The sequence below is a fragment of the Paenibacillus sp. J31R120 genome (genome assembly GCF_056269225.1).
The window spans coordinates 115,343-173,013 of the sequence record NZ_JBWDNN010000008.1 but is presented as its reverse complement, the minus strand read 5'-3'; the positions used below and the strand labels follow the sequence as shown (position 1 = coordinate 173,013).

Sequence of the window (57,671 nt, the reverse complement as noted above, 5' to 3'; positions counted from 1 at the left end):
TGAACGGGTGGAGGCGTCGCAGTAAGTCTTGTATTCGCCCTGTATTTTTGGGACAATAGGAGGATGCTGCGGGTCCGCTCTACAGGCTGGACCGGCGTGGAATATAGAGGTTTTGGAAAGAGGAACGATCATGATTACAACATCCATCTATGGATTAACTTTAGATCAATTGACCGCTTGGCTGGAAGAGAGGGGCCACCGCAAATTCCGGGCGCAGCAAGTATGGGACTGGCTGTACCGGAAGCGGGTTGTCTCCTTCGATGAGATGACGGATGTCCATGCCGACTGCATCGCGCTGCTGAAGCAGCAATTTGCCATGAGCACGATGACCGAGCATGTGAAGCAGGAGTCCAAGGACGGCACAATCAAGTTTTTGTTCAAGCTGTATGACGGCAACCTGATCGAGACGGTGCTCATGCGGCATAAGTTCGGTCTGTCCGTATGCGTCACGACGCAAGTCGGCTGCAATATCGGGTGCAGCTTCTGTGCAAGCGGACTCATCGCGAAGAGCCGTGACCTGTCAAGCGGCGAGATTGTGGAACAGCTGATGCGGGTGCAGCTTCATCTGGATGAGGCAGGCCTCGGCGAGAGAGTCAGTCATATTGTCGTCATGGGTATCGGTGAGCCGTTCGATAACTTCCAGCACATGGGCGACTTCATCCGTGTCGTGAAGGATCATAAGGGACTGGCGATCGGTGCGCGCCACATTACGGTGTCGACAAGCGGCCTCGCCGGCAAGATCAGGGAGTTCGCTGACAGCGATCTCAATGTCAATCTGGCGGTATCCCTGCATGCGCCGAACAATGAGCTTCGTACGCGCATTATGAAGATTAACAAAGCCATTCCGATCGAGAAGCTGATGGACGCCATCGATTATTATCTGGAGACGACCAATCGCCGGATGACCATTGAGTATATTCTACTGAAGGATGTCAATGATGGCGTAGAGCAAGCGTTGGAGTTGGCGGAGCTGATGCGTGAGCGGAGCAAGCTGGTGAACGTCAATCTGATTCCCTACAATCCCGTTGATGAGCACAGCCAATACCAGCGCAGCGAACAGGAATCCATCCGGTCGTTCTATGATGTGCTGAAGAAGCAAGGCATTAGCGTAAGCGTCAGGCTGGAGCATGGCACGGACATCGATGCGGCATGCGGACAGCTCCGAAGCAAGCAAATGCGTGCGGCGAACGAATAACGGAGTGAAACAAAGGTCGGGTATAGAGGGGGTTGCCTCTATGCCCGACCTTTTTTTGTTTGATGTTGTTTCCTTGAGCCATTGTTTTATTTGATCGCGATATATATGTCAACTTGGGCAGAGGATGGGTCGGCTGCACGTTCACCGTAATATTCGAAGTCTCCGCTGAAGGTCCGCTCAACCTCCGAATGGGCGAACCAATACCAGATATCTTCCCATGCCCGGTACAAGACATGATGGAGGGGACCTGTCTCCGTAGTGAAGACGGCATATTTGGCCGCAGGGATCGTAACGGTGCCTAGGTTCAAGCCAGGGTCGATGTCTGACGGATTCACTCGCGTTCCTGCTATCAAGTCGTAGCGGCCCGCCGTTCCATTCTCGTAGTTATGATAACAGGCATAGACATCGCCATCCATACGGACTTCGGCTAATTTCGTCTGAACATCAGGGCTCGAGAAGTGATTCCAGAGCTCGGCAATTCGCCCCTGGCCGCTTATCTCATCGGCATTGGTCGTTGTGATGGCGATGCCGGCGATGGTGAATGCCTCCCTCTCTTCGATTCGAGCCGGCTGAAGTCTGTCCCGATTCGGGGCCCAGCGCTTCAATCCGGGCAGCTGCTGTTGCAGAATGGCTTCTGCTGCAGAAGCTTCCATACCGTCCTCCACCATATGAGGCACACAAATGCCGATCATGTCCTCCATGGATAACTCCGGTTGTGTGAACGCTCCGTCCGAGTAGCAATATTGGCAATAATCCGTTGATCTCTCGCCGTTCTGTTCCGTGCCCCGTATTTCTGGTTCGAACATTGGCATGCTGCAGCTTTGACAAAAGACGGGCTGCTGATGTTCCTGATTCATACTCATTGCAATCACTCTCCTCTTGGATATGCCCTAAGTATAAAGAACCTAACCTGACAGCCCATTGTCAGGTTAGGTTTTATTATTTCGATATATTTGAAAAATTCGCGCTGCACGATCCTCAAGGATTTCCCGCAGATGGGGTGGATGCAGCACTTCCGCCGATGGCCCGAAACTTAGGAGAAACCCGTAGAGCCATTCGTTTTCGGGATAAGTCGTTCTGACGATACAACCTCCGTCTTCAAGCGGCTCCAACTCCTCGATGTCGAACCATTCCTCAGCAAGATGCACCGCTTGGGGATAGAATTGCAACGTAACTGTGATGTTCTTTCCCGAATCATGCCATACTTCCCCTACCCGTTCGTCCTCTACGGGTATATTCCTGGGGATGAAAGTCTTAGGCAGGGCCGTAAGGTCTTTGATACGCAGCAGCTTGAAGATGCGGAATTGCTCTCGTTCATGGCAATAGGCTTGCAGGTACCAGTGCTTGCCCTTCCATATAAGCGTATGAGGCTCGACTGTGCGCTGCGACAGCTCGCCTTCCGCATTGGAATAGCGGAATTGCACAAGACATGATTGATCGATTGCTTCCTTCAGCATGGCTTGCTTCTGTTCGAGAGGGCCTCTCTTGTCCCACGGAGAATAGTCGATCAGTACTTGAGTTGTCTTCTTATGGAAGGCTTCGGCGTTGTCCGGGGTAACGATGCTCGTCATCTTCTCCATGAGAAGCTGATTATATTGTTGATCATAGGTGGTCGATATGCTGCGAAGCGCAGTTACGATCGAAGCCAGTTCGTCATTGGTAAGGACGTTGCGATCCAGCTTATAGCCGTCGGCAAGTCCGATCCCGCCGTTTGTTCCCTGATAGGTCACGATGGGAATGCCGGACTGATTAATCGCTTCAATGTCGCGATAGATGGTTCTTACCGATACCTCGAATCGGTCGGCCAATTCCTTGGCCTGAACCATACGGCGATTAAGCAGCAGGATGACAATGGACAAGAGTCGGTCAAGCTTCATAAGGGCAGTTCCTCCGAGTGTGGCATGTAGGCTCCATTGTAATCGAAAGGACAGCTATGACGCTACTTCTGTATGGATCTCACCACAAATCTACGGGTCTTCGCAAAAAATTGTTGCTCTTCTTTACGGAAAAAAGGATACAGCACAGGAGCAGCAGGTTGAACAGGTTCACATTATGCTTCATGGATTGCAGGCAGTAGCGCAGCCCCTTGCGCTTCTCGAAGCGATGGATGTAGCTCAGTGTGTAATATTGACGAGCCAGCGTGTAGCGGGACAGCACCAGCAGCCGCTTCCGGTCTTGCCAATCACAGTCTTCAATCTTCCGCCGCAAATATTGCTTGAAGGCGAGCGCCTGAAGCCCCGCTGTTTCGAGCTTCTGGAGCACCGCTTTGTCCAGATGCAGCCTGTCGGGATCTACTTTCCTTCGATCGATAAAGAAGTATAGGCTGTCAGGCGACAGATTATAGATGGAATGGGGCTTCATATGCAGCGATATCCGGCAGTGATCGAAGAAGTTAATCATAAAGGCAGTGTCTTCCCCGATATGGAAATCCTCCAGAAACATGCCGCCAGGCTGAAGCTTCTCCCGTTTGAACACCATCGAATTGATGTGGAAGATGCACAAGGTGTCTTTCACATACCGCTCGAATAGGCCGGTGTGCATGACAGCTACATCTTCGCTGTGCTGCTGGAAGGATCGCTTGATCGATTCCAGCCGTGCTCGCTGATGCTGCTCTTCGAATACATCGATCAGGACTTCTCCTTGACGCTCCAGCCATAGCGCGAAGCCCACATCTGACTGGGTTTCCCGAAGTATGCGCAAGGTTTCCTCCAAGTGAAAAGAGAGCCACTCATCGTCAGAGTCGAGGAATGCGATAAGGTCTCCTTTGGCATGCAGCATACCGCAGTTGCGAGCGCCGCCGACTCCCTTGATTCTGTCGTTCATGAGATACTGAATCCGGTCGTCACGATCGGCCAGCTCAGCTACCACGTCTTTGGTCGTATCCGTACTGCGATCATCCACAACGATAAGCTCCCAGTTGCCATAGCTCTGTCCCTGTACGGAAGCAATAGCAGCGGGCAGAGTCCGGGCACGATTATAAGCGGGCATAATGACGCTGACCAATGGATTCGTGTTCAATACAAACGCCTCCCATATGGATATAGTTAAGTCCTGGTTTGATCCTTACCACAGGTTTAGTGGCCTTCTCAAAAAGTCGCTGCTCCTGCTGCCGGCGAACAAGATATGAAGCAGAAGCAGCAGGTTGAAGGCATTGACGTTATAACGCATAGACAGGAAGCAGTAACGCAGCGCCTTCCGCTTATCCAGCTTATTGATGTAGCTTAACGTGTAATATTGTCTGGCCAACATATATCGGATGTGCAGATGAAGATGTTTTTTGTTAGTCAGCATAGGGGAGCGTTTGACCAGGGCTCGCATATCCAGTCTCATTTTTATAGTTTGCAAACCGACAAATTCAATTTTTTCGAAAATCTCTTTTTGCAGGTGTAGCGTGTCAGGGTCAAGAAAACGCCTGTCGCAAAACAAATAGACGCTGTCCGGAGATTGATTGTAGATGAAGTGAGGTTTGGTGATGAGCGCGATGCGGCAGTGGTCAAAAAATTTGATAATAAACGAGGTGTCTTCGCCAATGCTGAATTGTTCGTTGAACAAACCGAAGGTTTGGAGGAGCTCTCTTTTTAGAACCATGGAGTTGATGGAATAGAAGTGCCGGGGATTGCTAATAAATCGCTCCAGCAGCCCTTTTTCAATAATGATGCCGTCGTCCTGTGTTTCGTACTGCTCCCTCATCTCGGCTAGCAGTCGTTGCTCCAGCTCGTTGTTGAAATTGTGGTAGACGGTCGTTCCGTGACGTTCTTCCCATAAGGCGAAGCAGATATCCGCATGGGATTTATGGAGCATGTTAATGCTGTCCTGCAAATGATACGGAAACCATTGGTCATCCGAATCGAGGAAGGAGACAAAAGAGCCCTTCGCGTTAAGCAACCCGCAATTTCTGGCGCCGCCTACCCCTTTAGTACGATCGTTGACCATGTATCGAATACGGGAGTCGTCCTTGCTGAGGGACTCCACTACTTCTCTAGTATGGTCGGTGCACTTGTCGCTGACCACAATGATCTCCCAATTCTGGTGAGTTTGATCTATGACGGATTGAATGGCGGAAGTAATTAATTCTGCCCGGTTATAAGTAGGTATGATGACACTGATTAGCGGTTCATCGTGCATGGCTTCATCCCTTTCCCGCCTCCTGCTATGCTAGTCCAAACTACAGGAGGTCTTCGATAGTGTAAAATGAAATATTTTTCTAGTCAAGGTACTAAAAGGTTTAATTGTAAATAGTTCAATAGTCGGATGCGGATCATTCATTATTATTGGTTTCTATAGTATATTTTAAGGTTTTCTTTAAGATCGCTTATCTTTTGCTTGTTATAGTAAGTGTAGTGAACGGCAAGGTTATCGAAAGGTGGAGTTGGCCTATGATCGAGCTGGCGAATGTCAGTCATCAATTTATAATTGGCAAGAAAGGCAAGGAGCGTATTGTTCCTGTCCTGCATGATATTAATCTAAAAGTGGAGAAGGGCGAGATTGTCGCGATTGTAGGACGGAGCGGATCGGGCAAGTCGACGCTTCTGAATTTAATGTCCGGCTATATCCGGCCGTCATCGGGAGAGATTAAGGTAAGCAGCAAGGATGTCACGAAGCTGAATGAAGGCGAATGGGCAGATTTTCGCTTGGCGAATTACGGTTTTATTTTCCAAAGCTTTCAGCTGATCGGGAGTATGACCGCTTATGAGAACGTGGAGCTGCCGCTCGTGCTGAAAGGAATCGCGGGCGCGGAGAGGAAGCGGCGTGTCATGAAATTGATGGAACAAGTCGGCATTGCGGAATTCGAGGGCCATTATCCGAGCGAGCTCTCCGGCGGCCAGCAACAAAGGGTATCGGTAGCCAGATCACTCATTCTGGAACCGCCGATTGTACTTGCGGACGAGCCGTCGGGAAGCCTGGACAGCGAAAATGAGAAGACGCTGCTTATGATGATTCAGCAGCTCAATCATGAGCTGGGCATTACGTTCGTCATCATTACCCATGACGAGCAGGTTGCTTCTATCGCCCATCGGGCCATTCGGCTGCAAGACGGAAAGCTTGTCCGCCATGATGAGCATCAGCGGGCTGCGGCAAGCGTGGAGCATATTGGACTGGGAGGCGAGCACGAATGAAGCTAGGGGATCAATTCCGGTTTGTCCGGCAAAATATGAAGAAAAACAAAACCAGGCTGTTCATGACCGTGCTTGCCACGGCGATGGGCTGTGCGTTCCTCATTGTGCTGGCTTCGGTAGGATTTGGCCTGCAGCAGAGCATCGTAGACAATATCGTGGGCGACCGTCTTGTGACAGGGATCGATATATACTCCAAGGACCCAAGCAAATTCAAAGAAGACACGAATGTGTACGATGCAGATATTAAGGATTTGCAGGCGATCCCTAATGTGAAAGCCGTCACGTACCGCAATTTCATCGGTCAATGGATGGACCCTACGATTGACGGCCAGCCGATATCTGGCGACCGCACCTATCAGGTGGACTTTCAAGCGGAGGAGCGTGCGGGCTTCGGCCTAAGCGCGGGCAGAATGCCGCAGAAGGACAATGAAGTGATTCTGGGCTACAACATTCGCCAGCAATACGATGAGGAAGGCGTGCCGAGCGAGTATCTGGATGCTTCGGAGTGGCTCAATAAGACGATTGTGCTGAATGTCGGTTATTATGAGGGCGGAGAGCTGAAGAAGAAACCGGTTGAAGCTGTCGTTGTCGGCATGTCGGCGGAGCCGACCAAGGAGTGGAAGATGGATCAGGCTTTATACGTCGGTGTTGATCTGTTGGAGCAGGTTGAGGCCATTACGGGTACGCAAAGAGGCGAGTTGCCTTATGTGCAAGAGGGTTCTACCCCTGAGCAAATCGAGGAATTGCTGAAGAGCATACCGGTGCCAAGCGAGAACAGAAGTTACAATCAGGTTCAGGTTATCGCCGGTCATGCGAATGATGTGACAGGTATTGCCGAGGTGCTGCGCGAGAAAGGGTACTACAACCATTCCATTGCTGATGAGCTGAAGCAGGTCAATCTGATGTTCCTCATTATGAAAATCGGTCTGATCTTCGTCGGGACGATTGCCGTCATTATCGCTTCGATTGGCATCTTCAATACGATGACGATGGCAGTGACGGAGCGGGCGCAGGATATCGGAATTATGAAAGCGATCGGAGCGCATCCGTCGGTTATTCGCAAAATCTTTTTGCTGGAGAGCGCGTTAATCGGCATCATGGGTGCGGTCATCGGGACGATTGTATCCTATGGCATATCGGTGGCGGTGAATGCGGGTCTGCCGATCTTGATTCAGACCTTCATGGAGGAAAAAGTGCCGGAAGGCTTCCTGTTCTCTGTTATTCCGCCGTATCTCACTGCGCTTGCCTGCGCTATCGCGCTTGGCGTGGCAATGCTGTCCGGCTATCGCCCGGCGCTAAGAGCGACACGCATTGACGTGCTACGAGCGCTGCGCAGAGATGTGTAATTCCTAGATACCTGTATAAGCAGCAAAATAAAGCGAAAGAGCTATCCGACAAGTCACATGTGATGACTGAGCGGATAGCTCTTTTTTGTTGAGTGCTGTGCAACTGGTGCATACTGGCTCGCGCGGGAGCTCTAAGCCGAGAAACTCGGCTTGCAAGCCTGCATCGAGCCCGCGCGCGAGCACTAAGCCGAGAAACTCGGCTTGCGTGCCTGCATCGAGCCCGCGCGAGAGCTCTAAGCCGAGAAACTCGGCTTGCAAGCCTGCATCGAGCCCGCGCGGGAGCTCTAAGCCGAGAAACTCGGCTTGCAAGCCTGCATCGAGCCCGCGCGCGAGCTCTAAGCCGAGAAACTCGGCTTGCGTGCCTGCATCGAGCCCGCGCGAGAGCTCTAAGCCGAGAAACTCGGCTTGCAAGCCTGCATCGAGCCTGCGCGAGAGCTCTAAGCCGAGAAACTCGGCTTGCATGCATTGAGCCTGCGCGAGAGCTCTAAGCCGAGAAACTCGGCTTGCCTGCCCGCCTTGGCTGGCGCCAAGGCTACAGCGCCAGCAGCTCGCCGTCTGCCGGGATGAAGACACGGTCGGCGAAGCCCTCCAGCGCCAGATCCCGCTGGAGCGACTTGCGCGTCAGGCCGCAATGGTTCCAGGCTTCCATGTGGGCAATGACGACCTTCGTCCATGGCGCTCGGCGAAGCACCTGGATGATGTCGTTCAATCCCATCGTGATCGCTCCGCTTCCGATAAATCTGGCTTCCCCTGCGAACAGCACGGTCACGTACGGCTCATAGTGGTCCAGCACGGCACCCATTTCCTCGCACCATACCGTATCTCCTGCCACGTACAGCTTCTGCATCCCGTCATCCAGCACGAAACCCGAGACCGTGCCCATCGCTTGGCTGATAGCCCCGTAGCCATGATGACCGCCCGTCCGGCTTACGCGCAAGCCATGCAACTCATAAGACTCGCCGGCAGCGAGCCCATGCACTTGGGCGAACCCCTCATGCACGAAGGCTTCCCCATCCTCCCATTGGCAAAGAACAGGGAGTTTACGGGATAATAAAGCGGAAGCTGCTTCATCCCAGTGATCGGGATGGCGGTGCGTAACCAGGACGGCATCGACGTCTGCCCTTGCTCCTGCGAAACAGGCAGCGCCACAAGCGGGTTGCGCTGCACCGGCGTCGTATTGAACGTAGCATCAAATGTGCCAGCTGGACTGAGCATCGGATCGAGCAAATAACGTTTCCCGTTCCATTCTATATGCATAGTGGCATGTCGAAGCAATTGTATATTCATAGTGAAATCACCTTTCTCAATTGGTATGCAACCGATTATAATGCGATTGAACGAAAAGGCCCATAATCTCAATCAACAATATCGACCGATCTGCTTGATTCATGAAAGGAATGGTACCAATATGCTGGATAAAACCGATTATGCCATATTGGCATGTCTACAAAGCAACGCCCGCATGCAAATGAAGGAAATCGGCGAGCGTGTACATATGACCGGACAGGCTGTGGCGAACCGGATTGCCCGCCTTGAGGAGCTGGGCGTACTGCTTGGTTATACGGTCAAGCTGGATGAGAGCAAGCTGGAGAAGCCGTTCGAAGCCATGGTCACCGTATTTTTGACCTCCAATAGTCACGCAGCCTTCCGCGAATGGGCGCTGAACGAGCCTGCTATTACGGAGCTCCACCGTGTCACTGGCGAAGGTTGCTACTGGCTGAAGGTGCGGTACAGCAATCCCTCAGGCTTGTCCGGCTTTTTGGAGGAATTGCTTAGCTTTGGAAATTATCGCGTCAATAATTCACTAGAGAAATTAAAATAAAACGCTATTGACCACAGTGGTCAACGAATAATATAATAGTATTGACCAGTGTGGTCAATACTGTTGTTTCCTGTCCTCTCTGCTTGCCGGCAACGCTAGAGGACAGTGTTCTATTCGCGAATAGGAGGCATACCATTGTTTAGCAAGTTTTTGAGCATAGAGGAAGAGAAGCGTGATCGCGTAATCAACGCAGCGCTGAAGGAATTTGCAATGAAAGGCTATACGGCCGCATCGACCAATGAGATTGCGAAGGAAGCGGGCATCTCAAAGGGACTTGTTTTTCATTATTTTAAAAGCAAGAAGGACCTATACTTTTTTCTGTGCGACCATACGCTTGAGGTGGTGAACGGGGAGCTTCGGGAGACGGTGGATTTGCTGGAGACGGATTTGTTCATTCGGATGCAGCAGGTGACAAGGCTGAGGATGTCGGTATTCGGCAAGTATCCGAGTATGATGGATTATATGAAAAGCGTGTACTTGGAGGAAGCCGAAGAGGTGCGGCCGGACGTACTGGAGCGGATCCACAGCATGTCCGCCAGCGATTACGGACAGATCTTCTCCGGCATCGACACGACGAAGTTCAAAGACGGGGTTAGCTCGGAGCGGGCGATCAACGTCATATTATGGACGGTCGAAGGATTAGGCGAGCAGTACAAAGAGCGCAGCAAGCTTACGGGCGGTGAGCTAGATCTGGATGGCATTATGGATGAGTTCGACCAGTACATGGAGATGTTCAAAACTACCTTTTACAAATAACGTATGGTCATAAACAGGATGAAAACGGGAGGAATCGGGAATGCCGATCATCGAGTTGAATCGCCTGACGAAGACATACGGAGGAGCGCGCGGAATTCACGACTTGACGTTTCAAGTGGAAGAAGGAGAAATTTTCGGGTTTATCGGACCCAATGGAGCGGGCAAATCGACGACAATCCGCACCATGCTGGGCCTTATCTATCCCACGAGCGGCAGCGCGAAGATATTCGGCAAAGATTGTGTGCAGCACGGACCGGACATTAAGCGCCATATCGGGTACCTGCCCTCAGAGGTTTTTTATTACGACAATATGCGGGTGAGAGACCTGCTTCATTATTCAGCGAGCTTCTACAAGAAGGATTGCCGCAAGCGCATGACGGAGCTGGCAGAGCTGCTGGAGCTGGATATGAGCAAGCGGATCGACGATCTGTCGCTGGGCAACAAGAAGAAGGTCGGTATCGTGCAGGGGCTGCTGCATGAGCCAAAGCTGATTATTTTGGACGAACCGACAAGCGGGTTGGACCCACTCATGCAGCAGCGATTTTTTGGTTTGCTGGGGGAGGAGAACCGGAAAGGGGCTACCATTCTGTTCTCTTCCCATATTTTGAGCGAGGTGCAGCGGCTGTGCGACCGTGTCGCCATCATTAAGGAAGGGCGGCTCATTGCGCTGGAGAAGATGAGCGATCTGAAGGATCGCACCTATAAGAAGTTTAAGCTGCAAGTGAGGGATGAACTGCGGGCTGGCGCGTTTGCAATAGAGGGCGTGACGGAATGGCACTTCAAGAACGGAGAAGCCAGCTTCTTGTTCCAGGGCGATATTAATGTCGTGATGCGCAGAATTTCGGAGCTGGACCTGCTGAACCTTTGGGTAGAGGAGCCGGATCTGGAGGAAATCTTCATGCATTACTACGCGAAGGAGGCGTAAGAGAATGAACATGTATCTCTATGAGCTCAAAGCGTACCGCAATGCGACGATGATCTGGACGGCTTCAATGACCGGGCTTGTTTTGCTTATGATGGTGATGTATCCTGCTTTCTCCGCAGATGCGGAGGCCTTTATGGATGTGCTGGCTTCCATGCCGGAGTCCGTGGTGCAAGCGATCGGCATTCAGATCGATTCTATCGCATCCTTGCTGGAGTATTATTCTTACATTTTTCTATATGTGTCGCTGTGCGGTGCGATTCAGGCCATACATTTGGGCAGTTCCATTCTATCCAAAGAAACCCGGGAGAAAACAGCCGACTTCCTGCTGGCCAAACCCGTTACGCGGGGGGCGATCATCACGTCGAAGGCGCTGGCTGCGCTGACGCTGCTGCTTGCGACGAATGCGGTTTATTTTGTGGCGGCCAGTCTTATCGCTGCCTCCGTTGCATTGGAGCCTTATGATTATGGGGCGTTTGCGCTAATCTCGCTCAGCCTGCTCCTGCTGCAGCTCATCTTTCTGGCGATGGGAATCGCAGCGGCGATGCTGCTGCCCCGGATGAAGACCGTATTGCCGGTCTCGCTGGGTACGGTGTTTGCTTTCTTCGTACTGACATTTATCGGCTCCTCTTCGGGGGACGGGAAGCTGCGCTATGTGACGCCGTTTCAGTATTTTGACCGGGCTTATATTATTCAGCATGGGAGCTATGAGACGGGGTTTGTGGCGGCTTCGCTCGTCATTATCACTGCTTGCTCGTTCTTCGGATATATTCGGTATCGAAAAAGGGATGTTCATGCGGTATAAAGGGAGGCGTGTGCAATGAATCTGTACAGGAGAGAGATGAGAGCGCATATGAAGTCGCTGCTGATCTGGATTGCGGGAATCATCGCCATGCTGGCCGCTGGCATGGGCAAGTTCACGGGCATGGAGGAATCCGGCGATGCAATGAATGAGCTGATGGCCGATATGCCGAAGGCGCTGCAGGCGATTATGGGTGTAGGCCAGCTTGATATCGGAACGCCGATCGGTTATTACGGCGTATTGTTTCTATATCTGCTGCTCATGGCGGCAATCCATGCCTCGATGCTGGGAGCTGCAATCATCTCCAAGGAAGAGCGAGATAAGACGGCAGAATTTCTGCTTGCGAAGCCGTTGTCGCGAGGGGGCTTGCTCCTCTGCAAGCTGCTGGCTGCTATGACACAAGTTCTGGTGTTTAATCTGGTCATGCTGATCGGCTCAATCCTGGTGATCGGGTCTTATGCGGGAGAGGAGTCCAGCACCGGGGCAGTCCTATCGCTGATGGGGGGCATGCTGCTCGTGCAATTGGTCTTTCTGACCGTCGGCATGGCCATCGCCGGGGCGGGACGGCAGCCGAAGCGGGCGGTGGCCTATTCCGCCGCCGTTATGCTATTGACCTTCCTGCTGTCCATGGCAATTGAGATCAGCGGCCATATCGACTACTTACGTGTCCTGTCGCCGTTTCAATACGCCAATGCAGCTGCGGTAATCGATCAAGGAGTAGGCGCCGGCTATACGTTGCTATCACTAGGGATCACGGCTATAGCGCTTGTCATCTTGTTTGTTGGCTATAACCGGAGAGATATGCGGTAGACCAAAACCTTTCCACATGTAGAAGGAGGCTTTCCGATCAAGGAATGCCTCCTTTACTTATGCCGGATAAGTCGCTGCGCATCCAATCTAGTCCATCCCGGCAGTCGCAAATCCTGATGGCGGGCTGCGATGAAAGAGAGGCCGATTGGCAGCAGACACGATTGGCGTGACTAGCAGGGTGCTATCGTCGCGCTATTCGTTCATGCGGCTGACGGAGCTCGCTCGAATCTTTCGGCTCTTACCTTTCGTCGATACGCATTCCAACGATCTGCCACTTGCCGAGCCACCTGTCTCTGTCCGAATCCTTACCAGCCAAAGGCTCCTCCGTCGCTTCGCGGATCGACTCCGCCTTGCAGGAAGCCGTTCGCATCCCGGCGAATCGCGCAAGCATGGCCCATGATACCGTCGAACGGAGCCGCTCTGCGAACCATATGTCCGGCGCTTGATAGCTTGCTCATGACATCCTCGCAGACGCGAGCCTCCACCTTTAATTCCTGAGTAAGCTCACCCCAAGTCCGTCCCCATACCCAGCGCGGCTCGGCAATGGCCTGCTGAGGGTCCATGTCATAATCCACCATGCGTGTGAAGATGGCCGTCTGCGTCTGCGGCTGGCCTTCGCCGCCTTGTGTCCCGTACAGAATGGAGGGCTTGCCATCTACGCAAGCCATTGCCGGCATGAGCGTATGAAAGGTTCGCTTGCCCGGCTGGAGCCTGTTCACGTGACCGGGATCGAGGGAGAAGAAGGAGCCCCGATTTTGCAACAAAATGCCCGTGTCGCCCGCTACTATACCAGAACCGAACTCGAAGTACAGGCTTTGGATGAAGGACACCGCATTGCCCTCCCGATCAACGACGGCAGCGTAAGCCGTATCGCTGCCGGTGGGCAACGTGTCCATGGATGCCGCACTGTCCAATTGGACCGAAGCCGATAATGAGGCGGCGTAGCTCTTGCTGAGCAGCCGCTCCAGCGGTACTTCGGCGAAAGCCGGGTCGGTCAAATAAGCGTCCCTGTCCCGGAAGCTGAGCTTCACGGCCTCGACGCAGAGCTGATAATATTCATAGGAGCCGTGTTCAATGGCCGAAAAGTCGAAGTTCTCCAGCATTTGCAGCGCCATAATACCGGTAAAGCCTTGTGAATTGGGCGGCATCTGATAGAGGGTATGTCCCCGGTAGGAGCCCTGGATCGGTTCGACCCAATCCCCTTGATGATCGGCCAGATCATCGGCAGTTAACATGCCGCCATGCCTTGCCAGGAACGAGGAAATTTCCGTCGCGGTCTCTCCTTTGTAGAACTCGTCTCGTCCATGCTCGGCAATACGCTTTAATGTACGAGCCATGGCGAGCTGACGAAACCGTTCATTGGGTTGCAACGGCGACCCTCCAGGCAGATAGATCGCGGCAGTCTCCGGCGTTGCCGCGAGTACATGCGCATACTGCGCTGTATTGGCAAATTGATCTTGCGTCATGGGGAAGCCGTGCTCGGCATAGCGGATTGCGGGCGCCAGAACCTCTTCCCAAGCAAGCCTGCCATAGCGGCTGTGTACAGCATGCCAGCCGTCTACCATGCCCGGTACCGTCACGGCGCTGCCGACACCCCTTCTGGGAATGGCGGCAAGACCTGCATATCGATCGGGCGTAGCCTCATAACCGGCACGGCCGCTGGCATTGTAGCCGCGCACAGCTCCATCATCCTGATGATAGGTGAGCCAGAATGCGTCGCCCCCGATACTGGTCATATGGGGGTACACAACCGCCAGACAGGCGCTTACCGCGACTGCCGCATCAAAAGCATTGCCGCCTTGCTCCAGGATGCGGGCTCCCGCAGCGCTTGCCAAATAATGCGGACTGACAACCATCGTCTCGCTGCCGAAAGCCGGCTGCTTCATGCAGATCACTCCTCAACCGTTTCCCATGATGATTTTAAGAACATACGATAGATTTCCTACGTCATAACTAGATCTAAAAATACCATCATCTCTGCTGCTGTGCAATGATTAAGTAAGAAAAAATCCTGAAATGGGTTGAAAATGAATGTAATCGTCATTATAGTAATACATATCGTAAGTGAAATTATATAAATGCTAACGTAATGTTCAATGATTAACTGGGGCGTAAGGTTGAATAGATGGGAGTGACAGAACTTGAGCGAAAAAAGGGAGCAGGGCACGGAAGCCGTAGAGATTGATGAGATTGACCGCAAAATTATAAAAGAGCTGAATCGCAACGGACGAATATCCTATACGGATCTTGCCAAGGAAATTGGATTGTCCAGAGTGGCCGTACAGGCGAGAGTAAGCGCCTTGATGGATGCGGGCGTAATCGAGCGATTCACCGCTGTAATTAATCCTGAGAAAATCGGCATTGGCGTATCGGCGTTTTTCAATGTTGAAGTGGAGCCGAAGCATCTGCATGACGTGGCCGATCAGCTAGCGGAGGAACCGTACGTCACCAGTCTGTACCATATGACAGGCCCAAGCAAGCTTCATATGCACGGCTTGTTCCGCAATAATGCGGAGATGGAATATTTCATGCGGGAGAAGCTGTATGTGTTGCCGGGCATTACGGGTGTAGACTGCCAGTTGCTCATTAACCGCTACAAGAGCCGCATGGGAATGAGGTTGTAGCTGTTATGGGAGAGAACAGGGCCGAAGGCAATCCGTATGTGCAGCTAAGCTGGGCGATGATCAAGACGGGCGTGCTGGGATATGGCGGCGGACCGTCAGTTATTCCGCTGATCCGCTACGAAGCGGTCACGCAGTACAAATGGATTGACGACGAGGAGTTTGGCGAAATATTGGCGCTTGCGAACGCGCTGCCGGGTCCGATCGCGACGAAGATGGCCGCTTATCTGGGCTACCGGTTGAAAGGAACGGCGGGTGCGGTCGTCTCCGTGCTGGCTCATATTGTCCCGTCTACGATTGCGATGCTTGCCCTGCTGTCAGCGGTGCAGTGGCTAAGCGGATCGGCGTTTATTCAGGGCATGATCGGCGCTGTTATTCCAGTCATTGCCGTTATGCTGGCGATGATGGCTTACGAATTCGGCGAACGGGCGGTGAAGGGGCTGGGCAAATGGGCAGGCGGCGCTTTTTTTGTGCTGTCCTTCGTGTTGCTTCAACTGGTCCAGCTACATCCCGCTATCGTCATTATGATATTTCTCGTGTATGGCGCTTTCCATATGAGAATGGCCGAGACTTGGAAGCGGAGGCGCGAGGCGCGACAGGAGAAGAGGGAACAAGAGGTCCGCTTGAAGGAGAAGGGAGACGCTACGCATGGAATGGATTGAGTGGTGGCGTCTGCTGATCGGTTTCTTTGTCGCGAATGTGTTAGGGTATGGCGGGGGGCCGGCATCCATTCCGCTCATGTACCAGGAGGTCGTGACCAATTATGCGTGGACGACGCCGTCGGAATTCTCCAACATTCTGGCGCTGGGGAATGCGCTGCCGGGGCCGATCGCGACGAAGATGGCTGCCTTTGTCGGCTATGATGTAGGCGGCTGGATCGGATTAATCGTCGCTTTGGCAGCCACGATCATCCCCTCCGCTGTGGCGCTAATTATATTGCTTGGCGTACTGCGCAAGCATCGCCAGTCGCCCGTCGTGAAAGGGATGACGCTGCTGATCCAGCCGGTCATCGCCATTCTGATGCTGGTGCTGACCTGGCAGATGGGAGAGAGCGCGATCGCTTCCATCGGGTGGATTCAGTCGCTTATCATTGCCGCAGTGGCATTCTGGGCCATGCAAATACGCAAGATTCATCCCGCATTGGTCATTGTTGCGGCCTTTGCTTACGGCGGGTTTGTCATTCCGCATTTGAATATCTAACGAAAAGCGAAGCTTGTGCCGACTTTATATATCGAGTTGGCGCAAGCTTTTTTATTACCCATGCCGAATGCTCAATAACAGGCCCGTTATGATGAACTGAGGCAATGACATGTTAGATCAGCTGATGTAATCATTGACAGTTAGCCATAGAGTGGCTTTGAAAGCAACGGATAGTGGCGTCAATGAGGCATGATGGGTAAGTGAACTGCAAGAAGATTGATAGTTTCCGCTTTATTTTGTCACTTTTTCATGATGGATTCGATCATTCGTTTTGATGTAAAATACATATATATGAACGATTCAATCACTCTTAGGAGGAACATTAGATGAAATTGCAGTTTCAGGGCAATACGGCAGAGCTGCGCTCCGGCATCGAGCTGCTGCTTAAGGATATGGGCGTAACGGAAGCAGAGGGCGGTATTGTCGTATCCGTCGAGCCTTCTGAGAAGGAGCTTCAAGTAGGCTTGCAGGGTGATCAGGCATATATTCGCTATGCGGAAAAACATCAGTTTTTCCGGGGACTCGGATTGCTGGTGCAGAAGGGCAGTGCAGGAGAGGCGTTCGAGCTGAGCGAGACGCAGCAATTCGATACGATCGGACCGATGTTTGACTTGTCCCGCAATGGTGTGCTGACCGTAGGAGCGTTCAAGTTCATGCTTCGCAAGATGGCGCTGATGGGCCTGAATACAGTGATGTTGTATATGGAAGATACGTATGAGATCGAAGGAGAGCCGTACTTCGGCTACATGCGCGGACGCTACTCCGCTGCGGAGCTGAAGGAGATCGACGATTACGCCGACCAATTCGGTATCGAAGCCTTCCCTAGCATCCAGACGCTTGCGCATCTGGAGGAGTTTCTGAAGTGGGAGCCGGTGAAGGAATACAAGGATACGAAGGGTGCGCTTCTGGTTGGATCGGAGAAAACGGACCTTCTGGTTGAAAATATGATTAAGAGCGTCACGGCGCCATTCCGCAGCAAAAAAATCCATATCGGCATGGACGAGGCGGAAGAGCTTGGCCGCGGCAAATTCCTGGACCATAACGGCCATATCAGCCGTTTCGATATTATGACGCAGCATTTGGACAAGGTGCTTGCCATAACACGGCGCCTTGGTCTGAAATCGCTCATGTGGAGCGACATGTTCCTGAAGCTGGCTTCGTCGAATGGCGAAGACTACTATGGTCATGAGACGCAAATTCCGGAAGAGATGGCTAACCGCATTCCGAAGGATGTCGATATGGTGTATTGGGACTACAACCATGTCGACAGCCAAGATTACGAGACTCTGATTGCCAAGCATCGTCCGCTCGGCAACAATCTGGTGTTCGCAGGCGCGGTATGGGTGTTCAATACGTTCGGCGTCAACTACGGCTTGTCTCTGCCTGCTACAGACACGGCATTGACCGTTTGTAAAAAAGAAGGCATCAACGAAGTATACGCTACGATGTGGGGCGACGACGGCATGGAGAGCAATCCGTACATCGCATTCCTCGGCTTGCAGCTGTATGCGGAGCATGCTTATACGGAAGGCTCGCCGGATATGGACGTAGTGGCGGAGCGCGTCAAATTCTGCACAGGCATCGATGGCGACACGTACTTGCAGTTGAAGTATCTGGATGAGACACCGGGGGCGGAGCCGAACAACCAGAAGCAAAGCAACCCGTCGAAGTTCCTGTTGTATCAAGACGTTCTGCTCGGCCTGTTCGACAAGCAGATCGAAGGCCTTGCAATGAATGAGCACTACGCTGGCGTCGAGCAGAAGATCGCATCGCGCCGCAATCCGGAAGCGGAGCTGGACTATCTGTTCGAGGTGCCGCAGAAGCTTGCGGCTGTGCTGAAGGTGAAGAGCGAGATCGGCATCGAGCTGAAGCGCGCTTATGATGCAGGTGACAAAGAGACGCTGAAGCGCATTGCGAACGAAACGCTGCCGCTTATCTCGAAGGCGGTATCGGAGCTGCGCGCTGCCCATCGCGCGCAATGGCTGAGCATGTTCAAAGTATTCGGCTGGGAAGTTATCGATATCCGTTACGGCGGCGTCATCAACCGTCTGGATACGGCAAGTATGCGTATCCTCGATTATGTGGATGGTCGCATTGACCGGATCGAAGAGCTGGAGCAGGAACGCTTGCTCTACAGCACGACCAACCGCTTCAACAATAAAGGCGCTGGCTGGTGCAGCTACTACTACCGCATGGCTTCGCCGAATGTATTTTTCCATGTCATCAATCCGTTCTAAGCAATGGCTGCCAACAGGCAGAATGTGAAGAAGATCGCCGGCCTCCTGCCCAGCAGGGGAACGGCGATTTTTTGTGTCCCTGGAGGGCTGGTTAAGCGGGCTGTCATTCTAGCATTATAGGGTAGGGATTAAAACATCCTGTGAGCCCGAGCCGATTCGATTGCTGTCGAGTCGGCTTTTTTGCGTTGAGCGATGACGACATGAGTCGTCGTGGATGAATGTGGAGGGACGTTCGTCAGTGTCGAAAGCCGCGATATGACGATTCGTTGTCGATTCTATTATTTCTTTGTAAAGAAGAATGAAAATGATAGGTTTTATATTAAGATAATGTTTTATTTCGTCATAAATCATTGATTGTGAAATAAAATTACAAATATAATCGCTGTGAATGCGATAAAAAAACGTAGTTTGGAGGAATGCAGCAATGAAAACACGACAGCGTGTCGCCAGTCTGATTCTGGCCGTCATGATGCTCCTTTCGGTGCTGGCACCGGCCGTCTCGGCCGGCGTTATGGACCCGCCGAGCTCTGGATTCGGCCAAGTCATCGACGTACGCCGAACAGAGCTGGCGCCGGGAGCAGCTTACACCTGGTATGACATGCAGACAGCAAGAGGGACACAGAAAGCGCATTTCGTAGAATTCGATCCTGCCAATGCCAATTTGGGCCTGATCGCCGGAACGAAGTCCGGCAAGGTGCGCGGCATGGAAGGTGTTACGGCGATGGCCGCTTATGCGGATCAGCCTAGCAATCGCGTTATCGCCGGTATTAACGGCGACTTTTATGAGATTAGCGGCAACGCAACAGGGGTGCCGAACGGTTTGTTCATGGGCGAAGGCCGTATCTTGAACAGCGCAGTGAGCAGTTACGCCTTTGGCTTGAAGGCGGACGGCTCGTCCATATACGGAACGCCTCAGCTGACCAAGACGGTGACGATTAACGGCACAGCTTCCCCGCTGACGCATATTAACCGTTTCCGCAGCGATAATCAGCTTGTCCTTTATACGACAGATTATTATACGTCGACGATGACAGGGAATGACGGCGATGAGGTTGTGCTTGAAATCGCTGATGGAGAAGTGAAGCACGGCTCCACGCTTTTGCTTAAAGTTGAAGCCGTTCGCCAGAATCAAGGCAATGCGCCTCTCGAAGAAGGAAAGGCGGTATTGTCCGCATCGGGCAGTGCGCGCAGCTTGCTCGCGGGCCTGAATCCCGGCGATGAAATATCGGCCGAGTTTGCACTGAGCGACGAGTGGAGCGATGTTCAAGTGGCGATCGGCGGCATGGGTCCGCTGATCAAGGACGGCGTCGTACAGAACGGCGTTGGCCCGGCGGGTGTTCATCCACGGACAGCAATCGGAACCAAGGCGGACGGATCGATCGTTCTATTCGAGATTGACGGCAGACAGCCGGGCTTTAGCGAAGGCGTAGAGACAGAGGAACTCGCCGCCATGCTGGCTGATTTGGGTGTCGTGCAGGCTATGAACCTGGACGGCGGCGGTTCGTCGACGCTGGTTGCGAAGCTGCCGGGGGAGTCGGCGGTGAAAGTGATGAACACGCCGTCCGACGGCGGTGAGCGCAAGACAGGCAACAGCCTGCTGCTGGTCAACAAGGCTCCGGAGCTGGGCAGTGTGGCAAGCTTGACGGTGCGGCCGGGCGCGGAGCGGATTCTCGCAGGCTCCTCTTTCCCGTTCACGGTGAAGGGCATAGATGCGAACGGACATCCCGCAGCTGTGAATGGCGCATTGGCGTGGGAGGTAGAGGCTGCGCTTGGAAGCATCTCGGCTGATGGAATGTTTACAGCCGGGGAGAAGGCGGCGGAGGGCAGCATCAACGTGCAGGGAGGAGGCGTACAAGGCTCGGCAGCCATTGAGGTGGTCGACAAGCTGACGGCACTCGCCTTCCCGGATGAGACGAAAACCTATGAGTCCGCAGCAGTTGAGACGCTGAAGGTTGTTGCGACTCGTGACGGTCAAGTGATTCAAGCGAGCAATGACAGCTTTGAGTGGCGAGTAGAAGGCGATATTGGTGCGGTAGACGAGCGCGGCGTATTCACCGCTACAGAGAGCAACGGACAATCCGGCCGGATTATCGTGTCTTACGGTGATCTGGAGGCTGTTATGAACGTCAGCGTAGGCATCCCGCCAGTTGTTCTGGAGAATTTTGAGAACGGACTGTCGGCTTACATCGCTGCGGGCGCAGCTTTCAATAACGTCGACATTGCAGAAGCGAGCAATCCCGACTTTGTCCGTTTTGGCGATACCGCATTGAAATTATCGTACGATTTTACAGGCAAAACGGGTACTTCCGGCGCTTACTTGCAGGCCAAGTCGGTCGATGACCGGATTCAGGTGCCGGGCTATCCACAGAAAATCGGCATGTGGGTATACGGCGATGGCAAGACACACTGGCTCCGCATGCAGATGAGAGACGGCAACAATGCAGCGATTCCGCTCGACTTTACCGATCAGGTCACAGGCGTTAACTGGACGGGATGGAAGTACGTCGAGGCCGCTGTCCCGACGGGCAAGTCAGAGCCGTTCACGATTGATATGCCGGTTCGCTATATGGAGACAAATAATGCGAAGAAGGATGCCGGCGCCATCTACGTCGACCAGATTCGCGCGATCTACGGTTCCACGGCGGGCGAGGATATCGAGCCTCCGGTGCTGAAGGAAATGGCTCCGGCGCCGAATACGACCGTCAGAGACGCTCATCCGATGATTAGCGTCATCGGCGAGGATGTCGGCTATGATCCGGCGCAGTATCCGGCAACAACACTGATCGATCCCGACAAGATCAGGGTGTACCTGGATGATCAGCCCGTCAAGCATGGCTTGTATCCGCCCAAGGGCTTGATCACCTATACGCCGACCGAGCCGCTTGCCGAAGGCCGTCATAAAGCGAAGGTAGCGATTCGGGATTTGAACGGCAACCAGACCATTAAGGAATGGTACTTTAACGTGAATCTGGGCTCTCCGCAATATTTGTATGAAACGCCGGAGGAAGTGTTTGCAGGAGGAACGTACGATATTCCGGTAACCATTGAATCGGCTGCCAAGCTGAAGAGTGGCCATGCGGAATTCAAATTTGACCCTGCAATCGTGCAGGGACTGGAAGTGGTACGGGGGCAGAAGCTAGGCGAAGCCCAGTTGAGCTCTACGGTGAATGCGGAGCAGGGAACAGTACGTCTTGAGTTCGCTAATCTGCCATCCGCTTCATTGAAGGACAGCGATGTGGCGGCGACCATCCGTTATACGGTGAAGAGCGATGTGATCGGTCCAATCGTCCTTGAGCAGGCCAAAGGCGGAGAGGTGACGCGCCAGCATGACATTCAGTTCGTTTCCGGTTCTATCGTAATGGTAGAGGGCGATGGTACGGTGAAGCCGTTTTACGGTCCGCCTCTGGAGACGATCGTCAAGAACAAGCTAAAGCTGCTGTGGAATCATGCCGATATCGCGCTTGGATATCCAGCGGCATTCACGATCACAGATGGCGGCAAGCCGGTCCGCGATGCGGTCCTGCTGCTGAACGGAGCTGAAGTGAAAGAAGCCCAATCCAATGCGGAAGGTCAGCTGACGACGGCTGGCGTCACTTTGGCGGAGGGCACATATAAGCTTCAGGCCAAGCAAGACGACAGCTACAGCCCCATTATGTCCTTTGTCGTAGCGCCGCCTGCGCATACGGTCGCGCCGGTTAATATCAACGTCTCGGTAGGCGAGAACGCTTCTACCTCCAGATATGTCGCTTGGCAGACGCATCCTGATGTGTTGGTGTCAGTTGTCGAGTGGGCGGAGAAGGAAGGCTTCGCCGGATTTGACGGGGACCTGGTGAAACAAACGGAGGGCACAAACAGCCTGTACAATACGAACAATGACGGTACTTACCGCGTACATCGCACGCAGTTGACCGGACTTAAGCCGGATACGGCTTATGTCTATCGTGTAGGCGACGGCGAGAGCCACGTCAGCGCGCAAGGAGAATTCCGTACGTCCCCGGCATCGGGAGATGGCGTGAAGTTCCTGTTCCTGGGCGACTCCCAGGCTTCCAATCAGGCAGGCTTTGATGATTGGGGCAAGTCCTTGACCAAGGCGGTGGAGCATATGCCGGATGCGGAATTGCTTATTCATGCAGGCGATATGGTCGACCACGGACATGAGCAAGAGCAATGGAATATGTGGTTTGGCGCCGCGCAGGAGCTCTTCTTGAAGTACACGCTGCAGACGGTAGTCGGCAATCATGAGGTGACTGGCACGAACGGCAACGGCGATTACTTGGCTCATTTCTACAACCCGCAGAACGGGGCGGATGTAGCGAAGGGCAGCAGCTACTCTTTTGATATGAAAAATGTGCATTTTGTCATGATGAATACGGAAATGTCGGAGGAAGCCTTCAAGGAACAGGCGAAGTGGCTGGAGAAGGAGCTGGCCGCAACCAAGAAAAAGTGGAAGGTTATCGTATTCCATCAGGGCCCTTACGGCAGCATTTATGCCAATACGAATGTGCAAAAGTATTGGGTGCCGGTCTTCGATAAGTACGAAGTCGACCTGGTTATGAACGGTCATGACCATATCTATCTGCGCACGTTCCCGATGAAAGGCGGAGAGATTGCCAAGGAAGGCGAGGGCACCCGCTACGTCGTGGGCGGCTCTACGGGACCGAAGTTCTACGCGCTTACGGAGCGGCCATGGCAGGAGTTCGTTTATGACGAGGACAAAAACCTGTATACGGCAGTGGAGATTGCAGGCGATAAAATCGTCATTACGGCGACTAGTATAGATGGCGATCTGGTCGATACCTTCGAAATTGTGAAGAAGACAAAGCCGACAACGCCGGTAACGCCAGGCCCTGAGCCATCGCCGGAGCCGACGGATAAGCCGGGCCGGGTAGAAGTGAAGCCGGAGCAGCTGCAAGGCACTTCCTCGGGCGAGATCGTGATTCGTACCGATGCGCCGCTGGAAGAGCTGATTCTTCCGGGTCATGCGGCACAGCTCGCAGGAGCATCGGATGTCGTCGTGGAAGCGGGTAATCTTCGCGTCACGCTGCCTTCAGCATGGCTGAAGGAGCTCGCGGGCAAGCTGCCGGAGCAGCAGCTGGAGCAAAGCAAGATTACGCTCACGGTTGAGCGCTTGGCTAAGACAGCGGCTGAATCGCTGCTTGATGCAGCGGAAGAGCAGGCTGCCGCCGAGCTTGGACTGTCGGGCGAGGTGCTGGCGCTATCATTCGCCGTCATAGAACCGGATGGCAAGAAAACAACGATTGGACAATTCCAGCAGGCCGTATCCATCGCCCTGATGCCAAGCGCTCAGGCGGATGGTCGCTTGCTCGGCGTGTACCGTCTATCCGGTCAAGGCGAATTGACTTACCTGGGCAGCCAGCGCAGCGGAGAATGGCTGATGGCCTCCATCAGCGCGCCAGGACAATATGCGCTTCTGGAATACCGCAAGTCCTTCCTTGATGTGGCAGGCGGTCACTGGGCTGCAGCTGACATTATGGAATTGTCGGCGAAGCATATTATTGAAGGCGTAGCGTCGGAACGTTTTGCGCCGGAGCGAGCTGTCACGCGAGCTGAATTTGCCGCTTTGCTCGTGCGTGCGTTAGGCCTGCAAGGGGAAGCGACAGCTGCTTTCACCGATGTGGCCGCTGATGCCTGGTATGCGAACGCGGTCAATCTGGCCGTGAAAGCAGGGATCGTGAACGGCGTAGGCGACGGCTTGTTTAAGCCGAACGCTTCAGTTAGCCGTCAAGAGATGGCGGCGATGATTGTACGCGCTTATTCCTTAAAAAGCGAAGAAGCAGTCGGAGAATACGGTGAAACGCCGTTCAGCGATACGGCATCCGCGCCGATCTGGGCACAGCAAGCGATCGCCGCGGCGCATGGGTTAGGCCTGATGCAGGGCTTCCCGTCCCAGACCTTCAAGCCGGAAGGCTTCGGCACGCGGGCGCAAAGCGCCAGTCTGCTGCTCAACCTGCTGCATTTAATTGAAAAGAACTAAATAAAGACATAAGGGACTGCCCAGGCGAAGGACTGCCGGGGCAGTCTTCTTTTTGATTTGATAGAATTGGCCATCTCGGCATTCACCCAAACCGCCCGCCCGCGCACAAATCTCCACTTGTATACCTATCCATTAATTTCTAGTAAACATATACATAATAGAACTTCATATTTACCGCAAAAGAGTGGAGGTTGCTTAGTTGGAACAGTATCAAATCGTACCATGGGATGACATGGTGGCAGAAGAATCTTCCGGTCTGAACTTAGAGCAATACGTTCCACCCGAGCTGGAGAAGCTCGCTTATCTGGTATGCAAGTCGTATAACATGGACGTCAGAGGCATGACGCTTATTACCTCCAAGCCGGACAAAGGAGGCGCCATCTGGCGCATCGACACCAATCACGGAACCCGCAGTCTGAAGGTGCTTCACCGTACGCCCGCAAGAAGCTTGTTCAGTGTGGGCGCGCAAGAGTATGTGGTGAAGCAGGGCGCGCGGGTTCCCGGCATTATTTTGACCAAGGATGGCAAAAACTCTGTCGTAGCTGGCGGAAAGCTGTGGATTGTGACCGATTGGATTGACACGCTGACACCCGTCGCCAAGATCGATCTGGAAGGCGCGCAGACGCTCTGTCATGGACTCGGGGAATTTCACAAGTGGTCGAAAGGGTATGTGCCTCCCCTGGAGGCGGGGAAGTCTACCCGTATATTCAAGTGGGAGAGCCAATATCAGAAGATCATGACGAAGATCGGCTGGTTCCGCCATATCGCAAAGGCTTACCCCGATGCGGCGGCAAGTCCGCAATTGCTCTCGGTATTGGACACATTCGAGAATCAGGCAAAAGAGATTTTCACCAAATTCCAGGAGTCGTCGTATCAAAAAATGATTCGTAAAGGAGAGCCGCACTGGGGGCTCGCTCACCAGGACTATGGCTGGTCTAATGGCCAGATGGGGCCGGGCGGCATTTGGGTCATTGATCTGGACGGTGTGGCGTTCGACTTGCCGATCCGTGATCTTCGCAAAATCATTACCAGCACGATGGATGATATGGGAGCATGGGATCTGGCATGGATTCGCGGCGTAATTGACGCGTATCATCGCGCGAATCCGCTGGATCGTGAGACATTCGAGCTATTATGGATCGATATGGCGTTTCCGAACGAATTTTATAAGCATGTAAAAGAAGTGGTGTTCCGCCCTGTCGAATTTATGGACACGGAGCTCGGCCCGATTCTGGATCGCGTCATCGCAACGGAGACAAACAAGTGGGAAGTGCTGCGCGAGCTGGAGAAAGATAAAGCCAAGTATCCGGAAGGCGACTACACGGAGATCGTCACAGCGCCAAGCCAGCCGTACACGTACCGGGATTACGCGAAGAAGGGTCGGCGCGTGGAAGGCGGACGTCCGCTGGAGCGGACCCGCAGCGAGTCCAACATTATCCGTCTCGTTGTGGGGCCGGATGGCAAGGGTATCCTGCTGAAGCCTGGAGCAGAACCGGGAGATTTCCGGAAAGGCAAACGGTCGAAGGGCGAAACCGAGCCAGTCTACAACAAGCCGCCAAAGAAGCTTCGTGATGAGAAAAAGGGACGTCGCAAACAGAAGAAACGGAAGTCCGAGGAGCCGGTTTACTACCTTCCGCTGGACGTCAAGCCAAAGAAAGAGAAAGCTGCGAAAGCTCTGAAGCCTGGAAAAGCTGCGAAAGCTCTGAAGCCTGGAAAAGCTGCGAAAGCTCTGAAGCCTGGAAAAGCTGCCAAAGCTCTGAAGCCTGGAAAAGCTGCAAAAGCTGTAAAAGCTCTGAAACCTGTCTCGGAAAAACTGGCTAAAGGGAAGAAGTCTTCGAAGGCATTGGTCCCTCAGGCGCCGAAGGCCGACATAATCTCCCGCCCGCATGTGAAACGGCCAACCGAGGAGGATATTCGCAGGCTGAGAACAGAACCTGCCAGAAGAGCCGCAAGAAAGCTCATGGTACCGGAGAAGCCGGTCGGCAAGAAAAAATCGGTGCAAGCACCTTCGTCCAAAAAGAAAAAAGGCGCCATCGGCAAAGGAACATTCGCTGCTCAAAGAACATCGTATAAGAAGGCTAAGGTCAAAGCCTATATCCTCGCTTACCGGAGAAGCGAAGTGTTAAGGGAGAGTAAGCCATGAATATATTATTGATATGCACAGAGAAGCTTCCGGTGCCTAATATACGGGGTGGAGCCATTCAAACTTATATCGGTGGCGTCGTTCCTTTGCTGAGCCGCGGTCATAAGATTACCGTTATCGGGCGAGAAGATCCTGAACTGCCGGAAGAGGAGACGGTGAACGGAATACGCTATCTTCGGTTTGACTCCCAGGGTGTCCTTGATATCTATATGATCAATGTGATCCCGTACCTGGAAGCGAGCACGGAGGAGTACGATCTGATTCATATTTTCAACCGTCCCAAATTGGTGCTTCCCGTTGCTTCCGTAAAGCCGAATGCGCGTATTGTGCTGAGCATGCACAACGACATGTTCAATCCGCTGAAGCTGAACAAGGTAGAGGGAGACGCCATCATAGAGCGCGTCGAAACTATCATTACGATCAGTAATTATATCGGCGCGGCGATCTGCAAGGACTATCCGCAGGCGGAGTCTAAGATACGCACAGTGTATTCTGGTGTCGATCTGTCGAAGTTCGCTCCGTGGAAGCAATCGCAGGCGGCGCAAAGAGATCGGGACAGTATCCGCGACCAGCATAAGCTGGGCAACAAAAAGGTGATTTTGTTCGTCGGCAGGCTGTCGCGCAACAAGGGGCCTCACGTATTGGTCAGAGCGATGTCCAATCTGCGGCATTCAGACGCAGTACTCGTCATTGTGGGCGCGGCTTGGTATAGCGACGATCGGATTAGCGATTATATCGCTTATCTGCGGGCGCTCGCGGAGAAGTCGCCGATCCCGGTTATGACAACGGGGTATGTACAGGCAAGCGAGGTTCACAAATGGTTTTGCGCCGCTGACGTCTTCGTCTGCACATCGATCTGGGAGGAGCCGCTGGCACGCGTTCACTATGAGGCTATGGCAGCGGGGCTGCCGCTTATTACGACAGCCAGAGGGGGTAACCCGGAGATTATCCGCGGCAACAATGGCATCATCATCCAGAATCCGGAGGACCCGGCCGAATATGCTTCCAATCTGAACAGCATGCTGTCCAATGTCAACAACGCCCGCCAGATGGGCTTGCATGGGCGCAAGCTGGTAGAGGACCACTTCACTTGGAACCATGTAGCGGGTCAAATCCAGGAGGTCTGGGAAAGTCCGCCCGCCGCTGTGGAGGGCGCATCCGAATTCGTATCAGAGCCTGCAGTTGAATCTGCACCTGAATTTGAACTTGAATTCGCTCCTGAATCCGAACCCGCATCCGAGCCTGCATCTGAACCTGCATCTGAACCCGTAACTGAACACGAATAGGTACCCCTATTCGTCTCGTATAGAGAGCAATACCCCCTTGCCTTAGGCGAGGGGGTATTTGTCATTGCGCCGACAGGGGGTCGGGTTGGGCCGAGCCGGGCATCTGCTGCCAGGGAAGCTCCAAGCCGAAAAACTCGGCTTGCAGAGCCGCATCGAGCGCCCAGCGAAGCTCCAAGCCGAAAAACTTGGCTTGCAGAACCGCATCGAGCACCCAGCGAAGCTCCAAGCCGAAAAACTCGGCTTGCAGAGCCGCATCGAGCGCCCAACGAAGCTCCAAGCCGAAAACCGCCTTACCACTTCTCACCGAATAAAAAAACCCTGCCTCCCGGGCAGGGTTGGACACCTCTAGTTAGTCCTAGTTATCTTCATCATCGTCATCATCATCGTCATCGTCATCGTCATCATCGTCATCATCGTCATCATCGTCATCATCGTCATCGTCGTCGTCATCATCATCGTCGTAATCGCCGTAGTCGTCATCGTCGTCATCGTCGTCATCGTCGTCATCGTCGTCATCATCGACAGAATGAACGTTTACCTCGTCATCATCGTCGTCATCGTCATCATCATCGTCTTCATCGTCGAGGACGAACTGAACCTCGGCGACATCCCCCCATTTAATGGAGCTGAGCATGTCTTTGATCGCGGACTTGCTGCCATTTTTGCCGTCAAGTGAATATTCCTTCGTGCTGCCGTTTCCGTATTCGACAATCAGCTGCGAGACTTCTTTCGATTTCAGCACGCTTTTAACTTGCTTTAGAATGGACAAGAAAGGATCCCTCCGTCTGCTTCATATTTTCAAGCTAGTATATTGTATAAGAGGGCAGTATCATTGGCGTGGGTGGATGAAGCGGGGTAACCGCATGTTTTTGCTAGATTGATGTTAAGAAAAAATAAATCAGATCACATATTGACTCTCACGTTGCGTGATACTTTAAAGTAAAGCTTGCAAGGGGGCGAAGACGCTATGAAGGTAAAAGAAGTTGCGAAGCTGGTCGGGATCAGTGTGCGCACACTGCATCATTATGATGAAATCGGATTGCTTATTCCCGATCAGCTGACCGAATCCGGCTACCGGGTCTATTCGGAACGGAATTTGGAGCAATTGCAGCAAATTTTATTTTTTCGCGAGCTTGGCTTTCCTTTGAAAAAAATAAAGGAAATCGTCACAAGTCAGGATTTCGACCGGCTGGAGGCGCTTAAGCTTCACGAGCAAATGCTGGTCGAGAAGAAGAAGCACATTGATATGCTGCTTCAGACCGTGGCGAAGACGATCCAACATGCGAAGGGAGAGGTTCAAATGTCGCATAAAGAGAAATTTCAAGGCTTTGATTTCAGCAGCAACCCTTATGAGCAGGAGGCGCGCGAGCGCTGGGGAGATAAAGCGGTCGACGAGTCGAACGCCAAAGCAGCCCAAATGAAAAAAGAAGGGCAAATGGAAAAGTTCCAGGAGGATATGAATCAGCTATATGCGAGACTGGCTGATCTCCGTCACACCGATCCGGCTTCGGAAGCCGCGCAGCAGTCTATCGGAGAATGGTACCGCATGCTGAGCCAGATGGGGAGTTATTCGCCCGAGGCTTTCAAAGGCTTGGGACAAATGTATGTCGATGACCAGCGTTTTACGAAAAACATCGATCAATTCGGAGAAGGGCTTGCGGTATTCATGCGGGACGCCATGGCGATCTACGCCGACCGGCTTCAAGGCTAGCAGATGCAATTCAAACAGGGCAGAAGAGGGAGGTTTCCCTCTTCTGCTTTTTCTTTTGGGAAGGTTATGAATGGTTGAGGCTCTCCAATTGCGAGGGCAGCTCCGCTTCTGCAGTGAACCTTCGGCTTATCTTACACAACTTTCAAACGATTATTAAGCAGCAGACACCGCACTAGGCCGGGTCTTTACTTTTGAACTGGGCAACACTACGATGTAGGGGAGCACTGCGATTGAACGCTTTAATTCTTCTTTCAGACCGGAGGCCCTATGCGAATCACGAGGAAGATAGCGGATATGATCGTCAAAAAAACGATGGAATTGACGCAACTGAACATGAATGTGATGGATAAACACGGTATCATTATTAGCTCCAGCGATCCGAACCGGATCAGCATGCTGCACGAGGGTGCGGTTCAGGTCGTGCGAACCGGGGAAGAAGTGATGATTACGGGAGCGCAGGCATCCAAGTGGTTCGGCAGCAAGCCCGGGATTAATATGCCGATTTATTTTCATGCGGAGGTAGTCGGGGTGATCGGTATTACCGGCCAAGAGTCGGAGGTGATTCCGTTTGGCCGCGCTGTGCGCATGATGACTGAGCTGCTGCTGCATCAATCCTACCTGACGGAACAGGTAGAGATGAAGGAGCGCTCCAAGATGTATTTGGTGCAAGAGCTGATCACAACGATTGATCCGGCGGCAAAAGATAGCCTCTACACAAGAGGCGAGCTGTTGGGTGTCGATTTGCGGCTGCCGCGCGTCCTGATGATCATCCAGATCGACCAGTTGGAGGATACCCGGGATTACGAGATTCGGTTCAAGGACATTACCGGGTTATTCCCCAATCCGAAGGAAGCGCTCATCGCGCAGCTTGGCCGGGGACGATGGATGGTGCTTGCAGATACGACTGTATACAAGACGGATCGTCATGCCAAAAACGCCTTGCTGGACATTGCAGCGAAGCTGCAGCAAATGCTTTCGGAATGGTTCCTCCAGTCAGCTTTCATTGCTGTAGGGAGAATATGTGCGGATATTGCTCTGATCAGCGATTCGTTTCATGAGACGGTTAATATGCTGGAGATTGCGAGAAAGGCTTCAAGTGAAGGGGCCATCTTCCATGTCGAGGACGCAGCGCTGGAGCTTGTCCTGGCCGAGGTGTCGGAGCCTACGGCGCGCCAACTGATCGTGCGTGTGCTGGGAGAACTGACGGAGCATCCGGTGTTAATGGAGACGCTGCATGTTTTTTACCGCAACAATATGAACATTAATGAGACTGCCACCGTACTTGGTATTCACCGCAATACGTTGTTATACCGCCTTGACCGAGCGGCTACGTTCACCGGAGAGGACCCTCGGCAATTCCAGCAAGCCATGCGGGTTCAACTGGGCTTAATGCTGCACAGCATTTATGGTGGACAAGAAATAAGTGGAAATAAATAATGCTGTTTGTAAAAAAGACACAAGAAAGCGCTTTATATTAAGCGCTTTCTTGTTCGTTCTGCACATTGTTGTGGTTGATGCGAGTCTTCTATAATGAATGGCAGATACACAAAACGAAGCATACTAAGAGCAATTGGGACGTAGATGTTTGGCTGCAAGAAGGAGGTTTTGGTATGAATATAGTGATCGCACCCGATTCTTTCAAGGGGAGCTTGTCGGCCAAGGAAGCAGGATTGGCTATGGAAAGAGGCATTAGACGAATTCATTCTGAAAGCGCTATCAAAATAGTGCCGATGGCAGATGGCGGGGAAGGAACGCTGGACTGCTTGATTAGCGCGACGGAAGGGAGATTCGTCAACCGGAAGGTAATGAATCCGCTGGGACGAGAAATCGAGTCCGGGTTCGGCATTCTCGGCAACGGCACAGCCTGCATTATCGAGATGGCGATGTCCTCCGGCCTGTACCTGATTGAAAGTCATGAACGCGACCCGATGCGGACTACGACTTATGGGTTTGGCCAATTGATTAAAGCCGCGCTGGATCAAGGCTGCCGGGAATTTATATTAGCAGTCGGGGGCAGCGCGACTAACGATGGTGGAGCAGGTATGCTGCAAGCTTTAGGAGTAAAGCTGCTTGGAGCGGATGGAGAGGATATCGGCTTCGGGGGCGTTGAGTTGTCGAAGCTCCATAGCGTGCTGACGGATAGCATGGACCCGAGGCTTGGCGAATGCGAGTTCATCATTGCTTGCGATGTAGATAATCCGTTTATCGGTCCGAAGGGAGCTTCGGCTGTGTTCGGGCCGCAGAAAGGCGCTACACCGGAGATGGTCAGCCAGCTCGATGAGAACTTGAAGCACTTCGCCGATGTGATCGAGCAGACGCTGGGAACGGCCATTCACTATATCCCCGGAACAGGAGCGGCAGGCGGATTGGCTGGGGGCATTCTGGCCTTCATGAACGGGAAACTGGAGTCTGGCGTATCCATTGTGGCGCGTGTAACCGGATTAGAGGAGGCAATGAAAGGCGCTGACCTGGTTTTGACAGGTGAAGGTCGCGTCGACTTTCAGACTGTTGGTGGCAAAACGCCTTACGGAGTCGCTAAGCTTGCCCAGGCTCATGGCGTGCCAGTGATCATACTGGCTGGCTCGGTGGGAGAGGGGATCGATGCCCTGTACGAGCATGGAGTGACGGCGGTGCTCAGCATCGTGAACAAACCGATGACATTGGAGGAAGCGATGGCCCAAACAGGCCCGCTGCTTGAAGATGCAGCCGAGCAAGTGATTCGAATCATTCATACGAAAGCTTAGGAGGATGAATATGAATCTTAGCGCAGAAGTGATTCAGTTGGGTCCCATCATATTAGGTCTTTTGTTCGCGTGTATTATCTTCATCGTATTTGCGACGGCGAAGTGGAAGCTTCATCCGTTTCTATCCATCATCGCAGCAACCTATCTGCTGGCGCTCGGCACGAATTTGGTCGGCAAGCTGTCTGGGCAGTCGGCTCCCATCATTGCGGATATAGGGGCAACGATCACTTCTGGCTTCGGCAGCATAATTGCAAGCATTGGACTTGTCATTATTTTCGGTACCATTATCGGTAAAGTGCTGGAAAAAACCGGAGCCGCTATCAAAATGGCCGAGGTTGTACTAAGGCTGCTAGGCGACCGCCATCCTGCGATTGCAATGTCGATCATCGGCTGGATTGTATCGCTCCCGGTATTTTGCGATTCCGGCTATGTCATTTTATCCTCGCTTAAAAAATCATTGGCGAAACGCACAGGCGTTAGCGTCGTTACACTCTCGGTTGCGTTGTCCACTGGTCTGTATGCGACACATACCCTCGTCCCGCCAACACCGGGTCCAATCGCGGCGGCATCCAATGTTGGTATCGGTCCTGCCGGTTTATTCTGGGTCATTGTAGTCGGCATTATTGTCTCTATTCCTGTCGCATTGGCCGGTCATATCTGGGCTCGGACCGTGGCGAGCAAGCTGCCTTCCACGCTGGAAGAAGCAACGGAGACCTTCGAGGAGTATAAAGAAAAGTTCGGCAAGCTGCCGTCTGCATGGGCGGCATTCGGACCGATCATTGTTCCGATTGTGCTGCTGGCTGCTGCATCGATTGCTAATCTGCCGATCGGGACGGATGCCGACGGCAATCAGCAGCTGCTGGTCAGCGGATTTGCTCATACCCTTTTTACGTTCCTCGGTGCTCCGGTAAATGCGTTGTTCATCGGCGTGCTGCTGGCGATCTTCACGCTGCTGCCTAAGCGCGATGAGGAGAATTTGACGAAGCTGATGGGAGCCGGTCTGATCGACGCCGCTATTATCATCATGATTACCGGCGCTGGCGGAGCGCTTGGCTCGGTCATTAAAGCGACTCCGATCGCCGACTATGTGAAGTCGCTGGTCGCGGACAATACGGCGTTCGTCGGAGTGGGTGCGTTGCTCCTGGCATTCATCATCGCGGCGATCCTGAAGACAGCGCAAGGAAGCACGACAGCGGCGCTTATTATCACGTCGACCATTATGTTCCCGCTGATGCCATCCCTCGGATTAATGGAGATGATGGGCTCGGTGCCGATTGGACAGATTCTGACGGTCATGGCGATAGGCGCAGGCTCGATGGCAGTCAGCCACGTGAATGACTCCTACTTCTGGGTGGTTTCGCAATTCTCCGGCATGAACCTGAAGACGGCGTACAAGGCACAGACTATGGCAACTCTGGTTCAAGGGATTACCGGTATCATCGTCGTTTGTATTCTGGGCGCTATCTTCCTGTAAGGGGCGATTTAGCGGAGTAAGATGCTTGACTAGCGGCTGTAAGTCGTTGTGACCGACCTAAATGGCCGGAAGGGCTCAGCTAGCGGCTGTAAGTCGTTGTGACCGACCTAAATGGCCGGACTGAGCTCAGCTAGCGGCTGTAAGTCGTTGTGACCGACCTAGATGGCCGGAAGAACTCAGCTAGTGGCAGTAAGTCGGTGTGACCGACCTAAATGGCCGGACTGAGCTCAGCTAGCGGCTGTAAGTCGTTGTGACCGACCTAAATGGCCGAGGGAGCTCAGCTAGTGGCAGTAAGTCGTTGTGACCGACCTAAATGGCCGAGGGAGCTCAGCTAGTGGCAGTAAGTCGTTGTGACCGACCTAAATGGTTGGACTGAGCTCAGCTAGCGGCTATGATCGACTCAAAACAACCAAACCACGCAGCATGCGCATAGCAAATAAGTAAGCCGAGGGATTATCCCTCGGCTTACTTGTGTTTGCTAGAGAATCGGGGACCAATATCTGAATGCTGCGTATTAAGAAGAAGGGAAAGAAAAAAAGATAGGATGAGTTGTGCAGCTGTTAAGAGACCTCGAGAAGCGCATCGGCCGGCGCATCGATCCCTAGTTCCTGATAAGCCAGTAATACTGCGCCCGCGACAGGCGACAGTGCAGGCTCCACTGCCAAGTACCGTTTATTGCTGCCTTGAGCCAGTTGCTCAGATAATCGCCTGGATACATAGTCGCTGCGGATGACACTGCCGATATAAGCGACTTCCACTGTATCGCTGCTGAAGGAAGAGCCGATTAGCTCGATGCCGACCTTAAGCTGATGGATAGCTCGATTGCAGACGGCCATAGCGATCGAGCTGCCGCTTTCCGCAGCATTGGTTACGATAGGCGCCAACTGCCCGAAATGCTTGTCCCTCTCCTTGCTGTCGGAGTGGAAGCCTTGACGGGCGATTGCAGTCAACCAATCAAGATCTGCTGCTTCCCAGTGGCGAAGCATGAATGCGACTAAAGCTTCGTCTGAAGCTCCGGCATGACCGGCAAGCACTTCATATACAGCATCATAAGCCAAAAAGCGCGCAGCGCTGTGCGCATAGTGGCGAAAGTCTAAATTGCGGATATGCTGGCGTGATTCGTTTATCCCTAGAATAATCGAACCGGTGCCGGAGATCGCTACAATGCCGGGCCTCGCCCGTAATGCGCCAGCATGTGCCGCGACCGCATCATTCATATGCAGCTTGGGGCAATGAAGTCCAGGCAGTGCGGTCAACTCTGATACCCATGCGAGGTCCTCCGGTTTATCATAGCCGGCAATGCCCGCAGCGACACAACGTACGTCCTCGGGGCTGCGATTTGCGACGGCCAATGCCTCAATGATGCTGTTTCGAACGTTATGAACCGCGTTAGAATCTTTATATACGGATGCAGCGCGCGGGTTGTCCAGATAAGCTAGCTGGTGTCCCTCCAAATCGCATACAAGCACTCGGGTATGCGTGCCGCCTCCATCAATGCCGATAACAGCAGGTATACTCATATGCAGCAATGCCCCCCTGATTTACACGAATCGTGAATCTCGCATCTACTATCACTTAATAGGGTAATCATAACATAATTTGGATGAGTGATATAAAATGATATCCAACAACTGGACGAGCGCCAGAGAAGCGTTGTCTACCGTAAGGAGGTTACTCAGATGAAGAACATGAAACGAATGCTGTCCATCATGATTGCCATGTCCCTGTTGCTTTTTGCCTGCTCAGGACCTTCCTCAGAAGAGAAGGATGCCAAGCAGCTCATTACGGATTATAAAAAAGCGATGCTGGAAGTAAAAGATTACCGTCAAATCAATATCCAAGATGACTCCTTCGTTATCGAACAGGAGAGCAAGATCAAAGCTTTTTTCACCGAAGAAGGCTCTAAAGTGCTTCTCAACCGGGAATTTATCATGTATCTAGTCTACGCAGCTAAGAATAAGCAGAATATCGAGCTTGGCGAGGTCAAATTGACATCCATGAAAGAGGAAAGCGATGTATTCGATTACGAATACCGGATACCTGTGCGCATCAAAAACGGGTCAGGCGAGCTGCTGGAAGAGCATGAATATCAGGGACAAGTGAAATTGACGAAAGAGAATGGGCGTTTGGTAATTGCAAAGGAATGGAGCAGACCCATTAAAGCGATGGTTTGGTGATGTGTTGTTTGTTTTCTAAAGAAGACTTCGCCGAATTGTTGTAACCATTAACCGCTTGGAAACGTCTATTGGGAAAAGGGAAACGGGAGGTACGGTGATGACAAGAAAGAGGCATCGAGCGTTGCACAGAACGGCGGGACTGCTCGCAGCGGCGATCTTCGCTATCATGATAGCCGGTTGTCAGAAGGGAACGCCGAACCAAGCTGCGGTGGAAGGCTCCCCCGAGCCGTCGCCGCTTTCTACTCCATTGACGTTTCAGATCGATAACGCGACGCAAAGTCCGTCGCAACCCGCGACAGCATCTCCTGCGCCGACATTGACGGAGGAAGAACTGCCGACACTGGTAGATGATGAACAGACAGGCAGCGAGCCTGAGCGGCCTCACTGGCTGCGCGATGCGGCGTATGAGAACGAATATGCGACTATTCTGCATCAGCTTGAATATGAGACATTAATGGTGTTGGTTCGAGCGGCGGAAGTGAAATTCGCCAATAAGGAAGAGGCTCCTTCGTTCGAAGAGCTGCGGCCTGAACTGCTGAAGTACAATGCCGAGCAGAGACTGGACCCGTGGCAAACGATATACGAACATAATCCGGGATGGCTGCTGGAGCCAAATGATCTGCTCTATGCAGTCAATATGTATGAGCCGAGCCTGGAACTGTCCAGGGACGATGACGATAAAGTGCGGCTCAGCTTCAAGACATTCGGCCATTCCTATCAAGAGTATACCGTATCCAGACATATGGAGATTGAACTGCTGCGTTCCGGGGAGAATTGGCAGATCGGCGACATTAAGAGCCGTGCTTCCGAATTTGCGTTTGCAAAGGAAGATGCGGAGCATATTATGATGCGTGCTTTTGAAAACGTGAATTACATCGGAGATGACGAGACGCATTTTCTGTTCCAGGATGATCAGGGACAGCCATATGTCTTTCATAAGAAGCACGGCTACTATTCCACTCCTGAGAATATCTAATAGAATCCATGACAAAGAAAGGGCACCCCGCGGGGTGCCCTTTCTTCATGCATATCAAGCCTAGAACGTCAGCAAACCCATCGCGCGTTTGGCGGCGTCCAGTGTTTTGTGCGCTTCCTCGGAGGCTTTCCGTGCGCCTTCCTTGAGGATGCGGTCCAGCTCTTCGGAATGGACCAGCTCGTTATAACGCTCTTGCAGCGGAGCAAGCTTGTCGATGACAACCTCTGCCAGCTCCTTCTTGAACGTACCGTAGCCTTGGCCTTCGTAGCGCTTCTCGACGACCGGAATCGACTCGCCGGAGAAGACGGAATAGATTTCGATCAGATTGCTGACGGCTGGCTTGTTGTCCCAGTCGTAGCGGACGCTCATATCGGAGTCCGTCACGGCTCTGGAGAACTTCTTGCGGATCGAGGCTGGCGTATCCAACAGAAGGACGTAGCTGCTTTGGTTCGGATTGCTTTTGCTCATTTTTTTCGATGGATCATCCAGTCCCATAACCCGCGCGCCAACATCCTGAATAACCGGCTCCGGCAGGATGAAGGTTTCGCCGAATCGGTTGTTGAACCGGGCAGCAAGGTCACGTGTCAGCTCCAGATGCTGCTTCTGGTCTTCACCTACCGGTACATGCGTGGCTTGGTAGAGGAGGATGTCGGCAGCCATCAGTGCCGGGTACGTGAACAGAGCGGAGCTGACGGCATCCTTGCCGTCGGATTTCTCCTTGAATTGCGTCATGCGGCTCATCTCGCCGAAGTAAGCTTGCGTCTCCATAATCCATCCCAGCTCGGCATGAGCCGGCACATGCGACTGCATGAAGATGGTATTGCGTTCCGAATCTACGCCTGCGGCAACATAGAGCGCTGCGATTTGGCGGGAGCGCTCACGCAGCTCCTTCGGATCCTGCGGAACGGTAATGGCGTGCAGATCAGGCACGAAGAAGAAGCCCTCATATTCCTCTTGAAGCTTCACGAACTGTTGAAGCGCTCCTACATAACCTCCGATGTTTAAATCGCCGCTTGGCTTAATGCCGGACAAGATACGTTTACCCATTGTGCATTCCTCTTTTCTCCCATAATTTGAGTTGATTGGGGAACCAAGGCAATAAAAAAACGCCCGTCCCCCTGCAAGGGACGAAGCGTAAACTCCGCGATACCACCCGAATTCGGCCATTGGCCGCTCTTAGCCATGAACGGAGCAATAAGCGCGTTGCCGCGTCCCTTGCATACTTTCGATCATGTCTCCCGGGATAACGGGGGGAGAGTCCGTCAAAGCCTACTGTCCTAAGCCGATTCGAGGCTTAGAAGTTCGGGTTGAAGCGATGGGATCCATTCGCCGATTGCGGATGCGCCGGACCTTTCACCAGTCGCCGGCTCGCTAGGGCATACGCAAAAATCGGATACTACTTCCCATCTTGGCTGTAGCTGTATGTTTCAAGTATTGATTATAAGAATAGCTGGAAAAAGAAGCGGAGTCAAGCAGGTGGAAGCGACATCCGCTCGAGAAGAAAATGTCTAAAATTGTCTAATGATGTTCATAATGGATTAATATCATACAACCTTAAAGGTGGTCCATATGAAGGAAGCAAAGGGTAAAAAAACTCAGGCCGCACATGACCAGTCTCAGGATCAGGATCAGGCGATGAAAGCAAAAACGATCATGCCCGGCCTTCAAGACAACCTGGAGCTGATCAGAAACCAGCTTGGCAACAGCAATGATATCGTCATACGGGAAGTAGGGCTGCAGGGTAGCACAGGGCCAGCGCTGGCAGTTATCTACACGGATGGATTAGCGGATAAGCAATCGGTCTCCGAATTTATTCTGGAATCGGCTATGAGACGCGACCGGATGATGCAGGGGGAAGGACGAGACACTGTTCAGGCTAGTCCCAAGGCATTGGCGAACGATGTTCTGAGCATTAGCGATACGAGGGAAATCGATAATTATGGAAACTTGTATAATGCCTTGTTATCAGGTGAGACGATCATTTTGGTTGACGGCTGCGCCTCTGCGATTGCGGCAGGAACCAGAGGCTGGCGGGACCGGGGGATTAACGAGACACTGACGGAGACGGTTGTCAGAGGCCCGAAGGAAGCTTTCACCGAGACGCTGCGTACGAATACAGCCATGCTCCGCAGGAAAATCAAGGATCCGAACCTATGGCTGGAAACCCGGCAAATCGGGCGGGTAACGGGCACGGACGTATCCATTATGTTCATCAAAGGCATCGCAGACGACAAAGTGGTGGAGGAAGTGCGTCTCCGGCTGGACCGTATTGATATCGACGGCATACTGGAGAGCGGATATATCGAGGAGCTTATTCAGGATGAGACGTATACGCCCTTTCCAACGATCTACAACAGCGAGCGGCCGGATGTGGTCGCAGCGGAGCTGCTCGAAGGGAAGATTGCCATCATGGTAGACGGAACGCCAATGGTGCTAATCGTTCCGGCATTGTTCGTGTCCTTTCTCCATGCGGCGGAAGATTATTACCATCGGTTTGATATCAGCACGCTCATTCGACTATTGCGGTACATCGGTGTATTTATTGCGTTGTTCGGACCGTCGCTCTATGTCGCAATCACTACGTATCATCAAGAAATGCTGCCAACTCAGCTGCTGTATAGCTTGGCGGCGCAGCGGGAAGGCATTCCGTTCCCGGCCTTTATCGAGGCAATCATGATGGAGGTGGCCTTCGAGATTTTGCGGGAGGCGGGCCTTCGCATGCCGCGCACAATCGGTCCGGCCGTATCGATCGTCGGAACCTTGGTCATCGGGCAGGCTGCCGTCGAAGCGGGTATTATATCGGCGGCTATGGTCATTGTCGTATCGACAACGGCGATTGCCAGCTTTGTCTTCCCTTCGTACAGCTTGGCCAACACGATGCGTATGCTGCGTTTCCCCCTGATGGGTCTGGCCGCTACCTTTGGATTGTACGGCATTATTATCGGTACCTTTGCCATTGTGCTGCATGTCAGCAGTTTGCGGTCCTTTGGCGTGCCTTATATGAGCCCCTTTGCCCCGCTCATTATTAGGGATCAGAAGGATGCGATCTTCCGGATGCCCCACTGGGCGCAATTTACCCGGCCCAGACTTGTGAACCGGAGCAACCGGCAGCGCCAGCAGAGTCCCAAGTCCGCGAGGCCCAAGCCATAAATGCCAAATGTGTTGGAAGGAGGGAAGCAGTAATGGCGCGTAAAGCAGGATGGTGCTTCGTCATTCTACTTATGCTTGTGCCTCTGATAACCGGATGCTGGAATCGTCGCGAGTTGAATGATCTCGCCATCGTAGCCGCTTTGGGCATTGACCGGGTCAAGGACAAGGTTCTTGTTACGGTCCAGGTGGTTGATCCGGGTGAGGTCGCCTCTAGGCAAGGCGGTAGTGGTCTGTCCCCCGTCTCGACGTACCATGGAACGGGGGATACCGTATTCGAGGCGATTCGTAAGATGACGACCGTCACGCCGCGAAAGCTGTACTTCTCCCATTTGCGGGTTTTTGTCATCGGCGAGGAACTGGCGAGGAAGGGTATGGGCGAGGTGCTGGACTTGATGTCACGGGATCAGGAAGGACGAACGGACTTCTATATTGTCGTAGCCAAAGGAACAACAGCAGAAAACGTGCTGAAGGTGTTAACGCCTATAGAGAAGATTCCGGCATCCAAGATGTTTGATTCACTGGAGGTATCTGCCAGATCATGGGCGCCGACAGTTGCCGTACAATTGGACCAACTGATTACCAACATTGTGAGTCCCGGCATCCAAGCGACGTTAACAGGCATTGTGATTCATGGCGACCCTGAGCTCGGCAGCAAGCGAAAAAATATCGAGACGCCGGATACGCCTACTCATATTCAATATAAAGGCATTGCTATGTTCAGAGAGGATAAGCTGATCGCCTGGATGAATGACGATGAAAGTAAGGGTTTCAGCAATATTACGGACCGGTTGAAAAGCACGGTAGTGGAGACTACTTGCCCAAGCGGCGGCAAGCTCGGCATCGAAGTGATTCGGTCTAAAACGACCATCAAGGCGAAGGTAAGGAACGGGAAACCGGAAGCCGAGGTCGTCATGCATACAGAAGCGAATGTGGCCGATGTCGAATGCAGAATTAAGCTGACAACAGCCAAGACACTGATCGATCTGGAGAAAGCCGCTGAGGATGTTTTGAAGGAGCATGCCGAGCAAGCCGTGAAGAAAGCGCAAAGGTTGAAGTGCGATGTGTTCGGATTCGGGGACGCGGTGCATCGGGCTAATCCGCGCTACTGGAGCAAAGCCAAAGAAAATTGGGATGAACAATTCTCCAAGATGGAAATCCGATATAACGTGGATGTAAAGATAAGAAGAATTGGAACGATTGGCGAGTCTTTCTTAAATGACTTAAAGGAGTAGGATCGTAATGCTTGCAGTTGGAGGTATATTAACGACAGCCGTCATTATTGCCATGTTGGAGCTGCCAGGTTTATGGAAGAAGCGGCAAGTGAAGGAGATCTGGATTTTTTCGATACTCCTGCTGCTCGGTACGGGAGTCGGCATAGCGGAGAGCCTCCATATTCCGCTGCCGAATCCGCTGGACTGGGTGTCTTACATATACAGGCCGATTGGCCAATTGGTAGATAGCGCGCTGAACTAACAGGGGATGAAAGCATGAAGATGAACGAAATGATGAGCGGCAGACAATTTGCTATATTGGCTGCCTATATTTCAGTTGGCGACTCCATGCTTGTCCTGCCGACCATACCGACCAGCGCCGCAAAGCAGAATGCTTGGGTCTCTGCTCTCGTAGGCCTATGTGCGGGCTTATTGATCGTATGGCTTCTAAGCGCGATCGGCAAGCTATATCCCCGTCTCACATTGGTGCAATATGTGGAGAAACTATTCGGGAAGTGGCTGGGTAAAATCGTATCCATTTTTTTTATCTTTTATTTGTTCCTTTCTCTCGCTGCTCACACCAGAGAAATCGGAGATTTTATGACGACCCAGATGATGCCGGAGACGCCAATTCAAGCGATACATATCATGTATGCGGGGATATTGGTTATGGCTGCAAGACTAGGGATGGAGACAATTGCACGTACGGGTGAGTTTTTTTTCTCGTTCCTGCTTCTGCTTTTGTTTGTATTCTTCTTGTTCTTAATACCGGATATAAACGTCAATCATCTGCTTCCCTTCTGGGATGGAGGCTTAAAGCCGATCCTGCGCGGCTCGATTACAATGACCGCTTACCCATTCATGGAGCTCGCCGTTTTGTTAATGGTTATTCCCAGCGTGGACAAGCCTGAGAAGGTCCGCTCCAGTTTTTTGAAAGGGGCGCTGTTTGGAGGACTCGTGCTGCTTGTCATTATTTTGCTCTCTATTCTCGTGCTTGGTCCCGATTATGCGACCAGAAGTATGTATCCCAGCTATGCATTGGCCAAAAAAATTGACGTAGGGAAGTTTTTTCAGAGGCTGGAGGTTCTATTGGCCTTTATGTGGCTGCTCACCTCCTTTATCAAATCGGCAGTTTTCTTTAATGCCCTTCAAATCGCCGTGGCTCAGACGGCTGGCCTTCGCAGCGAGAAGGGAATGGAGCTTCCATTCGGGATGCTGCTGGTGTTTTTCGCGGTGCTGATCTCTTCAAATATTGTTGATTTTCTTAATGCGGATATATATTGGCCGTATATGGACATGACGTTCAGTGTCATTCTGCCGCTCTTGCTGCTGGCTGCTTACGCGATTCGCCGTGCCGCAGGGCACGGAAAGGGGGAGCTGCGGCCATGAGGTCCAAGGAAAAAATTAATGCCCGCCAATTTAGTATTCTGGTTATTCTCTTCTCCATTGGAACCCCCATCCTCATTATACCGGCAACGGTGACTTCCATTGTGAAGCAGGATGGATGGATAGCTGCTTTGCTCGGTCTTGGAATCGGATTGGTTCTCACGAAGCTTTATGTAGCGGTAGGGAGTCTGAATTCAGAGAAATCGCTGTTTGAAACGATTGAGCAAGTACTAGGGAAGTGGCTGGGTAAAGCCGTAATCGCAACGATTATTTGCTTTTGTCTCGTTACGGCGTCGGAAGTGTTGTTTTTTATCGGCAACTTTATGACGACTCAAATTATGCAGGCAACGCCAATTCAAGCGTTTAACATCTTATTTGCCATTGTGGTGGTCATGGGCATCCGAATGGGGATTGAGACGATTGCACGTTCTGCAGAGCTGTTGTTCCCTGTATTTGTGCTGCTTTTTATTGTTTTGGTGGTATTCGTATCGCCGCAGATTCATATCGAGCGGATTCAGCCTATGCTGGAGTCGGATCTGAAGAGCATGGTCGGGGCAACGATGTACTTCACAAGCGTACTTTCAATTACCACCTTCTTTCTGCTTGCGGTTTTCCCGGGAGAGGTCGATCGGCCGAAAGCGGCAAGCAAAGGGTTCTATAGAGGTGCAATGATCTCGGGGATAGTACTCGTTATTATCATTGTATTATGCATTACGGTGCTTGGTACGGATATGACAGCCAGACAGACCTATCCCAGTTATGCGTTGGCCAAAAAAATTAATGTGGGCCACTTTTTGCAGCGTATCGAGATCGTGATGGCCATCATGTGGTTTATTACGATCTTTTATCGGGTAAGCCTTTACTTCTATGCGGCAGTGCTTGGCATGAAGCAGCTCTTCAATCTGAAAGACTATCGTTCTCTCGTGCTTCCTATGGGCATGCTTCTGGTCGTAGTGTCGCTGATTGTACATCCTAATGTGATGCATAGCGAAGAATATAATAGAAGCGTGTGGGTGCCTTATGTTTCGACTTTTGGTATATTTCTCCCGATACTATTGCTGATCATTCATGCCATTCGCAGAAAAAAATAGGCGCAACACAAAATCACATTCTTTTTTACCAATAATCGCTGATGTAACTTTTTCTTTTGTGTGCTACGATACGATACGGTAGAAGCCTCTAGGGGCATAGCGCATGATGAAGAGTGAAGGTGATGACATGGAAGGGCATGCTGGAGAGACAGCAACAGGCAAAGGCAAGGGTACGAAGGATTTAAAGCTGTTCTACCTGACATGGCCTATATTTTTGGAAATATCCTTATTTATGATGATGGGTATTGCAGATACGTTCATGCTGAGCGCGATTTCCGATAATGCGGTATCGGGCGTCGGCGCAGCGAATCAGTTTCTGCATATTTCCATTCTGCTGCTGGAGGTTATCGGTAACGGGGCATCCATCGTTGTAGCGCAATACATCGGGTCGCGGAAGTTTTTTGAAGCGTCCAAAATTTCGGCAATAGCCGTTACGCTTAACTTGCTGGTCGGCATCGTGATGAGCGTACTATTTGTCGTGTTCAACGGATATTTGCTGCGTTCACTTAACCTGCAAGGTGAAGTTTATGAGTTCGCCCACAGCTATCTGGCCATCGTGGGCGGGGCGATCTTCCTGCAGGCGATTATTAACTCGCTGGCCGCTATTATTCGCGTTCATGGCTTTACGAAGGAAGCCATGTTCGTATCGCTTGGCATGAATGTGATCCATATTATCGGCAACTACGCGCTGATCTTCGGCAACTTCGGTATGCCGGCGCTTGGTGTAGAAGGTGCAGCGATCTCGACCGTAGCGAGCAGGCTGCTGGCGATTGTCGTCTTCTTCTGGCTGTTGTACCGTATTATGGAGGTGCGCATCCAGTTCAGCTATTACTTTAATCTGTCCAAGGAATACATCGGCAAGATATTGAAGATTGGCGTTCCCTCCGCACTGGAGCAGGTCATGTACCAGAGCTGTCAGATTGTCTTTATCTTCTATACAACTTTCCTGGGTGAAGCGGCCTTGGCGGCCAAGCAATATGCAACCAACATCTCCATGTTTATTTATCTGTTCGCGCTTGCAGTCGGTATGGGAACATCGATTATGGTCGGTCGTCTGGTTGGCGAGGCTCGCCCGAACGACGCTTATAAGCGTGTCTGGATGAGTGTGCGCTCGGCGATCATCGGCACGCTGATTGTTGTTGCGCTCGTGATGTTGTTCCGGGAGCAGCTTGTCGGCATGTTCACGGAAGATGCCGATGTTCTGCGCATCGGGGCACAGGTGCTGCTGTATAGCTTGCTGCTGGAGACAGGGCGCACGATCAACCTGGTTATCGTTAATGCGCTGCGCGCATCCGGCGATGCGAAGTATCCGCTCTTCGTCGGCATGTTCTCCATGGTAGGCATGAGTTTGACGCTGGGCTATCTGTTCGTCTTCCATTTCAATATGGGGCTTGTCGGCATATGGCTGGCGATTGCCGCTGACGAATGGCTCCGAGCCTGTATCTTTTACTTCCGATGGAAGAGCCGGGCATGGGAGAAGCATGCGCTTGTGCGGCCGGATAAGGAAGCGGACAAAGCAGCGGTTCACGTGTAGCAAGACTTAAGGTGCCGTCTGAAGCGACTATAGACCATGTCGCGCAGACGGCATCTTTTCATAAGAAGGGGAGTTGCGGGATCAGGTTGCTGGCAATTGCTTCGCGGGAAGCTAATGGAGAAAAGAATGCAAAAAAGCTCCATCTGCCGGGGTTGACATCATACTCAGGTTCTGATATCTTTAATTTAAGATAATGCAAATTGAAATAAAGGAGGCAGGCACACATGGCGAACAAAGGAACCAATGAAGCACTCGATTTATACATCGCCTTATCCCGAGCAAGCCAGTGGATAAATGCCCATGCCGACCGTGATATACGCAAGCATGGACTGAATCGGACCGAATTCGGCGTGCTGGAGCTTCTATATCACAAAGGACCGCAGCCCCTGCAACAAATCGGAGGCAAGGTGCTGATGAGCAGCGGCAACATTACGTATGTGGTAGATAAGCTGGAGAAGAAAGGGCTTGTAGCCAGACGCGCTTCCAAGGAAGACCGCCGCTTGATCTATGCGGAGGTGACCGACGCGGGCTGTGCATTTATAGAAGCCGTCTTTCCAACGCATACTACCATTATCGAGCAGGCTGCCAGCGGGTTATCCGACGAAGAGAAACAAGTTGCCAGCGAGCTGTTGAAGAAGCTGGGGAAATACGCACAGCAGTCCTACCATTAGAGCTTGTCCAACCGTTATCCGGCGGAGGATGAGCAGGCGGACTGCTTTTGCAGGACATATATCTTAAATTAAAGATAATTAAAGGAGAGATTGAGATGACTACGAAAACAGCAGGCATTCATCATATTACGGCGTTTGTTCGGAACCCTCAGCAAACGACTGATTTTTACGCAGGGGTACTGGGACTGCGGCTTGTGAAAAAAACGATCAACTTCGACGCCCCAGAGGTTTATCACCTGTACTTCGGTGACCGGATGGGCAGCCCGGGAACGATTATTACGTTCTTCCCTTGGGGGGATTCGCGCAAGGGCCGTATAGGCGGCGGGCAAGTCGGCATTACGAGCTATGTGGTGCCAGCAGGTGCGTATGAGTTCTGGAAGGAACGCCTTGTGAGACTTGGCGTAGAGATTCAGGAAACGGAGCGTTTCGGTGAGCGCTACTTACAGTTCGCCGACCCCGACGGCTTGCGCGGTGAAATTGTGGCGCGGGAGGAAGGTCCGAACAGCGACTGGTCGTTCGGAGGCATTCCAGTTGACAAAGCGATCAAAGGCTTTGGCGGAGCGGTACTGTTCAGTACAGCGCCTGAATCGACAGGCAAGCTGCTGGAAGACGTGATGGGCTTGACGAAAGTCGGCGAGAATGCCGGCTTTGTACGCTACCGCGCTTTCGGCGATTTGGGCAATGTCATTGAAGTGAACGCAACTCCTATGGCTCACGGCCAAGGAGGGCACGGTACCGTGCATCACATCGCAATGCGAGCTGTGGATGACGCCGAGCATGCTGTCTGGAGGCAGCATGTAACCGCGCATGGCTATCAGCCAACGCCAATCGTAGACCGTCAGTACTTTAATGCCCTCTACTTCCGCGAGGAAGGAGGCATTCTGTTCGAGATCGCTACAGATCCTCCTGGTTTTGCAAGAGATGAGGAGCCAGAGCATCTGGGCGAGAAGCTAATGCTGCCGGAATGGTACGAGAAGCATCGGGGAGAAATAGAGAAGAATCTGCTGCCGTTTGAAGTTAGAGAATTGGAGGAGAACAACTAATGAAGCATCTATTCACAAAAGGTACGAATCCGAACGCGCCGGTATTGCTGCTGCTGCATGGAACAGGAGGCACGGAGCGCGACCTGCTGCCGCTGGCGGAGAGGCTGTCGCCTGCTTCCTCCGTCCTTAGTGTTCGAGGCAATGTATTGGAGAATGGCATGCCGAGATTTTTCCGCAGACTGGCGGAGGGCGTATTCGATATTGAGGACTTGATCTTCCGTACGGGGGAACTCAATGAGTTCCTGGACAGCGCAGCGGCGGAATACGGCTTTGACCGCGGCAATATCGTGGCGGTCGGTTATTCCAACGGGGCGAATATTGCAGGGAGCTTGCTCTTCCATTACAAGGATACGCTGAAGGGCGCTGTCCTGCATCATCCGATGGTTCCGATTCGCGGCGTAGAGCTGCCAAATATGGATGGGCTGCCTGTCTTCATCGGGGCAGGCGAGAACGACCCAATCTGTCCGCCGTCAGAAACAAGAGATCTGGAGGCGCTACTGAGCGAAGCAGGAGCTGTGGTGACAACTTACTGGGAGAGATTCGGGCATCAGTTGACCGGAACAGAGGTTACGGCTGCTGCGGAATGGTTCAAGAGAACTTTTTGAGGAGGAAGCGGTATGATCGTCATTGACCTGGAGCGCCAGAGCGCCCACGACAACTACAAGCTGTTGATCGGCAGCATTATTCCCCGACCGATCGCTCTGGTAACGACGCTGTCGGCAGACGGTGTGCTGAATGCCGCGCCGTTCAGCTTCTTCAACATCGTGTCCTCCAATCCACCGATGGTGTCCGTGTCTGTGCAGCGAAAGAACGGCATACAGAAGGATACGGCGCGAAATGCTGTGGCACAAGACGCCTTCGTCGTCCATATCGCCGATGAGACATATGTGGAAGCGATGAATGCGACAGCGGCCCAGGTTGCTCCGGATATCAGCGAAGTAGAGCTTGCAGGGCTGACGGCGGTGGCTAGCGACAGAATCAAGGTGCCGGGCGTGCTCGAAGCGAGTATCCGAATGGAATGTGTGCTGGAGCAAGCCTTGCCGCTTGGCGGCACTGAAGATTCGCCAGCATGTGATCTGCTGATCGGCAGAGTCGTACGCTTCCATATTGCAGATTCGCTCTATGAGAACGGACGAATCGATCCGGACGGCCTGAAGCCGGTAAGCCGGCTGGCGGGACATGATTATGCCAAGCTTGGCGAGCGGTTTACGCTTGTCCGTCCGGAGTAATGTTCATCCTAGATAAAAGCAGCATCCCTGATGAAAGGGATGCTGCTTTTTAGTTTGGAAGGGGCATGCTGCGCTGCATGCATCTGCAAGCTGCTGGACACAGCATCAGCAGCGGCTTGCGTCAATCGCTCCCCCATGCCTTCGACAGCCTGTATTGCTTCGGAGAGATGCCGTTCTCGCGCTTGAACATGCTGCAGAATTGCGCATCGTTGACAAACCCGGCATCGAGCGCAACCTCCGAGACGAGCTTCTCCGGGTGCAGAATGAGCGAGGATCTTGCATAGTTGAGCCGCTTCACATACAAATATTGAAGCGGAGCTACGCCGTACTTCTCCTTGAACAAATGGCGAAACCGTCCGTAGCTGTATCCCGCGAGATCGGCGAGTGCTTGAATGGATATTTTTTGGCGAAAGTGCTCATCCATAAAGTTAAGTACATAATTCATCCGATCCGATTGCTGCTTGGGCGCCTTCCGGGCGCCGATCAGCCGGATCAGCTGAATCGACAGCTCCCCGACTAGCAAATTCAGCATGTCCGAGAAGTCATCCTGCTGCTTCACGAACTCGTCTTTCATCCGCAGCAATATATTTTCAATCGTACCTTCTTGATCATCCTCGAAGACGCCGTTAAGATAAGACAGTCCCTCGCGTTCGCTATAGAAACCGACGAACAGGACGTCCGCTTCATGCAGATGCAGCTCGTCATGCTCGATGAAGGGGGCGACGAGGGCAAAGGTGTTTTTGCGGAAATGGTAAGGTGTGGAACCGATCTTCGTATGGCCCTTCCCGTAATAGTAGACGAGCTCAAAGCACTCGTGAAAGTGAGAAGGGATATAGTGCTTCTCCCGCCGTCTGGAGAAGAACAGAAAATCCATATTGTTCATGCCCGCTGCTCCCATCTGTTGATTTAGCCAAATCATATAAGAAATATGAGCGAATCAAGATAAAATATAAGGGCGTTGTTTGGTACAATCATATCATTGAAAGAAGCATATCGTAAACTTCATAGTGAATAGAGAAGATGAGCTGTGAAGAAATAAACCAAACCTACCTATAGGGGGCATAATGATGAAACGAAGTTTATTGGCTTTAGTGCTGGCTGCTGTGATGTTGATTGCGGCCTGTTCGGGCGGAGGCAAAAATGCAGGTCCGGCGAACGAGAAACCGGACAACTCCGGTTCCAAATCGGACAACTTGAAAGTTGTATTGCTTGTACCGGGTACGCTTGGCGACAAATCATTCTTCGATGCGGCGAACAGCGGTCTTGAGCAAGTGGCGAACAGCCTGCAAGCAGAGACGAAAGTTATCGAGATGGGCGTTGACACCACGAAGTGGGAGCCGACATTCAATTCCGTAGCGGCACAAGACTGGGATGTTATCATCTCTGGCGGGTCCCAAATTACGGAGCTTCTGAACGCAACAGCTGAGAAGCACCCGGACAAGAAGTTCATTAACTATGATACTGACATCCCGGAAGCGGCAGCTAACGTATACGCAATCTCTTACGCAACGAATGAAGTATCCTTCATGGCAGGCGCTGCGGCGGCTCTGACGAGCGTATCCGACATGGCGCATGCGAACGAAGACAAGAAAATCGGGTTCCTGGGCGGCATGGATATCCCTGCAATCAACGCATTCCTGGTTGGTTACATCGAGGGTGCCAAATACGCTGTTCCAGACATCAAGGTTGCCGTATCTTACGCAGGCGACTTTGCCGATCCGGGCAAAGGCAAAGAGCTTTCCTTGCTGCAATACAACTCCGGCGTTGACGTCATCTTCAACGTAGCGGGCGGAACGGGCCTTGGCGTGTTCGACGCAGCGAAGGAGAAAAGCCGTTACGCAATCGGTGTAGACTCCGACCAGGCGACAATGATGGCTGGTACGGATAAAGAAAAAGCAGATTTGATCATTACCTCTTCTGTGAAAAAAATCGACCAAGCGATCGTTCATGCGGTTCGCGGCATCAAAGCCGGTACGCTGGAGCTTGGCAAGCTGGATGTTGTAGGCCTGGAGCAAGACGGTGTAGGCATCGTGCGCAACAGCATTTTCAACGCGGTCGTATCCGAGGACATCAAAGCTCAGTTGGTTGAAATCGAGAAAAAACTGATTGCCGGCGAGATCGAAGTAAGCAATGCCATGGGCATGCAGACTTCCGATGTTGACCAAATCCGCAATTCCGTTAAGCCATAACACACGGATTCATACAAGCTTTTAGCTAAAATAACCAAGGGAGTTCTTCGGCTGCGAAGAATTCCCTTCAATTCTATCAGGCCGCCATCGCTATGCTTGCGAGGGGCTAAGGGGAGAACATTGATGCGGCAGAACGTGCTGGAGATGCGCAATATCACCAAGGTCTATCCGAATGGCGTTACAGCCAACCGCAACGTCGACTTCTCGCTAAGAGAAGGCGAAATTCATGCTCTGGCTGGAGAGAACGGGGCCGGCAAGTCGACTTTGATGAAAATCCTGTTCGGCATGGAAGCACCAAGTGACGGGGAAATCCGGCTGAGAGGCGAGCAGATGCGTTTCCAAACGCCGCAGGATGCGATTGCGAAGGGCATTGGCATGGTCCATCAGCACTTTATGCTGGTGCCGTCTTTCACCGTAGCGGAGAATATGGTGCTTGGCATGGAACCGAAAAAAGGGCTTGGTATCCATTATGAAGAAGCGGTGCGCATGACGCAGGCGCTGTCGGAGAAGTACCAGCTGACGGTTGATCCAAGGGCGAAGGTGGAGTCCTTGTCGGTCGGCATGAAGCAAAAGGTGGAAATTTTGAAAGCGCTCCTACGCGGAGCGAAGATTCTCATTCTGGACGAGCCGACAGCCGTTCTGACCCCGCAAGAGACCGATGAGCTGTTCAAGCAATTGCTGGTGTTGAAGCAGGAAGGCCATACGATCGTCTTCATCTCTCACAAATTAAAGGAAGTGAAGGCGATCTGCGATCGCATCACGATCATGCGCAGCGGAACAAGCGCAGGCGTCTTCGATATGGCGGACGTCACCGAACAGGAAATATCGCGGCTGATGGTCGGCCGGGATGTCGTGCTCAAATATGATAAGGCTGAATCGTTCTATGGACCGCCAGTGCTGGATGTCAAAGGGATTACGTACGTCAATGCCTTGGACAAAAAAGCGTTGAACGATATCGGTCTCACGATCCGTGCGGGTGAGATTGTCGGCATCGCCGGCGTAGAGGGGAATGGACAGGCCGAGTTGGTCAAGGCGCTTACGGGCGGCCTTGGCGGCCGGGTACAGGGCTCGGCCAAGGTGAACGGCTCCGAGATCGTCAGCCTGGATATGCGTGCCATCCGGGAGCTAGGCATTTCCTATGTGCCTGAGGATCGTATGAGCCAAGGAGCTGCCAAAGAGGAGAGCATCTCCGACAATATCATATCCACGCGTTATCGCAGCAGGGACTGGAATAAGGGTCTCTTTATGAAAGGAAAGTCGATTATACGTCTGGCGGAGAAGCTGATTGAGGAATTCAAGGTCAGATGCTCCGGCCCTGCACAGCCGATTGGAATGCTGTCCGGCGGCAATATGCAGAAGGTTATCGTGGCGCGGGAATGCTCCACCGATCCTATTCTGCTCATTGCCGAGCAGCCAACCAGGGGCGTCGATATCGGGGCGGCTCAGCTCGTTCACCAGAAGCTGCTGGAGATGAGAAGCCAGAACTGCGCGATACTGCTGATTTCGGCCGATTTGAATGAAATTATGGAGTTGAGCGATACACTGTACGTCATGTACGGCGGGGAGCTGGTTGCTGCATTCGATAAGCCGTCGGAAGTGACGGAAGAAGAGCTGGGACTGTATATGCTCGGATTGAAAAAACAGCAGGGTGAACACATAGGGAGGGGCGTAACGTCAGATGCTCAAGTACTTTGATGCCATAAGAACACTGATATCGATTGCGATCGCGCTAGTTATCGCCTTCCTCATCATTGCTATGATCAGCGAACAACCCCTGGAGACGATCAGAATTTTCCTGATGGGGCCGCTGTCGACTACGGCACAGATCGGCAATGTGATTGAGATGGCGATTCCGCTCATGTTCACAGGCCTGTCGGTTGTCCTGTTATTCCGCAGCGGATTATTCAATCTCGGCGCGGAAGGCTTGTTCTATATTTCGGGTGTAGTTGCTGCCATTGTAGCGATCTACGCCAGCATGAACGGCTTTATCCATCCTGTTGTAGCGATACTGGCTGGCTCGACTGTCGGGGCGCTGCTGTCTGCTATCCCCGGCATTATGAAAGCAAAGTGGAATGCGGAAGTGCTCGTTACATCACTCATGTTCAACAGCATATTGTCCGGTATCGGCCTTTATATCTTGAACTATCACTTGCGGGATGCGGCGGCCTTCGCTAATGTGTCCTACAAGTTCCAGGAGACGGCGAGACTTGCGAACCTGATCCCGGGGACGCGTATTCATACCGGTCTTATCTTGGTTCTCATCTGCATCGTAGCCACGCATTACTTCATGTATCACACAAGATGGGGCTATGAGCTGCGAATGACGGGCTCCAACCGCGCTTTCGCCGAGTTTTCCGGTATTAAGACGGGACGGGTCATCATTACGGTACATCTTATCGCCGGCTTCCTTGCGGGGATGGGCGGATCGGTGGAAGTACTGGGGATGTATTCCCGGTTCCAATGGTCTGATCTTCCGGGCTACGGCCTGGACGGGGCGCTGGTCGCCTTGTTGGCGAAGAACAACCCTCTGTCGGTTGTAGGCGCGGCTCTGTTCCTTGCTTACATCCGGATTGGCGCCGATCAGATGTCCATTATGTCGGATGTTCCGGCGGAGCTGATCTCGATTATTCAAGCCATTATTATTCTGCTTATCTCAGCGGAGCAATTCCTGAAGATGTGGAAGAACAGACAGCTGCTGAAGGAGGCGGAGAAACTTGGATAGCTTCTGGAGCGTACTTTTTTCGACGGATTTTGCTTTCTCCGTCCTTCGGGTTACGACACCGATCCTGCTTGCCGCATTAGGGGCGCTGATCTCCAACAAAGCCGGTATCGTTAATATCGGTATGGAGGGCACGATGCTCGTTGGCGCGTTAACGGGTGTTATCGTGAGCGCCTATACAGGCAGCGCTTGGATCGGGCTGCTTGGGGCGGTCATGTCCGGCATTACGTTGTCGGCCATTCTGGCCTATTTCACACTGAAGATCAAGACGCATATTATTTTAGGCGGTATCGCCATCAACATGTTCGCCTCGGGCGGAACGGTCTTTATTCTTTATTTGGTCAGCGGGGACAAAGGCACTTCGACTTCTCTGCAAAGCAAAGTGCTGCCGAACCTGCATATTCCGCTGGTACAGGATATTCCGGTGCTGGGACCGATCCTCTCCGGCCATAACGTATTAACGTACATTTCCTTGCTGGCAGTGGCAGGCGTGTATTATATGCTGAAGAGAACGCCGCTGGGCTTGCAGATTCGTTCGGTCGGCGAGAACCCTCAGGCGGCTCAATCGGTCGGCATCAGCGTAGCCAAAATTCAATTTATCGCATTGTTGCTAAGCGGATTTTTCGCTTCCCTCGGCGGCGCGTTCATGTCCATGGGCTATCTGTCACTCTTCACGAGAGATATGACGGCCGGACGGGGCTGGATCGCGATTGCGGCGGAAGCGCTTGGCGGAGGCAGCACGATTGGGACATTCATCGCTTCCTTAATCTTCGGGGCGACGAATGCGATGGCGAATGCGCTGCAAATTTTGAAAATACCATCAGAGCTGATCTCGACGTTCCCCTATGTGGCAACGGTCGTAGGATTGCTCGTCTATGCGATTATTGAGAGCAAACGGAAGAAACGCAAAAAGGGAATCTAACAGCTAAGGAGACGGACATTATGGCACGAATTATACTAGATACCGATATCGGGAGCGACGTGGATGACGCAATGGCGCTGGCACTGGCCATGCATTCGGAGGAAATTCAAATTGAGGGCGTCACGACAGTCTACGGCAACGTAGATCTGCGTGCTCGCATGGCGAAGAAGATGCTGCAATATGGCGGGCATCCCGAAGTGCGCGTATACGCGGGCCTCAACAAGACACTCCTGGACAACCGCGAGATCTGGATGGCCGGCCATGAGGGCGACGGTCTGCTGGCGGAGGATGACCACTTGGAATATGAAGACCGTCATGCAGTCGATTTCATGATCGACACGGTCATGAGCAACCCCGGCGAGATTACGCTCGTTGCGATCGGTCCGCTGACGAATATTGCGGCTTGCCTGATTCGCGAGCCGCGAGTGGCTCAGAATGTGAAGGAAATCGTCATTATGGGCGGTGTGACCCGTCTAGGCGATAACGGCAAGCATATGCGGGTCGTAGAGCACAACATCGTCTGCGATCCAGAGGCAGCTTCACTTGTATTCCGCAGCGGCGCTCCGATCCTGATGGCGGGTCTTGATGTGACGCTTAAGGTTATTATTACGGAAGCAGAGAGAGCGAAGCTGCATGAATCCGGCGATCCGCTGAATATGGCACTTTCCCGCATGATCGGCAAATGGTTCGAATTTGCGAAAGAAGAGAAGTCGTTCATGCACGATCCGCTTACGATCGCACTGCTGATCGACCGTACGCTAGTCCGCACGGAGCGCATGAACATTCGCGTGGATTATGATCATCGTCCACAGACGGGGCAGACGATTGCAACGCTCGACGAGAACGGCAACGTTGAGGTTTGTCTGGATGTCGATCATAGCCGCGCGGTAGCGCTGCTCATGGAGCGCTTGGTCTACAGAAAGGCCAACGCCGTATGAAGCAGCCGAATATTGTCGTCGTAGGCAGCATGAATATGGATATCGTCGTGAAGACGTCTCGATTTCCTGAAGGCGGGGAGACGATTCTGGGCGACGAGATTCACTTTATTCCCGGCGGCAAAGGAGCCAATCAGGCGGTTGCCCTCGCGCGTCTGGGCGCGCAGGTGACGATGGTCGGAGCAGTCGGTCTCGACTCCTTCGGCCGTACGCTCATGACGGCGATGGCCGACAATGGCGTGAACGGCGACTATATTAAAATCACGGAGCAAGCTTCCACCGGCACAGCTTCGATTACGCTGACACCAGACGAAAACAATATTGTGGTGGTGCCTGGAGCGAATGACAAGCTGGCTCCTCCCGACATCAAGCAGGTCGAGTCGCTCATTCAAGCTGCGGACGCAGTTCTGCTTCAACTGGAAATTCCGCTGGAGACGGTGGAGTATGCCGCGGGGCTGGCTCATCGATATGGCAAGCTTGTTATTCTGAATCCGGCACCGGCTCGTCCGCTGCCGGAGAGTCTGCTGAAGCGTGTGCATGTCATTACGCCGAACCGGACGGAGCTGGAAGCCCTAACCGGGATTGCGCTTGAGGAGCGCTCGCTGGAAGAAGCGGTAGACAAGCTGCTGGAGAGCGGAGTAGGCTGCGTCGTGACGACGTTAGGCGCGGAAGGTTCATTATGGAAGCGGAGAGACGGCTCGCTGCAGCGCCAGTCTGCCTATCGCATGGAAGTTGTTGACACAACCGGCGCAGGGGATGCATTTAACGCGGGATTAGCCTATGATATAAGCGCGGCCCGTAGTATCGGAGACGCAGTTGCTTTTGCCGCCAAGGTATCCGGTCTCGCCGTTACGAAGTTCGGGGCGCAGGACGGCATGCCGACGATGGCGGAAGTACAGGCATACTTTCAGGAATGAGAAGCGAGGGCTGCATGTGAGACAGATGAAAAAAATGATCATCGATGCCGATACAGGCATCGACGACGCGCTTGCCATTCTATATGCATTGAGATCGCCTTCTATTAAGGTGGAAGGGATTACGACCGTGTTCGGGAACATTAACGTAGATCAGGCGACGGACAATACGCTAAGAATGATCGCACTGGCGGCTCCTGCTTATGAGGTGCCGGTTGCCAAGGGAGCGGGCAAGCCGCTCAAACGGGGGAAGCCGGAATTTGGCACGCATGTTCATGGCGCGAACGGGATTGGCAATGTGGAGGTAGCGGCTTCCGCCCAGCAGCCGCTGGACGAAGCGGCGGTAGATTTCATATTGCGCAAATCCGAGGAGCTCGCAGGCGAGCTAATCGTGGTGACGCTGGGCCGGCTGACGAATCTGGCGCATGCGATCGAGAAGGACCCTTCCGTATGCGGAAGAATCAAGCATGTATACGTAATGGGTGGAGCGGTAGGCGTTCCCGGTAATATCACGCCCGTATCGGAGGCGAACATTTGGGGCGATCCTGAAGCGGCTGAGCTTGTATTTGCTTCCGGCGTTCCGCTTACGATGGTCGGTCTCGACGTGACGATGAAGACGCTGCTGACGGGCGAGCATCTGGACAGGCTGCAGCAAGCATGTGGAGAAGGAAATGCGGAGGTTGTCGATTTCATCCGGGAATCGCATCGCTTCTACTTCGACTTCTATCGCACCAGCAACTACTTTATCGATGCAGCTCCGATTCATGATCCGCTTACCATATTGATAGCGGAAGATCCGTCGATCGTGACCACGCAACAGATGAATGTCAAGGTCATTTGCGACAGCGAGCTGTGCGCGGGCATGACAGTGGCCGATCTGCGCCGCAGATCATTGGTCGGCTCACCGATTCAAGTATGCACAGAAGTGAACGCTGCTTTGGCGGTCGATCGTTTGCTGCACGCTTTTCTATAAGAGCATCTACAGCGTAAGCAGTAGTACTGTGATTAGTAGGTTCAACCATAATCGTTCAATTGCAATCGTTCGTTCATTTTTAACCCTTTGTTCGGAGCCCGTGCTGGATGCACGGGTTATTTTTTTTGCTCTCGATCGGTGGTCATAAAAGCATGACGCACTCCGGCCCTCGATATACATAATTAGATGGGATCTTTTTTGAGTTCGGGCAAGGACAGGAAGGGTGGTTGGAGCATGGCAGTGGATTGTGCCATTATCGGCGGCGGCCCGGCAGGGATGAATGCCGCGCTGGTGCTCGGTAGAGCCAGAAGAAGCGTCGTTCTATTCGATGATAATCGGCCGCGCAATGCGGCAACCCGGCATACGCACG

General features: G+C 52.7%; 52 protein-coding genes (2 of these 52 running past the window's edge). 40 read left to right on the top strand and 12 right to left on the bottom strand.

All coding sequences use genetic code 11. The features are described from left to right. Together AC0YNW_RS23835 and rlmN are read left to right on the top strand one after the other, a co-directional pair. Positions 1-25, top strand: the final stretch of a protein-coding gene (locus tag AC0YNW_RS23835) for a TlpA family protein disulfide reductase (RefSeq protein WP_475834052.1). Its footprint begins 1,076 nt before the window's first position; only the last 25 of its 1,101 coding nucleotides appear in the window; its start codon lies beyond the left edge, outside the window; the stop codon is at positions 23-25. A gap of 105 nt (positions 26-130) precedes the next feature. Further along, the gene (rlmN, locus tag AC0YNW_RS23830; RefSeq protein ID WP_475834051.1) at positions 131-1,195 is read left to right on the top strand and encodes a dual-specificity RNA methyltransferase RlmN; all 1,065 of its coding nucleotides are present in this window, start codon (positions 131-133) and stop codon (positions 1,193-1,195) included. 86 nt (positions 1,196-1,281) lie between these two features. Here rlmN and AC0YNW_RS23825 read toward each other — a convergent pair whose 3' ends face one another. The 4 genes from AC0YNW_RS23825 to AC0YNW_RS23810 form a co-directional block, all read right to left on the bottom strand. Continuing rightward, entirely contained in the window at positions 1,282-2,058 is a 777-nt protein-coding gene (locus AC0YNW_RS23825) for a zinc ribbon domain-containing protein (protein WP_475834050.1), read from the bottom strand. A 66-nt stretch (positions 2,059-2,124) separates the two neighbouring features. Next, complete coding sequence (locus tag AC0YNW_RS23820) at positions 2,125-3,072, bottom strand: helix-turn-helix transcriptional regulator (RefSeq protein WP_475834049.1); 948 nt, start codon at positions 3,070-3,072, stop codon at positions 2,125-2,127. A gap of 79 nt (positions 3,073-3,151) precedes the next feature. Then, entirely contained in the window at positions 3,152-4,213 is a 1,062-nt protein-coding gene (locus tag AC0YNW_RS23815; RefSeq protein WP_475834048.1) for a glycosyltransferase family 2 protein, read from the bottom strand. A 45-nt stretch (positions 4,214-4,258) separates the two neighbouring features. Continuing rightward, positions 4,259-5,320, bottom strand: a complete 1,062-nt coding sequence (locus tag AC0YNW_RS23810; RefSeq protein WP_475834047.1) for a glycosyltransferase family 2 protein — start codon at positions 5,318-5,320, stop codon at positions 4,259-4,261. 251 nt (positions 5,321-5,571) lie between these two features. On the opposite strand from AC0YNW_RS23810, the gene AC0YNW_RS23805 reads away from it, so the two are divergent. After that, complete coding sequence (locus AC0YNW_RS23805; protein WP_475834046.1) at positions 5,572-6,312, top strand: ABC transporter ATP-binding protein; 741 nt, start codon at positions 5,572-5,574, stop codon at positions 6,310-6,312. Further along, positions 6,309-7,658 (top strand): ABC transporter permease, encoded by a 1,350-nt coding sequence (locus AC0YNW_RS23800; protein WP_475834045.1) that lies wholly within the window; start codon positions 6,309-6,311, stop codon positions 7,656-7,658. The genes AC0YNW_RS23805 and AC0YNW_RS23800 overlap by 4 nt, the downstream gene beginning before the upstream one ends. 3 nt (positions 7,659-7,661) lie before the next feature. Here AC0YNW_RS23800 and AC0YNW_RS23795 read toward each other — a convergent pair whose 3' ends face one another. Together AC0YNW_RS23795 and AC0YNW_RS23790 are read right to left on the bottom strand one after the other, a co-directional pair. Continuing rightward, positions 7,662-8,120: a hypothetical protein gene (locus AC0YNW_RS23795; protein WP_475834044.1), complete on the bottom strand. Its 459-nt coding sequence runs from the start codon at positions 8,118-8,120 to the stop codon at positions 7,662-7,664. Positions 8,121-8,190: 70 nt separating this feature from the next. Continuing rightward, positions 8,191-8,760, bottom strand: coding sequence for an MBL fold metallo-hydrolase (locus AC0YNW_RS23790; RefSeq protein WP_475834127.1), 570 nt, complete (start codon positions 8,758-8,760; stop codon positions 8,191-8,193). 306 nt (positions 8,761-9,066) lie between these two features. Here AC0YNW_RS23790 and AC0YNW_RS23785 point away from each other — a divergent pair, with 306 nt between their 5' ends. The 5 genes from AC0YNW_RS23785 (at position 9,067) to AC0YNW_RS23765 (ending at position 12,770) form a co-directional block, all read left to right on the top strand. Next, positions 9,067-9,480, top strand: a complete 414-nt coding sequence (locus tag AC0YNW_RS23785; protein ID WP_475834043.1) for an Lrp/AsnC family transcriptional regulator — start codon at positions 9,067-9,069, stop codon at positions 9,478-9,480. 135 nt (positions 9,481-9,615) lie between these two features. Beyond that, entirely contained in the window at positions 9,616-10,236 is a 621-nt protein-coding gene (locus tag AC0YNW_RS23780; protein WP_475834042.1) for a TetR/AcrR family transcriptional regulator, read from the top strand. A 40-nt stretch (positions 10,237-10,276) separates the two neighbouring features. Beyond that, entirely contained in the window at positions 10,277-11,161 is an 885-nt protein-coding gene (locus AC0YNW_RS23775) for an ABC transporter ATP-binding protein (RefSeq protein ID WP_475834041.1), read from the top strand. A 4-nt stretch (positions 11,162-11,165) separates the two neighbouring features. Continuing rightward, entirely contained in the window at positions 11,166-11,963 is a 798-nt protein-coding gene (locus tag AC0YNW_RS23770) for an ABC transporter permease subunit (protein ID WP_475834040.1), read from the top strand. Positions 11,964-11,978: 15 nt separating this feature from the next. Next, on the top strand, positions 11,979-12,770 hold the full coding sequence (locus AC0YNW_RS23765; protein ID WP_387479686.1) for an ABC transporter permease subunit: 792 nt from the start codon (positions 11,979-11,981) through the stop codon (positions 12,768-12,770). A gap of 305 nt (positions 12,771-13,075) precedes the next feature. On the opposite strand, the gene ggt is transcribed toward AC0YNW_RS23765, so the two are convergent. Next, positions 13,076-14,656, bottom strand: a complete 1,581-nt coding sequence (gene ggt / locus AC0YNW_RS23760; RefSeq protein WP_475834039.1) for a gamma-glutamyltransferase — start codon at positions 14,654-14,656, stop codon at positions 13,076-13,078. 255 nt (positions 14,657-14,911) lie between these two features. Here ggt and AC0YNW_RS23755 point away from each other — a divergent pair, with 255 nt between their 5' ends. From AC0YNW_RS23755 to AC0YNW_RS23725, 7 genes are all read left to right on the top strand, one after another. Then, positions 14,912-15,394, top strand: coding sequence for an Lrp/AsnC family transcriptional regulator (locus AC0YNW_RS23755; protein ID WP_387479684.1), 483 nt, complete (start codon positions 14,912-14,914; stop codon positions 15,392-15,394). A gap of 5 nt (positions 15,395-15,399) precedes the next feature. Next, positions 15,400-16,053, top strand: a complete 654-nt coding sequence (locus AC0YNW_RS23750) for a chromate transporter (protein ID WP_475834038.1) — start codon at positions 15,400-15,402, stop codon at positions 16,051-16,053. Continuing rightward, positions 16,040-16,591 carry a chromate transporter gene (locus AC0YNW_RS23745; RefSeq protein WP_475834037.1) on the top strand — a complete coding sequence of 184 codons (552 nt, stop codon included), beginning with the start codon at positions 16,040-16,042 and terminating at the stop codon, positions 16,589-16,591. Before AC0YNW_RS23750 ends, AC0YNW_RS23745 begins: the two co-directional genes overlap by 14 nt. Positions 16,592-16,917: 326 nt before the next feature. Next, the gene (locus AC0YNW_RS23740; protein ID WP_475834036.1) at positions 16,918-18,828 is read left to right on the top strand and encodes a family 20 glycosylhydrolase; all 1,911 of its coding nucleotides are present in this window, start codon (positions 16,918-16,920) and stop codon (positions 18,826-18,828) included. A gap of 424 nt (positions 18,829-19,252) precedes the next feature. Further along, positions 19,253-24,823, top strand: coding sequence for a phosphodiester glycosidase family protein (locus AC0YNW_RS23735; RefSeq protein WP_475834035.1), 5,571 nt, complete (start codon positions 19,253-19,255; stop codon positions 24,821-24,823). 199 nt (positions 24,824-25,022) lie between these two features. Continuing rightward, a complete protein-coding gene (locus tag AC0YNW_RS23730) occupies positions 25,023-26,966 on the top strand; it encodes a CotS family spore coat protein (RefSeq protein ID WP_475834034.1) in 1,944 nt (647 codons plus the stop codon). Further along, complete coding sequence (locus tag AC0YNW_RS23725) at positions 26,963-28,252, top strand: glycosyltransferase family 4 protein (RefSeq protein WP_475834033.1); 1,290 nt, start codon at positions 26,963-26,965, stop codon at positions 28,250-28,252. Before AC0YNW_RS23730 ends, AC0YNW_RS23725 begins: the two co-directional genes overlap by 4 nt. A gap of 61 nt (positions 28,253-28,313) precedes the next feature. Here AC0YNW_RS23725 and AC0YNW_RS23720 read toward each other — a convergent pair whose 3' ends face one another. Both AC0YNW_RS23720 and AC0YNW_RS23715 read right to left on the bottom strand, forming a co-directional pair. Continuing rightward, positions 28,314-28,529, bottom strand: coding sequence for a hypothetical protein (locus tag AC0YNW_RS23720; protein WP_475834032.1), 216 nt, complete (start codon positions 28,527-28,529; stop codon positions 28,314-28,316). Between the two features lie 78 nt (positions 28,530-28,607). Next, positions 28,608-29,021 (bottom strand): hypothetical protein, encoded by a 414-nt coding sequence (locus tag AC0YNW_RS23715; RefSeq protein ID WP_475834031.1) that lies wholly within the window; start codon positions 29,019-29,021, stop codon positions 28,608-28,610. 198 nt (positions 29,022-29,219) lie between these two features. Between AC0YNW_RS23715 and AC0YNW_RS23710 the strand changes: the two genes are divergently transcribed. From AC0YNW_RS23710 to AC0YNW_RS23695, 4 genes are all read left to right on the top strand, one after another. Continuing rightward, entirely contained in the window at positions 29,220-29,963 is a 744-nt protein-coding gene (locus AC0YNW_RS23710; RefSeq protein ID WP_475834030.1) for a MerR family transcriptional regulator, read from the top strand. Positions 29,964-30,230: 267 nt separating this feature from the next. Beyond that, positions 30,231-31,400: a CdaR family transcriptional regulator gene (locus AC0YNW_RS23705; protein WP_475834029.1), complete on the top strand. Its 1,170-nt coding sequence runs from the start codon at positions 30,231-30,233 to the stop codon at positions 31,398-31,400. 173 nt (positions 31,401-31,573) lie between these two features. Beyond that, positions 31,574-32,707: a glycerate kinase family protein gene (locus AC0YNW_RS23700; protein WP_475834028.1), complete on the top strand. Its 1,134-nt coding sequence runs from the start codon at positions 31,574-31,576 to the stop codon at positions 32,705-32,707. A 46-nt stretch (positions 32,708-32,753) separates the two neighbouring features. After that, positions 32,754-34,181, top strand: a complete 1,428-nt coding sequence (locus AC0YNW_RS23695) for a GntP family permease (RefSeq protein WP_475834126.1) — start codon at positions 32,754-32,756, stop codon at positions 34,179-34,181. 560 nt (positions 34,182-34,741) lie between these two features. On the opposite strand, the gene AC0YNW_RS23690 is transcribed toward AC0YNW_RS23695, so the two are convergent. Next, positions 34,742-35,701 carry a BadF/BadG/BcrA/BcrD ATPase family protein gene (locus AC0YNW_RS23690; protein WP_475834027.1) on the bottom strand — a complete coding sequence of 320 codons (960 nt, stop codon included), beginning with the start codon at positions 35,699-35,701 and terminating at the stop codon, positions 34,742-34,744. A gap of 159 nt (positions 35,702-35,860) precedes the next feature. On the opposite strand from AC0YNW_RS23690, the gene AC0YNW_RS23685 reads away from it, so the two are divergent. After that, the gene (locus AC0YNW_RS23685; RefSeq protein WP_475834026.1) at positions 35,861-36,358 is read left to right on the top strand and encodes a hypothetical protein; all 498 of its coding nucleotides are present in this window, start codon (positions 35,861-35,863) and stop codon (positions 36,356-36,358) included. Between the two features lie 97 nt (positions 36,359-36,455). Next, the gene (locus AC0YNW_RS23680) at positions 36,456-37,334 is read left to right on the top strand and encodes a hypothetical protein (RefSeq protein WP_475834025.1); all 879 of its coding nucleotides are present in this window, start codon (positions 36,456-36,458) and stop codon (positions 37,332-37,334) included. A 60-nt stretch (positions 37,335-37,394) separates the two neighbouring features. Here the strand turns inward: AC0YNW_RS23680 and trpS are convergent, their stop codons facing one another. Further along, positions 37,395-38,381: a tryptophan--tRNA ligase gene (trpS, locus tag AC0YNW_RS23675; RefSeq protein WP_475834024.1), complete on the bottom strand. Its 987-nt coding sequence runs from the start codon at positions 38,379-38,381 to the stop codon at positions 37,395-37,397. 522 nt (positions 38,382-38,903) lie between these two features. Between trpS and AC0YNW_RS23670 the strand changes: the two genes are divergently transcribed. The 10 genes from AC0YNW_RS23670 (at position 38,904) to AC0YNW_RS23625 (ending at position 48,649) form a co-directional block, all read left to right on the top strand. Beyond that, on the top strand, positions 38,904-40,484 hold the full coding sequence (locus AC0YNW_RS23670) for a spore germination protein (RefSeq protein WP_475834023.1): 1,581 nt from the start codon (positions 38,904-38,906) through the stop codon (positions 40,482-40,484). 32 nt (positions 40,485-40,516) lie between these two features. Next, positions 40,517-41,716, top strand: coding sequence for a Ger(x)C family spore germination protein (locus AC0YNW_RS23665; protein WP_475834022.1), 1,200 nt, complete (start codon positions 40,517-40,519; stop codon positions 41,714-41,716). 7 nt (positions 41,717-41,723) lie between these two features. Then, complete coding sequence (locus AC0YNW_RS23660) at positions 41,724-41,957, top strand: hypothetical protein (protein ID WP_475834021.1); 234 nt, start codon at positions 41,724-41,726, stop codon at positions 41,955-41,957. A gap of 14 nt (positions 41,958-41,971) precedes the next feature. Continuing rightward, complete coding sequence (locus AC0YNW_RS23655; RefSeq protein WP_475834020.1) at positions 41,972-43,084, top strand: GerAB/ArcD/ProY family transporter; 1,113 nt, start codon at positions 41,972-41,974, stop codon at positions 43,082-43,084. Continuing rightward, the gene (locus tag AC0YNW_RS23650; protein ID WP_475834019.1) at positions 43,081-44,172 is read left to right on the top strand and encodes a GerAB/ArcD/ProY family transporter; all 1,092 of its coding nucleotides are present in this window, start codon (positions 43,081-43,083) and stop codon (positions 44,170-44,172) included. The genes AC0YNW_RS23655 and AC0YNW_RS23650 overlap by 4 nt, the downstream gene beginning before the upstream one ends. A gap of 127 nt (positions 44,173-44,299) precedes the next feature. After that, the gene (locus AC0YNW_RS23645) at positions 44,300-45,706 is read left to right on the top strand and encodes an MATE family efflux transporter (RefSeq protein WP_475834125.1); all 1,407 of its coding nucleotides are present in this window, start codon (positions 44,300-44,302) and stop codon (positions 45,704-45,706) included. A gap of 224 nt (positions 45,707-45,930) precedes the next feature. Next, the gene (locus tag AC0YNW_RS23640; protein WP_475834018.1) at positions 45,931-46,377 is read left to right on the top strand and encodes a MarR family winged helix-turn-helix transcriptional regulator; all 447 of its coding nucleotides are present in this window, start codon (positions 45,931-45,933) and stop codon (positions 46,375-46,377) included. 95 nt (positions 46,378-46,472) lie between these two features. Continuing rightward, positions 46,473-47,420: a ring-cleaving dioxygenase gene (locus tag AC0YNW_RS23635; RefSeq protein WP_475834017.1), complete on the top strand. Its 948-nt coding sequence runs from the start codon at positions 46,473-46,475 to the stop codon at positions 47,418-47,420. Continuing rightward, positions 47,420-48,025, top strand: coding sequence for an alpha/beta hydrolase (locus AC0YNW_RS23630; RefSeq protein WP_475834016.1), 606 nt, complete (start codon positions 47,420-47,422; stop codon positions 48,023-48,025). The genes AC0YNW_RS23635 and AC0YNW_RS23630 overlap by 1 nt, the downstream gene beginning before the upstream one ends. 12 nt (positions 48,026-48,037) lie before the next feature. Beyond that, positions 48,038-48,649: a flavin reductase family protein gene (locus AC0YNW_RS23625; RefSeq protein WP_475834015.1), complete on the top strand. Its 612-nt coding sequence runs from the start codon at positions 48,038-48,040 to the stop codon at positions 48,647-48,649. Positions 48,650-48,770: 121 nt separating this feature from the next. On the opposite strand, the gene AC0YNW_RS23620 is transcribed toward AC0YNW_RS23625, so the two are convergent. Further along, entirely contained in the window at positions 48,771-49,532 is a 762-nt protein-coding gene (locus AC0YNW_RS23620) for a helix-turn-helix transcriptional regulator (protein ID WP_475834014.1), read from the bottom strand. 181 nt (positions 49,533-49,713) lie between these two features. Here AC0YNW_RS23620 and AC0YNW_RS23615 point away from each other — a divergent pair, with 181 nt between their 5' ends. From AC0YNW_RS23615 to AC0YNW_RS23580, 8 genes are all read left to right on the top strand, one after another. Continuing rightward, on the top strand, positions 49,714-50,838 hold the full coding sequence (locus tag AC0YNW_RS23615) for a BMP family ABC transporter substrate-binding protein (RefSeq protein WP_387479652.1): 1,125 nt from the start codon (positions 49,714-49,716) through the stop codon (positions 50,836-50,838). Positions 50,839-50,961: 123 nt separating this feature from the next. Beyond that, positions 50,962-52,533, top strand: coding sequence for an ABC transporter ATP-binding protein (locus AC0YNW_RS23610; protein ID WP_387479650.1), 1,572 nt, complete (start codon positions 50,962-50,964; stop codon positions 52,531-52,533). Next, the gene (locus tag AC0YNW_RS23605) at positions 52,517-53,560 is read left to right on the top strand and encodes an ABC transporter permease (RefSeq protein WP_387479648.1); all 1,044 of its coding nucleotides are present in this window, start codon (positions 52,517-52,519) and stop codon (positions 53,558-53,560) included. Before AC0YNW_RS23610 ends, AC0YNW_RS23605 begins: the two co-directional genes overlap by 17 nt. Next, on the top strand, positions 53,553-54,479 hold the full coding sequence (locus AC0YNW_RS23600; protein WP_387479646.1) for an ABC transporter permease: 927 nt from the start codon (positions 53,553-53,555) through the stop codon (positions 54,477-54,479). The genes AC0YNW_RS23605 and AC0YNW_RS23600 overlap by 8 nt, the downstream gene beginning before the upstream one ends. Positions 54,480-54,499: 20 nt before the next feature. Beyond that, positions 54,500-55,417, top strand: a complete 918-nt coding sequence (locus AC0YNW_RS23595; RefSeq protein WP_475834013.1) for a nucleoside hydrolase — start codon at positions 54,500-54,502, stop codon at positions 55,415-55,417. Further along, complete coding sequence (gene rbsK, locus AC0YNW_RS23590) at positions 55,414-56,331, top strand: ribokinase (RefSeq protein ID WP_387479642.1); 918 nt, start codon at positions 55,414-55,416, stop codon at positions 56,329-56,331. Before AC0YNW_RS23595 ends, rbsK begins: the two co-directional genes overlap by 4 nt. A 25-nt stretch (positions 56,332-56,356) precedes the next feature. Further along, a complete protein-coding gene (locus AC0YNW_RS23585; protein WP_475834124.1) occupies positions 56,357-57,301 on the top strand; it encodes a nucleoside hydrolase in 945 nt (314 codons plus the stop codon). A gap of 234 nt (positions 57,302-57,535) precedes the next feature. Beyond that, on the top strand, positions 57,536-57,671 hold the start of the coding sequence (locus AC0YNW_RS23580; protein ID WP_475834012.1) for an NAD(P)/FAD-dependent oxidoreductase. 767 nt of this gene lie beyond the right edge of the window; only the first 136 of its 903 coding nucleotides appear in the window; its start codon is at positions 57,536-57,538; its stop codon lies off the right edge, out of view.

Coding starts and splice junctions, on each gene's coding strand:
- rlmN (WP_475834051.1), top strand. CDS start 131: ATGATTACAACATCCATCTATGGATTAACTTTAGATCAATTGACCGCT.
- AC0YNW_RS23825 (WP_475834050.1), bottom strand. CDS start 2,058: ATGAGTATGAATCAGGAACATCAGCAGCCCGTCTTTTGTCAAAGCTGC.
- AC0YNW_RS23820 (WP_475834049.1), bottom strand. CDS start 3,072: ATGAAGCTTGACCGACTCTTGTCCATTGTCATCCTGCTGCTTAATCGC.
- AC0YNW_RS23810 (WP_475834047.1), bottom strand. CDS start 5,320: ATGCACGATGAACCGCTAATCAGTGTCATCATACCTACTTATAACCGG.
- AC0YNW_RS23805 (WP_475834046.1), top strand. CDS start 5,572: ATGATCGAGCTGGCGAATGTCAGTCATCAATTTATAATTGGCAAGAAA.
- AC0YNW_RS23800 (WP_475834045.1), top strand. CDS start 6,309: ATGAAGCTAGGGGATCAATTCCGGTTTGTCCGGCAAAATATGAAGAAA.
- AC0YNW_RS23795 (WP_475834044.1), bottom strand. CDS start 8,120: ATGCAAGCCGAGTTTCTCGGCTTAGAGCTCTCGCGCAGGCTCGATGCA.
- AC0YNW_RS23785 (WP_475834043.1), top strand. CDS start 9,067: ATGCTGGATAAAACCGATTATGCCATATTGGCATGTCTACAAAGCAAC.
- AC0YNW_RS23775 (WP_475834041.1), top strand. CDS start 10,277: ATGCCGATCATCGAGTTGAATCGCCTGACGAAGACATACGGAGGAGCG.
- AC0YNW_RS23770 (WP_475834040.1), top strand. CDS start 11,166: ATGAACATGTATCTCTATGAGCTCAAAGCGTACCGCAATGCGACGATG.
- AC0YNW_RS23765 (WP_387479686.1), top strand. CDS start 11,979: ATGAATCTGTACAGGAGAGAGATGAGAGCGCATATGAAGTCGCTGCTG.
- ggt (WP_475834039.1), bottom strand. CDS start 14,656: ATGAAGCAGCCGGCTTTCGGCAGCGAGACGATGGTTGTCAGTCCGCAT.
- AC0YNW_RS23750 (WP_475834038.1), top strand. CDS start 15,400: ATGGGAGAGAACAGGGCCGAAGGCAATCCGTATGTGCAGCTAAGCTGG.
- AC0YNW_RS23745 (WP_475834037.1), top strand. CDS start 16,040: ATGGAATGGATTGAGTGGTGGCGTCTGCTGATCGGTTTCTTTGTCGCG.
- AC0YNW_RS23740 (WP_475834036.1), top strand. CDS start 16,918: ATGAAATTGCAGTTTCAGGGCAATACGGCAGAGCTGCGCTCCGGCATC.
- AC0YNW_RS23735 (WP_475834035.1), top strand. CDS start 19,253: ATGAAAACACGACAGCGTGTCGCCAGTCTGATTCTGGCCGTCATGATG.
- AC0YNW_RS23725 (WP_475834033.1), top strand. CDS start 26,963: ATGAATATATTATTGATATGCACAGAGAAGCTTCCGGTGCCTAATATA.
- AC0YNW_RS23710 (WP_475834030.1), top strand. CDS start 29,220: ATGAAGGTAAAAGAAGTTGCGAAGCTGGTCGGGATCAGTGTGCGCACA.
- AC0YNW_RS23705 (WP_475834029.1), top strand. CDS start 30,231: ATGCGAATCACGAGGAAGATAGCGGATATGATCGTCAAAAAAACGATG.
- AC0YNW_RS23700 (WP_475834028.1), top strand. CDS start 31,574: ATGAATATAGTGATCGCACCCGATTCTTTCAAGGGGAGCTTGTCGGCC.
- AC0YNW_RS23690 (WP_475834027.1), bottom strand. CDS start 35,701: ATGAGTATACCTGCTGTTATCGGCATTGATGGAGGCGGCACGCATACC.
- AC0YNW_RS23685 (WP_475834026.1), top strand. CDS start 35,861: ATGAAGAACATGAAACGAATGCTGTCCATCATGATTGCCATGTCCCTG.
- AC0YNW_RS23680 (WP_475834025.1), top strand. CDS start 36,456: ATGACAAGAAAGAGGCATCGAGCGTTGCACAGAACGGCGGGACTGCTC.
- trpS (WP_475834024.1), bottom strand. CDS start 38,381: ATGGGTAAACGTATCTTGTCCGGCATTAAGCCAAGCGGCGATTTAAAC.
- AC0YNW_RS23670 (WP_475834023.1), top strand. CDS start 38,904: ATGAAGGAAGCAAAGGGTAAAAAAACTCAGGCCGCACATGACCAGTCT.
- AC0YNW_RS23665 (WP_475834022.1), top strand. CDS start 40,517: ATGGCGCGTAAAGCAGGATGGTGCTTCGTCATTCTACTTATGCTTGTG.
- AC0YNW_RS23660 (WP_475834021.1), top strand. CDS start 41,724: ATGCTTGCAGTTGGAGGTATATTAACGACAGCCGTCATTATTGCCATG.
- AC0YNW_RS23655 (WP_475834020.1), top strand. CDS start 41,972: ATGAAGATGAACGAAATGATGAGCGGCAGACAATTTGCTATATTGGCT.
- AC0YNW_RS23650 (WP_475834019.1), top strand. CDS start 43,081: ATGAGGTCCAAGGAAAAAATTAATGCCCGCCAATTTAGTATTCTGGTT.
- AC0YNW_RS23645 (WP_475834125.1), top strand. CDS start 44,300: ATGGAAGGGCATGCTGGAGAGACAGCAACAGGCAAAGGCAAGGGTACG.
- AC0YNW_RS23640 (WP_475834018.1), top strand. CDS start 45,931: ATGGCGAACAAAGGAACCAATGAAGCACTCGATTTATACATCGCCTTA.
- AC0YNW_RS23635 (WP_475834017.1), top strand. CDS start 46,473: ATGACTACGAAAACAGCAGGCATTCATCATATTACGGCGTTTGTTCGG.
- AC0YNW_RS23630 (WP_475834016.1), top strand. CDS start 47,420: ATGAAGCATCTATTCACAAAAGGTACGAATCCGAACGCGCCGGTATTG.
- AC0YNW_RS23625 (WP_475834015.1), top strand. CDS start 48,038: ATGATCGTCATTGACCTGGAGCGCCAGAGCGCCCACGACAACTACAAG.
- AC0YNW_RS23620 (WP_475834014.1), bottom strand. CDS start 49,532: ATGAACAATATGGATTTTCTGTTCTTCTCCAGACGGCGGGAGAAGCAC.
- AC0YNW_RS23615 (WP_387479652.1), top strand. CDS start 49,714: ATGATGAAACGAAGTTTATTGGCTTTAGTGCTGGCTGCTGTGATGTTG.
- AC0YNW_RS23610 (WP_387479650.1), top strand. CDS start 50,962: ATGCGGCAGAACGTGCTGGAGATGCGCAATATCACCAAGGTCTATCCG.
- AC0YNW_RS23605 (WP_387479648.1), top strand. CDS start 52,517: ATGCTCAAGTACTTTGATGCCATAAGAACACTGATATCGATTGCGATC.
- AC0YNW_RS23595 (WP_475834013.1), top strand. CDS start 54,500: ATGGCACGAATTATACTAGATACCGATATCGGGAGCGACGTGGATGAC.
- rbsK (WP_387479642.1), top strand. CDS start 55,414: ATGAAGCAGCCGAATATTGTCGTCGTAGGCAGCATGAATATGGATATC.
- AC0YNW_RS23585 (WP_475834124.1), top strand. CDS start 56,357: ATGAAAAAAATGATCATCGATGCCGATACAGGCATCGACGACGCGCTT.